Raw genomic sequence first — 57,671 nt, forward strand, 5'->3', positions numbered from 1 at the left:
CTTCATTTTACAGGACTCAGGCTATGAGTTCTTTTTTATTTTCTTCTTACTTGTTGCACTTCAATTGTAAATTCGTCATAACTGATTTACTATCCGCCCGCATAGCGGGTGGTTTTTTGTTTCGCACGCTTTAGCGTGCTCAACCGGGCCTAAAGGCATAAGAAAAGCCCATCTCCCAGCGGGAAATGGACCCATAAGTCGCGTAGAATTAACGACGCAGACCTAAGCTCTTGATTAATTCACGGTAACGTTGAACATCAGTCTTACGTAAGTAAGCCAAAAGGTTACGACGGTGACCGATCTTCTTCATCAACCCACGTTGTGAGTGGAAGTCCTTACGGTGTTGTTGCATATGAACGTTGATTTCGTTGATATCAGCGGTCAAAACGGCAACTTGGACCTCAGTAGAACCCGTGTCACCTTCGTGACGGGCGTATTGCTTGATGATTTCGTTTTTCTTTGCTTGACTAATAGCCATGGTAAATATACCACCTTTCAAATAAGTGCCCCAAACTGAGTAAGTCGACGGTGGCCGCCCGACAAACTAAGTTAGAGGTTTGTGCTTTTGCACAGTTATCAATCATACTTAACTTGCCTTGAAATAGCAAGCCTTTTCCCCCAAGTAGCTATCAAGTAAAATTACTTTACATTTATCGAGCCTAGCTATTGCATTCAGTCGGTGCCTTCTGTATAATAACTTACGTTGAAATTAAGATTTCCGGTACAAAGGATTTCTCATTCGGAGGTGAAATTTTCATGCCAATTATCAAATCAGCAATCGAACGTGCCAAGACGAACGTGAAGGCTAACGAACGCAACTCTGCTCAATTGAGCACTATGCGGACTGCCGTTAAGCGTTTTGAAACAGCTAAGACGGCTGGCGCCGACAACGCAGAAGAATTATACCGCGCTGCTAGTGCTGCAGTTGACAAAGCCGCTTCAAAGGGCTTGATCAAGCGTAACAAGGCTTCCCGTGACAAGTCACGGATGGCTGCACGTTTAGCTAAGTAATCAATTAATCAACATGATTAGATGATGCAATCAGGGGGTCGACCAATTGGTCGACCCCCTTTTTTGTCTATTTTTCTTTTTTACGCGGGCACCTGAGCCGCAAACTGTGTCATGAAGAGTGAAAATAACATCTCCGGTTCCATGGCCGTCGACTTCATCTGCTGCTCAACCCGAAATAATCCTAAGTAAGCCCGGTTTAAATCAGTCAGCTTGAATCTGCGATGTGATTGCAACGCTAGTTTGATTCTATATGGATGAACTTTTAAAATGCTGGCCAATTTTCCTTGACTATATCCCTGCTTAGCTAAAATTTTAGTCTGAATCAATAGCCGGAATTGTCCCTGCAAGATGGCATTGATTCGCAAAGGTTCTTCCTTAGCCAATAGCAATTCCCGATAAAGGGTCACCGCCCCTGCCGTATCCTTAGCCAAGACGCGATTGACCAAATCAAAGACATTTTGGGTCAATGTCTGGCGAACTAGGCCGGTCACAGCACTTAGCTGTATTTCCTTTGCCGGCAACGTGAAAAGTTCCAGCTTAGGTAACTCACTCATCATAAGGGTTAAATCAGCATCTGTTCGTTGAATCAACTCGTTTAGCGCGTTCGGTGCCATGCTATACCCGTCACTCTTCAACTGGTCGCCAATAAACTGTCGGACATCTCGTTCGGAAAAATTACCGATTTCAATCATCGTGGCCGTTTTTTTCAGTTGCTTGACGACCTTCTTACGACCGTCTAGTTTTTCGTAGGGCGCAAAGAAGACGAGTACCGTGCTCGGCATGGGTGACCCCAAATATGTTTGAAGGCTGTCAATATCGTGATCAACCTTTTGTTTCTTCGTTTCTCCCGTCAGAAATTGCGGGTTGTCGATACAAACGACGCGTCGTTCGCCAAAGAATGGCGCTGCCATCGCGTCATCCAAGGCAACTGCCAATGGGACCGTATCCATGTCATAACTGACAAAATTCATGGTTTGTTCTTCTGCAGGCACACTATTTTTAAACCCTGCTTTTAGTCTGCGTTGTAAATAATCCGCCTCACCCAGAATCAGATAGACGTTCGCTAATTGGCCGCCTTGGCCCAATGTTTTTAAGAGTTCGTTAATCGTCACGTCTCTTGGTCCCCTTTTAGTTTAGTTTGCCAAAAACCATGTGTGCCGTGATAGGAATAGCGGATCATTCCGCTCGTCTGGGTGCTGACCGCCGGTATCTTTAAATCGCTGAGGGTTGCAAGTGTCTCCTGATTAGGATGACCATAACGATTTTGCCGCCCCGCTGAAATAATCGCCCACTGTGGTTTCGTTTGCGCCAAAAATGCTGGCGCACTTGCCGTTTTACTACCATGATGTCCTAATTTTAACACGTCCGTCCGCAGCTGCGGGACCGCGTCTAATATTTTTTGTTCACCCGGACGGTCCAAATCTCCCATAAACAGAAAATTATGGCCACCAAAGCTTCCTTGCAATGCTAAGGAGTTGGCATTCTCAGCCGGCGCCGCTTCAAAAGGATGTAGCACTTTGAGCGGCATGACTGTTCCCACCTTAATGGGTTGGACTGAAACTCGACTACCATGGAGCAGATACTGCCAGCTCGGTTCCCGCTCCATCCCCGATGGTACCAGGATTCGGCCGACCCGCATGTCCTGCAAAAATGCTGGTAAATCCCCAATATGATCCGCATCATGGTGGGTCAGATAGAGATCATCAATGTGGGTAATACCACGACTACGTAAATAAGCCAAGCTGGTCCGCGTAGCTGCATATGTTGCGGGTAATCGTGGAACCCAGTCTGGCTCACGAAACCCCAAACGACCACCCGTATCGATCAAAGAGATTCGCCGATTATACGGCTCGCGAATCAAAATGCTGTCTCCTTGGCCCACGTCAAAATAAGTCACTTCCCCGGAAAATGGTACGTGAATCAGTCCGTACGCAAGCCCATAGCTGGCCAATAGGCCGCAAATCCAGCGCCGGCGTTGAGCCACTGGACGGGTAAATAGTCCCCAAGTCAGAGCCACCCACACCCACGTTAACCACCAGACTGGCTGACCAAAGACTACGTTACCCGGAAGCTTCCCAAACCACTCTAAAAGTTCGTCAAACCTGCCCAAAATATTTGCAATCCATTGACTGACTAGCGGCAAGTAGTGACCGCTCAGCGTACCAACAACGGTGAGTGGCAAAATAACAGTGGGAAACAGCGGCACAATCACCCAATTTGCCAGCAACGTCAAAAAATGCCACTGGAAAACACCGCTTAGTAGACTAGGCAGACTGAGGAGTGTCAAACCTACTTGGCGCCAATGTACGCGTTCATTGGCTAACAAGATCAGGGCTAAAGATAGCCCATAGCTTAATTGACCACCTAGCTCAAATAATAAGCCCGGGTTCAGCACCAGACCACCTACGAGTGCACTCGCCCAGGCATCTAAAGTTCCGATCGGTCGACCGATTCTTTTCCCAAAGAGCTGTACTCCCCGCATTAAACAAGCCCGGAGGACACCACTGCCGCCACCCGCTAAAATAAAGTAGCCGGGTAATCCCAATAATAACAGCCACTCCCAGTGTTCCCGGGCCAACCGTAAGTGTACTAGTACCCAAGTTAACACACCCAGGAGCAAGGCAACGTGCATTCCCGAAATTGCAAAAAGATGCAACAATCCCAGCTGACGCATCCCCTGTAACTCTAAGGCCGTCTCTGCCCGTTTTTGTCCCGGAAACAGACCCAACGCATAGACACTCAAAGCGCCTGGTAGCCCCTCACAGTAATGAATTAGTCTTGCCCGCCAACTATGCCACCAATCACTAAACCAGCCGTACAGCGTACTCTGAGCGGGCTGTTGGCTAGTCAATTCCGTGACGGCAATTGTTTTAACGATTCCTCGTCGTCGCCAGTACTTGGCGGCATCAAATTGACCGAAGTTGGTCGCCGGTAAAATCCCCTGTTGTTGTCCTCGAATCACCCACAACTGCGGGACTGATACCCGTTTTAGGGCTGCCAATTCACCAGCAGTTTTCACCCGACCGTGAATCAGTACTGGCTCTCCGGTCGTCGCCACCCTGGCAGTCAGGTAATAAGCCGCGCCGCGCACCGAAATAGCATCTGGTTGAACCCGCAGTCGCAAGCTCACAGGTGAACTGTGCAAATAACTAAGCTCTCGTTGCTTAAGCTGGTGCTCCCGCAATGCCAAATATCCAGCCATGAGAAGGAGCACGCCAACCATCACCCCCAGAGTTCGCCATGAACGTAGCGTGACGACTCGCCCCACCGCAATCACTAACAGCAAACAACCACCCCAAAAGTGGCCACCAACTAAAACGGTATACGCCGCCACGACCAAACTGATGAGAAACCAATGGCCGGGAGCCACTAATCGTGTTTAGGTTGATCAAAGGACAAATGCGTCAACATTTCAGGAGCAACCGTCACTTGGTTTAACTCGACACCCTTTAAGGCAATCAATTTTTGGGCATACGGGTCGTTATGATAATTGCGCATGTAAGTAATTTTACGAATTCCCGCTTGCAACAGCATCTTGGTACATTGTAAACAAGGGAAGTCAGTCACGTAAATTTCGGCGCCATCGGTTGCTTCACCAAACTTAGCGCACTGCAACACCGCATTCATTTCAGCGTGAATTGTGCGTACACAATGTCCATCAACCAAGTAACAACCGGCATCTAAACAATGGTCATCCCCTGAAACGGAGCCATTGTACCCCGCCGCAATGATCCGCTTATCCCGGACAATCGTCGCGCCCACGGACAACCGATTACAAGTACTCCGCGTAGAAATCACTAACGCTTGCAACATAAAATACTGATCCCAAGGAATTCGTTCACGTTTCACAATCATTACCCCATTTTCAAATTTTATTTTTAAGTATACCACGGTGCTTAAACGGTGAGTTGATCCTGCAAGTTGGCAACCGTTTTGTCTCCAAAACCCGGTACTTGACTCAAATCCTTGACCGCCTTAAAGGAGCCATGTTCAGAACGATAATCCACAATCTTCTGGGCCTTTTTCTCCCCAATTCCCGTTAACTGCTGAAGCTCTGTCACGGTTGCTGTATTCAAGTTGATCACCGCAGCTGGCCCACTACTACCTTGCTTAGCCGCTGGACTGCCACTGGCCGTATTCGCCGTTGAACTGGTAGCCTGCGCTGCCGGTGCTTTCTCACCGCGCAACGGAATATAGAGCTGTTGTTGATCCGTTAGCTTAGTTGCCAAATTGACCTGCTGTCGATCAGCGCGCACGGCCAATCCCCCGGCAGCCTTAATGGCATCCGCCACCCGCATCTCCGCTGAAAATTGATAAAGGCCAGGATGGTTAACGCCACCCTGAACATCGACAAACACCCGGGTATCATGGCTGCTAGCAGAACTGGCGTCCCCCCTCACACGAGCTGCATTCTCCCGAACAACGCCAGATTCACGCTGACTCCCCTGTGCTGCCGGCGGTACTGCAGCCGGTAGTGGGGCTGGCGTCGCAGGTTGATGTAATAACAAGCCCCCCATGATTCCCATAATAATCAACGCAACGACACCACCAATAAGCCACTTATCCCGTTGCGAACGGTCCCACCACCACGACTTGATATTTTCCAAACTAATGACCCCCTTTCCCACTAACTCCGTATTTAAGTCGAAATTTTTTTAGGAAAAATAAAAAAGCTTGAAAAATTCCAAGCTTTCGTTAGTTAATGAGTTTTCAGGTAATGCACCGCATCATTAAAGTTTTTAACTGGCACAACTTTCATGTTGGGGGCATACTTTTTAGCTGTCGATTTAGCCAGTTGATAGTTCGTTTGATGGTGTTCCTCATAGCAGTAACTTGCTAGGCTTGACGTATGGTGCAAAGAAAACCGTGGCACCGGCGCGTTTTGCAGCAATGATTTTCTTATCAATACCACCAATTTCACCGACGTTGCCATCGCCATCCACCGTCCCCGTTCCGGCAATTTTCTTGCCGTGGCGGAGGTTTTGACCCGTTACCTGCGTGTATACCTGCAAACTAAACATCAATCCACCAGACGGCCCACCAATATTACCAGCATCGATTGAAACCTTAGGCTTAGCAGTCACCTTCACGTTATCCGTCAAGGTGATACCAATCCCAGCTTTCTTCGTTGGCAGACGCATAAGCTTGGCAGTCGCCTGTTTCGTCTTCCCTTTATGCTTAAAGGTAATCGTTGCTTTTTGGCCGACCTTTTGCTTTTGAATGTACTTCTGATAGCCGACCATCGAATCAAAGTGGCGGCCGTTGACCTTGGTAACTGTATCGCCGACCTTCAACGCTTTCGCGAATGGTGAGGTCTTATCTACGCTCACCACGTAAATTCCGAGATACGTCCGTTTAACAGTTTTATTGGCTGCTTTATACGCCGTATAGATTGATTCATTGATGGCGTCCTGCATGTAGAAGTCTTGCACCCGGTCGTACGTTGCCGTGCTAACGCCACCCGTGGCTTCATCAATACTCTCAATGGTGTCATAGGCGTGTAAACTAGCATACAAGTACGTTGCCGGGGTTGCTTGCGACTGCATGACCGACGTGATCATGAATTTTCCTTTATGGGTATCGGCATGACCTGGCATTTTGACAAATGACTTTAAGTCGTCAGCCTCACCTGGACCCTCGATATACTTAGGAAGTGGTAGGAAAAAGAACGCCAACACGGCAATTCCGATGGTAACCAGCAGAATTAATTGGCGCCATTGACGTCGCGTCCAATATCGCATCTATTGATCACCCGCCAATCGCTGAGTCAAAGCCAATGCGACCGCTGCTGGGACCAAGTTCGTAAGGTCCCCGCCAAAGCGCGCCACTTCCTTCAATAAACTGGAGGAAACGAATTGATACTGTGGGTCAGTCATGAGACAAACCGTGTCCAAATCTGGGGCTAGCGTTCGGTTCATCCCGGCAATCCCCTGTTCAAATTCAAAATCCGCACTATTTCTAAGACCACGCACGAGGACAGTAGCATGAACAGACCGCAAGAAATCAACGGTCAAGCCACTCTCCACCTGCACAGAAACGTTAGGTAGGTCCGCTGTACTGGCTTCAATAAAAGCTACTCGCTCAGCAGCCGTAAACAATCCCCGTTTGGCAGTGTTTTGGCCAACACCTACGATCAACTGGTCAAACATGCGGCTAGCCCGGGAAATTAGATCCAAATGACCGTTAGTCAACGGGTCAAAGCTCCCTGGGAAAACAGCAATCGTCATTCAGCTTCACTCCCTACCGCATAAATCGTCAACTCAGTGATCCCATAATCACGCCGTTCAACCAAATCAAATCCAGCAATTTTATCAGGTAGCTGCGCGTTTTGATCAGTCTCACAAACGACTCGGGCTGTGGCCGTTAACAGGTTTAGCTCCCGCAAAACGCTCATTTGATCAACAATTTTCTGTTGGGCGTACGGTGGATCAAAGAACACTAAATCAAATTGATCCCCACGGTCGCTCAATTCCTTAACGGCTTTGTTTGCGTCACGTTTAATAATTTCAAACCGCCCCGCGGCCTTCGTCACTGCCACGTTATCCTTGATGGTTTTAATCGCCGCATATTGCCGATCAATCAAAACAGCCTGCTCGATTCCACGAGAAACGGCTTCAATACTCAACCCGCCGGAACCCGCAAACAGGTCCAGACTGCGGCCACCATCAAAGTACGGGCCGATAATGTTAAACAGCGCTTCCTTGACCTTATCAGTGGTCGGGCGGGTCGCCATTCCAGGAACGGCCTTTAACCGTCGTCCACCAAAGTCACCTGCGACAATTCTCATTCCTCATCATCCTTCGTTTCATCTTCGGAATTTTCGGCGACCTCTTCGGCAACACCGTTAAAACTTTCGGTAATTTCTGGTCGGGCAGAGGCCACTACGCGCTTAACGAACCGAAGTTTATTCAATTGGTCCGTCAGACTCGTCACGTCCTTTTGGTCAACGTACATCACCACGTAGCGCATCTTCTTGGAGACGTACATAACGGTGCCATACCGTTTTAGCTGCCGGGTCTGCTTTAAACTGTACGTGTAAACAATCAAGCTCTGCCGCGGCTGAATTTCAAATGCCATGTTCTGACCTCCTCTGCTTAATGTGTCGCCCGGAACCGTTTCTGCCGGGCACTAATATTCATGACCGTTCCCATCACTAACGCTAAAGTCCAGGTACTGGACCCCCCGTAACTGATGAATGGAAAAGTCACCCCGGTAATTGGTAGCATCCCAAGAACACCACCCAAGTTAAAAATCGATTGAATGGTCAAGTAGGTAGCTACCCCATAGCAAATCAGGGATTGGTACGTTGAATTACTGCGGATTCCGACTAACAGGGTCCGCAAAATCAAGATAAACAGTAGGGTCACGACAGCCAGTGCTGTAACGAGCCCCAACTCTTCCGTTAAAATTGCCATAATAAAATCGGTGTTCGGTTCAGGTAAGTACCCCGTTTTCTGAATACTGTTTCCCCAACCAACACCAAAGATGCCACCGTTACTCAACGCATAATAGGAATTGACTAATTGCTGGCCAACGCCCTGCGAATGAGCGAACGGGTGAACAAAGGCCACAATTCGTTGTAACTGGTAAACGTTCTTAGCAAAACCCATTTCGGAAATTTTGGTTAATAGCGGGAAAACGACCAGAACAACACCTAATAACGCCGCACCAAAAATTGACACGGACTTTTTGGTGCTGATACCACTCGCTAGCACCATTACAAAGATAATGGTGGCGTTGATGGTTGCCCCACCCAAATCGGGTTGCACCAGAATCAGGCCCACGATTCCCGCACAAATAGCTAGTGGCCAACGCATGGTCACCCACCATCCATACAACTCAATGTCATCCTGGCGTTGCGCAATGACGTTGGCTAGCCAAATAATCACATAAAATTTTACGAATTCAGCAGGTTGAATGCTGATGGGCCCCAGGTGGAACCACCCAGCCGCCCCATTAATGGTTTGCCCCATTACTAGCAAGAGTAAGAGTGACGCCAAAGCAACGTAACCAGCATACCGCAAAATGTTTTTATCACGGAGTTTATTAATGTTCAACATAATCATGAAGCTCACAATAATCAAACCCATGATCACGTATATTGCTTGCTTGACCAGGTAACTCCCGGGACTCCCCCCGTTTTGCGAACCGATATCCGCACTCGCTGAGTACACCATGACGATACCCAAGACACTCAAAATGAGGTAAGGCACCACTAGCCAATAATCTAAATATTTTAACTTCTGCATACGATTCATTCGCTCCAAGTCCACCGTCCAACGACGGCAATCGAATGCTCTTATTATAGCATAGCTGTTCGGGGTTCTGTCGACAAAAAAACCGGCAAGACGCGTGGTTTGCCCACACACCTTGCCGGTAAAGATTCATTTAAATTTACTTTTTAGCCTTAGACGCAGTCCGGCGCTTCTTAGCAGCCTTTTCACGTTCACCAGTGTTCAAGATTTGCTTACGCAAACGAACGTGTTCTGGGGTAATTTCACAGTATTCATCTTCGTTGATGAATTCCAGTGATTCTTCCAGAGACATCTTCAATGGTGATTTAACCTTGGCAATATCTTCAGAACCGGCAGCCCGGACGTTGGTTTGGTTACGGCCACGCGTGATGTTGACAGAGATGTCATTGTCACGGCTGTTTTGACCCACAATCATACCTTCGTAGACTTCAGTACCGGCATCAGTAAAGATAAGACCACGGTCTTGGACGGCCATGATTGCATACGTCGTAACCTTACCAGAGTTGATTGAAACCAAAGTCCCGTTGTGACGACCAGGGTTCCAGTTCTTGATAACTGGCAAGTACTTAGCAAACGTATGGTTCATGATCCCGTATCCACGAGTTAATGACAAGAATTCAGTGGAGTAACCGATCAACCCACGTGAAGGTGCCAAGAAAGTCAAACGCGTTTGACCGTTCCCAACAGCTTCCATGTTCTTCATTTCACCCTTACGTTGAGAAAGCGTGTCAATGATTGAACCGGTATATTCGTCTGGCGTATCAATTTGAACGGATTCAAATGGTTCGCAACGAACGTTGTCCACGTTTCTGTAGATAACTTCTGGACGAGAAGCTTGCAATTCGTAACCTTCACGACGCATCGTTTCGATCAAGATGGACAAGTGAAGTTCACCACGACCGGAAACGACCCAGGCACCAGGATTGTCGGTGTCGTCAACTCGCAAGGAAACGTCGGTATGCAATTCACGCTTCAGACGTTCTTCGATTTGACGAGACGTCACAAACTTACCTTCACGACCAGCAAATGGTGAGTCGTTAGTCCGGAAAGTCATTTGCAGCGTTGGTTCGTCAATCCGTAAGATTGGTAGTGGTTCCAACGTATCAGGGGCCACAACTGTTTCCCCAACGTTGATTTCATCCATACCAGAAACGGCAATCAAGTCACCAGCTTGGGCTTCGTTGATTTCCAAACGCTTCAAACCGAAGAAACCAAATAACTTGGTAACCCGGAAGTTTTGCTTAGTACCATCAAGCTTCATAACAGTAACACTGTCGCCGACTTTAACCTTCCCACGGAAGATCCGGCCAATCCCGATACGACCAACGAAATCGTTGTAGTCCAACATGGCAACTTGGAACTGTAAAGGTTCGTCAGTGTTGTCAATTGGTGCTGGGATGTGCTTGATGATTGTGTCAAAGACAGGCTTCATCGTGTGTTCTTGTGCTGAGATTTCTGGTTCATAACTAGAAGTCCCATTCATAGCAGATGCGTAAACCACTGGGAAGTCCAGTTGGTCTTCGTCAGCACCCAATTCGATGAAGAGGTCTAAGACTTCGTCAACAACTTCGGATGGACGGGCACCTTCACGGTCAACTTTGTTGATGACCACGATAGGTGTTAAGTGTTGATCCAAGGCCTTCTTCAAAACGAAACGGGTCTGTGGCATCGTACCTTCATAGGCATCGACAACCAGCAAAACGCCGTCGACCATGCGCATGATCCGTTCAACTTCACCACCAAAATCGGCATGTCCTGGGGTATCCAAGATGTTGATTTGCTTGTCGCCGTAACGAACAGCGGTGTTCTTGGACAGGATCGTGATGCCCCGTTCCTTTTCGATTGCGTTAGTATCCATGGCACGGTCGTCAATGGCCGTGTGTTCGTCTAACGTGTCGGATTGTTTAAGCATTTCGTTAACCAGAGTCGTCTTCCCGTGGTCAACGTGGGCAATGATGGCAATGTTGCGGATATCATCTCTGAATTTCAAGTGTATTTCTTCCTTTCATGCTTGTTGAATTAGATGGATCACGGCATGCTTACGTCTGTAAGTACGCTTTATTGTAGCGTCAATAGCCGGTAAAGTCCATCCGTACTGACCGGTCGCATAAAAAAACTGTGACAGTGTCACAGTGAGACGTCATCTTCTTCAATTTGGAGAATATCACGTTGCGCTTTTTCCGTCGCTACTAGTACAAGGTTAGATGATAGCATATTCAGTGGTTTCCCGTCAATAGCAGACACCCGGACGCCCAACGTGTTCAACAAAATTTGACCGGCTGCAATATCCCATGGTTTGAGGTGGGAAATGTACCCCAGCGTTTTACCACGCATGATATTAATCATTTCAATACCGGCACTGCCGTAGACCCGCATCCCCGCGCTAACGTGGATGATTTTGTGCATTTGAGCCACGTCGTGAATCACTAAGGGACCACTGGCACCAATCAGCCCGTCAGCTAAAGCCAAGTTAGCTGGCGCACTGAGCTTTTCATCATTGGCCCAGACGCCACCAAGCTGCGGCCCGCCATAGTACAGGACATCATTCATTACATCATCAATGTACCCCAGCTGCCCCACACCATCCTGATAGATACCAATCATAATGGCAAAATTATCTCGTTGCTTGACGAAATTCATGGTGCCATCAATGGGATCGACAATCCACACGCGACCATCTAAACTCTTCAAGTCATCGCCGAATCCTTCTTCTCCTAGGATATGGGCCGTTGGGTCGATTCGTCGAATACCTGCAATTAAAAATTGCTCGTTGGCTTTATCAACGTTAGTGACCAAATCTTTGCGATTCGTTTTTTCATTGACCGTCAGTGGGTCCGTCATCTTTTCTAAGACGTTAGCCCGTGCTTCCTTAATTAACGCCGTAACCTCATCGTTCAGCCGTTGCCAATCCTGACTCATTATTTCGCCGTCCCCTTCATTTTGATTTGTCCGCTCGTCTGTCGCGCCAACTTCATTGTCCGGTAAATACTGTAACCTGACGCAGTCTCAAAAGCCTTGTCCAGCTGTTTTTCCTCAAATTTCTGTGGGACAACCTGTTGAAAATCCCGGTAAGCCGTCAATAAATCAGCACTGGCCACGCCCTGACTCTGTTCGTAGGCATCTTCTACCCGTTGATAAAGCGTGGTAACGGCCACAATGTCGGTCGTCGACCAGTCCGGCTGTAAGGGGTATTCATAATTATTGGGTTCCATACTTTAGTTTCGTCCCTCCGTTTGGTGACTCTCAATTTCTTGAATTTGGTCACGTAATCCTTGAATCTGTTCATCATAGGCCTGCTGTTCGTCTTCGGACAGAACCAGATTAGTCAAATGTTTAACGCCACTGGTATTTACCAGGACCGGCGTTGCAGCCGCATATACTGGTTTCTCAGCCTGAATATTGCTGACTGCCACAATGAGTGGTTGCTCGGCTAACACACCCCTTAGCAGGCGAATAAGCCCCATAAAACGCAAGGTAACTTGCTGCTCCATTGCCTCACGGTGTAACCAGGTAGCCATTTTGCTCAAATCTTCTGCACTAAATCCAGCATCTTCATTGGCTAAATACATCAAAATGGGTGCCGGACCTACGTACGTTCTACTCCAAGCCACGATTGGATCCACGGCCGTTCCAACGACAGCGGCCTGAATGGCGGTAGCGCCGACGCCGAGTCGTTCAGCCAACCGATATGTCAGTAACCGGGTCAGTGGGTAGGTTCCCAAGCCCCAAATTTGATTAGGCTGCAAACCGGATAACTTCCAGGCAAAGTACGTCATCAATTCATCTTGAGCCCCACAGAAGATTAATTGGCCCTTAAACCCGTTCTCCACAATTCTATTCATCAACACGCGCAGTTCAGCTACGGAAGTCGTAGCCTCGGTCTCAGCTTCATATCGGTCCAAAACGACCAACCAAGTGGCCTGACCGTAATCCGCAGCCGTTCCAACCCGTACGCTCAGATGCGGACAGATGGCGCTGGCCACCACGAGCGGCTGATAACGTGGCGTATCGTCAGTCGTATTCGGCATCACAACCACATCCAACGGCAGGTCAGTGATCAACAACTGCTGAATCAATTGACTGGCCTCTTCATAGTTCCCTTGAATCATTAAAATCGGCTTCATGGTGACCCTCCCTTTTGACGAAAATGTAAACATGATTCCATTATAAGTGAACCTACCGGGATAGCAAGTTGTTACGCCTATTTTGCCAAAGTGCTTAGCGGTAATGACAGGACGCCCCTCTCACAACGACTACTCATGTACGGATGCACAACAACTGCTCACCTGTATTGAAAAACCAAATGAACACACGAAAAAGGACCACCATCTCTGGCAGTCCTTTTGTAACACATGTTTGTTTACCAAGAATCTTAGACGTGGGTTGGCAGACCCATAGCAATATCAGCAGATTCCTGAATAGGTTCGTTCAACGTTGGGTGTGGGTGAATGGTCAAAGCAACGTCTTCAACGTTCATGCCGTCGTTAACGATGATTGACATTTCACCAGCCATCGTGCTGGCTTCAAAGCCAACCGCTTCGGCACCAACAACGTTCTTGTTGTCGTCATCCGTGTAGATGAGACGGAAGAAGCCATCTGGCGCATCCAATGAAACGGCACGGGCGTTCCCAGCAAATGGGAACTTAGCCGTCTTGACCTTGATACCCTTGTCCTTGGCAGCAGCTTCACTGTAACCAACAGTTGCAATTTCAGGGTCAGAGAAGCAAACAGCTGGAACACTTAACCAGTCATTAGCAGTCTTTTCACCAGAGATAGCACCGGCAGCAGTCTTAGCTTCAGCAAAGGCCTTGTGAGCCAATGCAGCACCAGGAACAACGTCACCAACAGCCCAGATGTGTTCTGAGGCCGTCCGACCTTGGTTATCAACTTCGATCAAACCACGATCGTTCAACTTAACCTTGGTGTATTCAAGACCCAAGGTATCAGTGTTAGGCTTACGTCCAACGGTGACCATGCAGTAGTCAGCCTTGATCGTCGTTTCCTTGCCATCTACGGCATAGGTAACGCTAACACTCTTGTCATCCTGTTCGGACTTCTTAGCCATCGCATTCGTGATGACGTCGACGCCCTTCTTCTTAAGCTTCTTAAGAACAACGGAAACCATGTCCTTAGCAAAGTTAGGCAGAATTGACTTCGTTCCTTCAATGATCGTTACGTGAGCGCCCAAGCTAGCGTATGCACCAGCAAGTTCAGTCCCAACGTATCCACCACCGATAACAACGAATTCCTTAGGGATTTCAGGCAAGTTCAAGCCACCAGTTGAGTCCACGACCCGGCCTTCAAATTTGAAGTTAGGAATCTGGATTGGGTGACTCCCGGTTGCAATAATCAAGTTATTGTATTCGAAAGTCTGACCCGTATCGGTTGACATGAATTGCTTTTCACCCGTAGGCATAACCCGAAGTTGGGTGTCGCTCAAGAAGACAGCTTCACCGTTAACAACGTCAACGTGATGCTTCTTCATTAACATTTGGACACCACTGGTCATCCGGTCAACAACCTTGGTTTGTTTCCATTCCTGGGTCTTCTTGAAGTCGATGGTAGCTGACTTCGTTGAGATGCCGTAGGTTGAGCCGTCTTCAGCTTGTTCCAAACGGTGACCCGCTTGAATTAAGGCTTTGGAAGGAACACAGCCAACGTTCAGACATACCCCACCAAGGGTATCGGACTTTTCAATTAAAGTAACCTTTTGACCTAATTCAGAAGCCCGGATAGCGGCAACATATCCGCCGGGGCCGGCACCAATGATGACGGTGTCCTTTTTTTCAACATCTGCCATACTTTCTGTCATCCTTCCATTAACAGCATTTCTGGATCATGCAGCAATGCTTTGAATTTGTTTAAAACGTTTTGAGCTAAGGCACCATCGATTAAACGGTGATCGTAACTCAGGGAAATCTTCAGCATCCGACCAACTGCGATGTCGCCATCTTCGTTGACGTAAGGTGCTTTTTCAATCCGGCCAACACCCAATATAGCAACTTCAGGTTGGTTGATAACTGGTGTAAACCAGCCACCACCGATTGACCCAACGTTACTGATGGTGATTGAACCACCGGACATTGAAGCTGGACTCAACTTGTTGTCGTAAGCAGCTTGTGAGTTTTCAGAGATTTCCTTAGCGATTTCAAACATACCCTTGGAATCAGCTGCCTTGATGTTTGGTACGTAAAGACCATCATCAGTGTTGGTAGCGATACCAATATTGTAGTAGTGCTTGTAAACGATTTCTTGAGTCGTATCGTCAATAGACGCGTTCAATTCAGGGAATTCCTTCATAACGGCAACCAAAGCCTTAACCATGTATGGCAAGAAGGTCAAATGGATACCCTTGTCAGCAGCGGCTTCCTTGTACTTCTTACGGTTAGCCATCAGAGCTGAAACTTCAACTTCATCAAATGAAGTTACATGAGGAGCAATGTCTTTAGAAGTCCGCATGCTCTTGGCAATAATCTTCCGCATTGGTGACATTGGTTCACGAGTTTCCAGATCTGGATTGTCAGACTTCCAAGGCTTGATAGCTTGACCCGCAGTAGCTTTGCCAGCTGCTGGAGCAGCGGCTGCTGGTGCGGCAGCTTCAGCAGGTGCGGCAGCACCGTTAAAGTTATCGATATCAGCCTTCAGAATTTGGCCATGGTTCCCGGTTGGGGCAACCTGGGTAATGTCGACACCTTTGTCACGGGCATATTGCCGAACAGAAGGCATTGCCATAACCAACTTGTTAGGATCTGAAGCAGCTGGAACACCGGTTGGTGCGGCAGCTGGAGCTGGGGCAGCATCTGCGGCTGGAGCAGCTTCTTCAGCGGGTGCGGCTTCTTCTGCAGGAGCAGCATCAGCAGCGCCACCTAAGTCAGCAGGTGTATCTGAACCGTCATCAATAACAATCAGTGGATCACCGATTTCAACGGTGTCCCCTTCTTGTGCAACAATTTTTGAAATCGTGCCATCAACGGGTGATGGTAATTCTGAAACAGACTTATCGTTTTGGATTTCGACTAACGTGTCGTCTTCCTTAACTGCGTCTCCTTCTTTAACAAGCCATGAAGAAATTTCGCCTTCGGCCATCCCTTCACCAAGCTCTGGGAGTTTGAACGTATAAGCCATGGGAAAACTTCCTTTCTATCTCCTAATGCAGGATGTCTCCCACATTGTTTTTTGTGTTTTTTAAGTTAAGTTTAAATTAGTAGTTGAAAATTTCGCGAGCCTTAGCTTCGATATCGTCTGAGTTTGGAATCCAGTCGTTTTCAGCTTGGGCAAATGGGTAAACACTATCTGGGGCAGCAACCCGGCCGATAGGTGCATCCAAGGACATGATCTTTTCTTCAGCAATGTCAGATGCAACGACTGCACCAACACCAGCCATCCGTTGTGCTTCTTGGACGATAACGACCTTGTGAGTCTTATCAACGGAAGCAAAGATGGTATCCGTGTCAATTGGAGACAGTGAACGCAAGTCAATAACTTCGGCAGAAATGTTGTCTTTTGCCAGAGCATCAGCAGCAGTCAAAGCTTCGTTAACTTCAGCACTGTAGGCAACGATAGTGATATCAGTACCTTCGCGAACAACCTTAGCGGAGTCCAATGGAACAGTGTACTTTTCATCTGGAACTTCATCCTTCATTGAACGGTAAAGTTTCAAGTTTTCCATGAACAGAACTGGGTCATCACTTTCAACAGCGGAGATAACTAAGCCCTTAGCATCGTATGGGTTAGATGGGGTAACAACCCGCAGCCCAGGAGTGCTAGTGAAGTAGTTTTCCAAGTTGTCGGCATGCATTTCAGCGGTATGAGTCCCACCACCAAATGGTGTCCGTACAGTAACAGGGAAGTTCTTTTGTCCACCAAACCGGTAGTGATCACGAGCCAATTGGCCAACAATCCCATCCATTGCTTCGAAAGTGAAGCCCATGAATTGGATTTCTGGAATTGGACGCCAGCCAGTTAAGGATAAACCAATAGCTAAACCAAGAATCCCAGATTCAGCTAATGGCGTATCGAATACCCGGTCTTCACCGTACTTGTCTTGCAAGTCAACAGTCGTCCGGAACACACCACCGTTTTTACCAACGTCTTCACCGAAGATCAGGGTCTTAGGATCGTCGCCTAAGACTTGATCCAATCCGGAAGTGATCGCTTTGATATACGTCATTTTAGCCATGATTACTTCGACTCCTTTGCTTCAAATTCTGCAATTTGTTTCTTAACTGCTGGAGTAGGAACGTTGTAAGTCCACTTCAAGAAGTCAGAAACCTTTTGTGCAGGAGCTGCTTCAGCTTCCTTCATTGCTTCCTTGAATTCGTCTTTGTATTGATCAACTAACTTGTCTTCGTCAGCTTGTGACCAAAGACCCTTGTCAGAAAGAACTTTACGGAAACGAATCAATGGATCAGCATCGAACCAAGGCTTTTCTTCTTCCTTAGTCCGGTAACGTGAAGGATCATCACCGGCAGATGAGTGCGCACCGAAACGGTAAGTTAACGTTTCAATAACGACAGGCCCATTACCAGCAGCAGCGTATTCCCGAGCAGCTTCAGCAACTTCGTGAACCGCAATGATATCCATCCCATCAACTTGGACGGAAGGAACACCCATGGCAACGGCTTTTTGTGCCAAAGTTTCGGCAGCCGTTTGCTTGCGACGAGGAACTGAAATTGCCCAGCCGTTGTTTTGAACAAAGAAGACAGCGGGTGCTTGGTAAGCACTGGCGAAGTTAACCCCTTCATACCAGTCCCCTTGTGAAGTACCACCATCACCGGTGTAAGCAAAGGCGACACGATCTTCGTCCTTGTTCTTCTTGATACCTAAAGCAACACCGGCAGTTTCAACATATTGTGCCCCGATAATAATTTGTGGGAATAACATGTTAGGATTTTCATGTTGATTACCTTCAACATGACCCTTGGACCATAAGAAACCTTTTGCAACGGTAGTACCGTGTTGAATCATTTGTGGTAAATCACGGTAAGCAGGTAATAGGAAGTCTTGTTCCTTAAATGCAGAAACACTTCCCATTTCACTGGCTTCCTCACCGGCGGTTGGAGCATAGAAACCGAGACGACCCTGACGGGAGAAGTTCATTGTTTGTTCGTGTAACGTACGCTCCCAAACCATTTTCTTCATGAAGTCGACAAGTTGGTCATCTGAATATTTTGCCAACGTGTCTGGATCGACGACCTTACCTTCACGATCGATGACTTGAACCGGGTGCTTGTATGGGTCGGCCATCGTAGCTTTGATCTTGGCAAAGTCTACAATCTGTTTGCTTCCATTAGCCATAAGTAACACTTTCCTTTCACTTAAATATGAAATTGTTAACTAAAGTGAGTCAACGTTGCGTTTCCTGACTACGGTTATAAAGTACCATTTTTTCAGAACCCATGCAAGCCCTTTCATAGCGATTAATAAAGGGATGAGGTGAAATCCCTTGTGGGGCTTGCAGTTAAACGTTTTCGCTTTTTTTGAAAAAAGAAAGCGTTTTCTTTTCATTTCATGTTTTTTTCGTGTTATGTTACAATGTAGAATATCTAGATTTTATTAGCGGAGGTAATTGCTCTTGTTTCTCATGAAAGATATCGTCCGTGACGGTGACCCCGTCTTACGGCAAGAAGCTGCAGATGTTAAATTTCCGCTCTCAGCGGAAGACCAACAACTTGCAAAAGACTTAATGGAATACTTAGTTGTTTCGCAAGATCCAGAACAATGTAAGAAATATGGGTTGCGGGCCGGTGTCGGCTTAGCCGCTCCCCAAGTCGGTGTCTCTGAGAAGATGGCATCCGTTCTGGTCCCTGCCCCCGAAGGCAGCGACAAGTCACCCTTCACTGATGTCATCATTAATCCAGTGATCATCTCGGAATCCGTTCAAGCGGGTGCCTTGACTGAAGGTGAAGGTTGTCTGTCCGTAGACAAAGACGTTCCTGGCTTTGTTCCTCGTCATGACCGCATCACCCTGCGGTATTACGACGTTAATGGTGAAAAACACCAGGTTCGCCTAAAAAACTACCCCGCCATCGTGTGCCAACATGAAATTGACCACTTGCACGGGACCCTCTTCTACGACCATATCAGTAAGGATGAACCCTTCGGCCGTGATGAAGACATGATTATGATTGAGTAGTTTCTATAGAGTATGTGCAAAAAAGGTGTGACCGAAAAATTCGGTCACACCTTTTTTACCGCCATAATGCCATCAATTCGCAGTTTATCTTGCTCACTAACGAACAAAATAATCCTGTTTCTACCATTGTATAACTAGTGTTCTGAATCACCCAATTTTTTTAAATCTTTGAGGTACTCCACCGTTGATTCATTCATCAAATAGGCCACGTCGATATGTAACCGATCTTCGTACACCCAAATGTCACTGACCACAAAGGCTGAGCCGGAAACCACGGACTTGATCTGATGATCTGCACTAAAGCTAGCCAAGGCATCATTAAAGGCCTGCTCTAGCTCCGGCAACCGTCGTTCGACATCCATTCCGATGGGCATCGCATACTCAAACGCCATGACGCCGCGGCCCCAGACATCCGCCACTGTTTCAGCCGAGCTAATCTTACACTCCTCTTCCGTCAACACATCTTCATTGACCAGTCGCTGTAACGCGGCCTTAAACGCCACGTCAGTCTCATTTTGAGCCGAATAACGAACCATTCGGGTTGCCCGTTGGACAATCATGTGGTGAATCATTTCATAAATAATGAAGGCAATGACAATGCCGATAATTATTTCCACTGTTAGTGCCATGGCGTCTCCTCCGTTCACTTCATGCTAGTTTAATCATAGCATGTTTTAACGTCTAGGGGTAATTCTATACAATCGGCCCAAACTATGCTAAAATTGTGCTAATTGTTGTGTAAGCAACCCGCAGTTCGGAAGGACATTCATGATTCGCTACAATAGTGTCAAACCGGCGGATTAAATCGTTTAAATTAAAGGAGTTTTGTTAGTGATTTACAAAGTATATTACCAAAACGATAACAAGCGGAATCCTAAGCGCGAGGATACCCACTCTCTCTACTTAGACGCCCCAACGGAAGTTGAAGCACGGGCGTTGGTAGAAGAACACACAGATCACAATATCGAATTCATTGAAGCCATTGAGGGTAAAACCTTGGCTTACGAACAAGAGAATCCGAATTACAAATTAACGGAGTTCGGTGAATGAACAAGTTAAACGTCAAAAATAACGAGACTGCTATCTTTGGCGTGGGTGGACTTGGTGAAATTGGGAAGAACACTTACGGTATCCAATTTCAGGACGAAATTATTCTGATTGATGCCGGAATCAAATTCCCGGAAGACGAACTATTAGGAATCGATTATGTAATTCCCGATTATCAATACCTCGTTGAAAACCAATCCAAGATCAAGGCGCTAGTGATCACCCACGGCCATGAAGACCATATTGGCGGTATCCCGTATTTGCTGAAGGCTTTGAACGTTCCCGTTTACGCGGGGCCCCTGGCCTTGGCACTGATTAAGAACAAACTTGAAGAACACGGATTACTTAAATCGACTGAACTACACACAATTGATGACGACACTGTGCTCAAGTTCCGAAAGATGAGTGTCACCTTCTTCCGGACGACCCACTCAATTCCTGATACTTTGGGGATTGCTGTTCATACGCCGGTTGGGACAATTGTGGAAACGGGTGACTATAAGTTCGACTTAACACCCGTTACGAACCAGCCGCCTGATCTTCAAAAGATGGCCAAACTTGGTGCCGATGGTGTTCTGTGTCTCATGTCGGATAGTACCAACGCTGAACGCCCAATTTGGACGAAGTCAGAAAAATGGGTAGGTAAATCTATCCGGAAGATTTTTGACCAAGTTGAGGGTCGAGTCATCTTTGCAACATTCGCTTCAAACATTTCACGGATCGAAACGGCCTGCGAGACGGCCCTCGCCCACGGGCGTAAGATTGCTGTCTTCGGTCGTTCCATGGAAGCTGCCATTGTTAACGGTCGGGAATTGGGTTACCTCAATATTCCGGATGACGCTCTGGTTGATGCCAACACGATTCGCTCAATGCCGGCTAACAAAGTCATGATTCTTTGTACCGGGTCACAGGGTGAACCCATGGCGGCCCTTTCACGGATCGCCAACGGAACTCATCGGCAAATCGCCATTCAACCTGGCGATACGGTCGTCTTCTCCAGTAACCCAATCCCTGGGAACACAATTTCTGTGAACCGGGTGATCAACGAGCTGGAAGAAGCTGGTGCCAACGTTATTCACGGTAAGGTCAACAACATCCATACGTCTGGCCATGGTGGTCAAGAAGAACAGAAGCTGATGCTGCGGCTGATGCAACCTAAATTCTTCATGCCAATTCATGGTGAATACCGGATGTTGAAGATTCATACTGAGCTTGCTGAACAATGTGGTGTCCCACTTGATCACAGCTTCATCCTCCAAAACGGGGATGTCTTGGCCTTGACCAAGGACTCTGCTCGGGTGGCGGGTCACTTCGCCGCTGGTGACGTGTACATCGATGGTTCTGGTATTGGTGATATCGGTAACGTTGTGTTACGTGACCGGCAATTGCTTTCTGAAGAAGGGTTAGTTGTCGTTGTGGCAACCATTGACCTGAAGAATCAGGAAATCAAAGCTGGTCCCGACCTCCTCTCTCGTGGATTCGTCTACATGCGTGAATCTGGCGAGTTGTTAAATGAAGGTCGTCGGCGTGTCTTCCAAACGATTCGGCGGGCGATGCGCAATCCGAAGGCTACCGAAGCTTCCATTCGCAACGCTGTCATTGATGATCTTCAGAACTTCTTATTCGAGAAGACTGAACGGCATCCAATGATTTTACCAATGTTTATTATGACCAAGTAAATTTCATGAGGTGATTGGCTAATGCCAATCACCTTTTTTATGCACTAAATCAATCCTAAAAAGACTCGCAGCCGACTTCCTTGTAGCCTACCCAAAGGAGTCTGATTGTGAGTCAATCAAATCAGTTCTTTCAATTCATTACCAGTCCCCTAGGAAACTGTCACACAGAACCATTAAGAATCAATCACTACCTGTAGAAAACTTATTTTATCGTTTTGATCAAACGTATAGGTATCGGTCCCATGAAATGCAAATAGTTGTCCCATCTGCTTACGTCCAGCAACTGCCCACTCTGCCTGATAGCCATCCTTTGTGGCGACGACGTGGCAAAGATGCCGCAGTTCTTGATTGTCCTTGAAAAAGTTCTCAAAAAAGCGTGCAATTCCACTTGGCGTCTCAACCGTCATACCATTCGCGCTCTTAACAACCGCCTTACTCGAAAAGAGCGCAATTATCGCACTTAATGCCTGTCGATCATTGGATGCCAAGTCTGACAGTTGAAAATACTGCTTAACTATTTCCACTCTTGTATCCATACAGATTCCCCCTCCATAATCACTTAGTTTAGACAAAACCGGCAAGAAGTAAAGAAATCTAAAGATTGAAAAACAAACTGGATTAGGCACTAAGGTTGCATCTTAACTGTCGTCATTTTCTCGGAGGAACAGTTAGCAAGCAATGCTAAAGCTCCGACAATTCACGCAATGTTTCGGCGGTTCAACTGCCTAAATCACGCCAAAGTCTGCATAGTTGCAGGATACATCTTGTTCGGTGCAAAGCCGATACCGCAGCATCTTGTATATAGCAATTCAAAATTTCTTTGATACTGATTGATTCGCGAGTTAAGTCAGCTCTATATCTTGACCGTTCAATGCTCAGAACCGACCGCTAAAAAAAAATTAATCACCCATTATGGCCATTTCTTATAACAAAGGAAAGTTCCTCCGGAATTACTAGGCACCATTGACGTTTTCGTTTATAATGAAATGGACTAAAAATTGAGAGGAGCAGTACGGTGAGTGTCCAGTTCTATATCATCTTAAACGAACATGCGGGAAGTGGCCACGCCGGAACGCTTTGGCCTCAGATTAAAGAGCGTCTCGATGCTGCTCAGGTCTCCTACCAAGTAGCGGTTTCGGAGTACCCCCACCACACCGTGTTATTAAGCGAACAATTCGGTAAACAATTACCGGATGAACCGCATCAAGGATGGGTCGTCCTCGCCGTTGGTGGCGATGGCACCCTCCACGAGGCCATCAATGGCCTCACGCAGCTTCACCGTGAATATCCCATTCCAGTAGCTTACATTCCGATTGGTTCAGGGAACGATTTTGCTCGTGGTGCCGGCATGGCACTTAACTGGCACGAAGCGTTAAACCAAGTGATTCAGTGTACCCACTCGACCAACTATGACATTGGGACCTACAACGAAACGATCAAGCAGGAACGTGGTGTTTTCACCAATAATCTTGGTATTGGTTTCGATGCCGCCATCATCTCCCAAGCGAACCAGTCGCGGGCAAAAGTTTGGCTCAATAAACATCATCTGGGGTCGCTTTCGTACCTGGCCTCTGCTCTGAGCGTGTACTACAACCAAACTGGCTTCACCTTGACCGTGCACGTTGGCAATCGGCGGGATATCTACCCGCACGCCTTCTTGGTTACCACGACCAATCACCCCTACTTTGGGGGCGGCGTTGGCATTGCACCTAACGCCAAAATCACCGATCACAAACTTCATTTAGTCGTTATTGAAAAACCAAATTTCTTCAAATTGCTCTGGCTAGCTTTACGGCTCGTATTTAAGCGTCATTTGTCGTCTAAGGCCGTTCACTACTATCAGGCATCACGAGTCCACCTAACCGTCCCAGCCATCGAATATGGCCAGTTAGACGGTGAAGAGATGGGTGGTCGCTTCTTCGACGTGTACGCTGGCGTTGAACAGTACCCATTTTGGTTCGATATCACGATTTAGTCACAAAAAAAGCCTCACCATCAATCATTGATGGTGAGGCTTTTTTTGTGAGTTATTTGACCCACTCACAGGTTTAATTTAGTCTTCAGAAGCTTCCATAGCTTCCAGAATCATGTCCAGCTGAGCGCACTTATTGGACAAGTCATTCATTTCTTTCCCAAACTGGGGTTCAATTAGAACCGTGTCAGCACTAGAATGAACACTTTCGGATTCCTTCCGTTTTAACGTAGCCAGCTGTGAATTAGCCCGCCGATACTCTTCCAGAATCTCAATTCGATTACTCACCTTTAACAACTCCTCTTGATTTAATGATATTGTGGTTCAGTTTCTCACCTCGTGGTAGAAACTTAAACATCTTTACTGAACCGTAATTCGATGTCACTACAATATCACCAAACATTTGGATTTGCAAGAAGATTGTGAAAAGTTTTGTGCCCCACATCTTGCGGAGTGTTGCGACTTAAGTTGCCTTCAAATGAACTTTTTTCACAACCAATTAATTCTCAGAAACGGTCGCCCTTTTGAAAACGATTACTTGACCGTCCCGGCAAAGGATGGCATGAAGTACTTGCTAAGGGATTGGACCTTTACATTTTGACCAGGAGCTGGTGCGTGAACGTATTGGTTGTTCCCTAAGTAAATGGCATCGTGATAACTAGCACCCTTGCTTCCCCAGAATAAAATATCTCCTGGTTGTGCATTGGCTACAGAGTGCGTTGAGACACGGCTTTCTTGTGAAACTGTGTTATGTGGCAAACTCACGCCGTTCGCATGAGCATAAACGTAAGCCACTAAGCCAGAACAATCCATCCCACTTAATGATGAACCGCCCCAAACGTAAGGAATGCTTGCGGTGGACAACTTCAAAGCTAAACTCGTAACAGAGCCTGAGGTTAAACCAGCTGTGTTGGCTGGTTTGGTATTGCTAGAAGTCTTAACTGCGGCCGTCGAACTACTACTTTGCGTGGTAGCAGAGCTACTAGACGTTGCTGCTGATTGCGCCACAGCAGAACGGGTAGTCGTCTTGATCCGTTTCTTAGTTGTCTTAGTCGATTGGGCCGAAGTCGTAGCCGTCGCATTTTGACTACCGGTTTGCGTGGTAGTACTGGACGTTGCAGCTGATTGGCTGGTTGATGGTGCGACAGCCGCACGCGTCGTTTTCGGTGCAACAGATGTGGACGACTGGGTCGATTGCTGACTAGTAGCTGATGACTGAACGCTTGCCTGAGTCGTTGACTTTTGTGGCGTCGATTGACTCGTTGCCGTGGCACTTGACCCTGAAGATGCAACTGACTGGCTTTGTGTCGTAGCTGGTTGGCTCTGGCTTTGGCTCACAGTCGTTGATTGACTGGCACTAGAACTTGGTGCTGCCTTCGTCAAAGCTGCTCGTGAAGGTGCCTGTGTAGCTGATGATGTTGATGCTTGTTGGTGCTTGTACGTACTGGTACTAGTAGATTGCGTAGAAGATTGGCTCTGACTAGCAGCCTGGCTCTGTGACTGTGATGAAGAACCAGTTACAGAACTGGCACTGGAAGTCTTAGTGTTAGAGCTCCCCGTCGTAGCGGGCGCTTGCTTTTGTTGCTGCTTGCTAGCTGCTGCCTGTTGTGCGGCAACAATTTGTGCTTGAACGGCAGCGGCCTTTTGAGTCGATTGCCGGGTTGCACTAGGGGTTGCTTGAGTACTCTGGTTAGTTTGTGCGGTCTTAGTGGCACTAGATGGGATGATCAAGTTTTGACCAACACTTAACGTGTCACCTGACAACCCATTGGCCTTCTGTAATTGTGCGACTGTTAAGTGGTAAGTCTGTGCAAGATCCCAAAGAGTATCCCCAGACTTTACCGTATATGATTGCTGACTATTCTTAGCTGATTTAACCTGTAACCGTTGCCCAACAAAAATCAGGTCAGTCTTAGCGTCGATTGAATTCTGTTGTTCTAAATCTGAAATAGAGACATTGTACTTTTGAGAAAGGTCCCAAACGGTGTCCCCTTGTTGAACTTTGATGCTATCTGCGTTTGCGGTGATCGTGGCCCCAGCGGCAAATGCGCCAATGGCACCGACGACCCCAACGACTGCTTTAGTTGTTCGTTGTCCTGTACTCATCTTTACCAACACGTCCTTTTATGACTTTAGATTTCAAAAACAGCGTGAACGACAACTGCACATCAATCGTGTGACAGTCACGTTCGTTCATACTCAATACGAATCACAAATTCATATTACCACACGTTTTCCCAGTTTCTTGTGAATTATTAAGGAAATATTAACGGATTTTAGGCCAAGAACATGTATTCCCCGTAATCGTTTTCACGAGATTGTTGTCTTTTAAAAGCCTATTATATCAAGGAACTATTCTTGTTAGCTAGCAAACGTTAGTTCTTTTGCCTGATGAATCCAAACACAATTATTTAGTTGACAGCGGCAGCGTTTTCATCCGGTTGGTCAAATTGCAAAATACAAGTTGTTCTCGATGTCGCTTTCTGTACATTACAACTAAATCATTTCAGCCAGACTTTGTGAAATAAAATTTTCTGCACAAAAAAACGGGCGTCTTTACGCCCGTTTATTAGTTATCTCACCGTTCCGGTGACTTTTAATTGCCTAATCCTTTAAAGAAATTAACGATGCTGTTCCAAATTCTCACAATGAAATTCTCAGCTTTTTGGGCATCAGCACTGTTTGCAAAGTCTTTCACACCCGCCATTTTATTGCCAATACTGTTGGCTAGACTATTTGCCACATTTGTTACATTGGTGACGTAACTCTTACTCGTAGAAACTGGGGCTTGTTGCACCTTGCTCAAAGCTACCGCGATATTGGTAATCTGTGTTGAACTGGTATTATCAGAAATTCCCCGTTTAGCCAAGGCCTTGTTCAACATGTCTTCAATGTCCGACTTGGTTGCCAAGTCGTTACCGTTCTGGCGTTGTTTAGCCAAATCAGAGGAAACATCCCCTACGGCAGCCATCAGCTTCCCAGGGTACTTCTTGTCACTACTGTTTGAATCAATGGCTGGTTGAGTCGCATCCAGCACACCGTTTGCTGCTTGCGTGTTTTCTGAATTCAGCGTTAAACCATCGGCTGCCAGAGCTTTATAAACTCCAGTCAGCGCTGACTCACCAGAAACGGACTTATCGGCCGTGACCGTGATAATCACGTCCTTAACCCCGGCCATCGTGGCAACCATCGCATATTGCTGAGAGGTCACTTCTGTAATGTTATTACTACCATTGTAGTTGGCAATGTTGACTTTGACGCCGGTACCAGGGTCCGCTGGTGCTAACGCCACGGAACTGATCATACTGGCATCGGTCGTCCCAGCTGAATTCAGATACTTCGCGTAATCACTACCGGAAGCGGTCAACGACGTATAATTAGACTTAACGCCCAACGCGTTTGAAACGGTATCCTTGTCCTCGCTAGCCAATCCAGCGCCGTAAACCACGTACGCCTTGGAGAGTGCCTTGGTCTGAACGGTACTGCCACTATCAGACGAAGTGCTGTCACCAGTTGTGCTACTCGTCGTATCTGCAGTGTCCGCTGTATCGGCGTGGACCCGAACGGTACTACCACCAATTCCCACAGCCAAAACGGCGGCTGCAAGTCCTAAAATAACGTGTTTGAGTTTCATCATGATTCCTCTCTTTTCACTTTTTTCTTAATCGATTCCCTTAAGCTGAGTATAGCATGGACCGTGTAGCTGACCGCATTTTAGCCCAGACCTTAGAGAATTCTTCAGACTTGAAATTATTGCCAGAACCGCCGTGCACCAGCATATTCAGCCGCAAATTTCGGTGTTGTCAGAGAGGTTAACCGGACGTTTTCGCCCGGTTTAGGTGCGTGTAAGACCTGTCCGCTACCTGCATAGAGTCCGACGTGGTGAATTGCCCCCGTACCATGTTCCCGGGCAAAGAAGACGAGGTCCCCAGCCGCCAACGCCTCTGGGGCGATGGGATAACCATTCGCAAACTGGTCTTGAGCATCTCGCGGTACCGTGTATCCCAGCGCTCGATGTAAGGCGTAAACTAAACCAGAACAATCAAACCCTTGTGGGGTAATGCCACCCCACAGGTACGGCGTATCAATGAACTGTTTGCCTAGCGTTAATAACCGACTGCCATCATCGGCACCAGTAACGCCCAGCTTAGCAGCACTCGCCGAAATCCAGCCGCGGCCTAAGGGCGTCACTACTTGAATCCACTCTGAATCTTGGCCAGTGGTCGTCAAAATCGTGCCCAATGGTAACTGCGCAATCGGTTGACGGTCACCGTCAAGTAAAGGTGTTTCAGGTTGTACGAGCCGGACCGTGGTCGTGGGATATTCCAGTTCTTCGTCGTCAGCAGTCATCTGTGATAATGGTAACCAGCCTGGATACCCCCGCCGCTCTTGACGATTATCTTGACGCTTAACAAAGACATGAGCCCAGTCACCTTCAACCCGATCCAAGACGACGCGGTCGTTGAATAATGCCTCGGTAACAATACAGTCTTGATCAGATAGGCGCTCCTGGTCTGCAGGCTGCAAGCTCGCTAACCATTTGGTCAAATCGCCATCTTGTATGTAGTCTTGATCCACTTCAGTTACAGCAGTCGGCGCTGACCAAACCAGTGCCGTCGGAACCTTGATCCGTCTAATTTCCATTAAAACCGCCTCCAGTGTCTTTACGTCCAATATACCAATAATTTCGAAAACTTACTAGTTGAGGACGTGACTTTCTTTAAATCCGGTCCGAAAAAAAGAGCATCTGGCTCTCAGTCGCAGATACTCTTTCCAGGTTATTTCAGTTGTAGGTAAGCTTGTACGACGGCGTCTGGGGTAAAACCAGCCATCTTCATCACGGCTGGACCATTTCCACTCGCACCAAACTGTTCCTGTAATAAAGCGGTTCCATCAAGTCCGATGTACCTATACCAATCACCACCGCTGGCCATTTCAATGGCTACTCGGCGACGAAGATGGGCTGGCAACACACTCTCACGGTAGTCTGCTGACTGCGCATTGAAGGTCGCCATTCCCGGCATGGAAACGACCCGGACATCGTGGCCCAACGCTAATAATTTTTCCTGTGCTTGTAAGGCTAACTGAACTTCAGAACCAGAAGCCATCAGAATCCCTTCTGCCTCATCCTGAGCATCGGCGACCACGTACGCTCCCCGCTTAACACCGCTCCGAACGCGAGCAGCAGGCTTAGGTAACGTCGGCAACCCCTGACGGGTCAACACGATTGCTGTTGGGTGATCAGTTGCTAGTAGTGCTTCACGCCAAGCGGCGACCGTCTCATTGCCATCGGCTGGCCGATAGACAGTGAGCCCCGGAATCGACCGTAATGCTGCTAATTGTTCCACTGGTTCATGAGTCGGGCCATCCTCACCCACGGCTAATGAATCATGGGTAAAGACGTAAATTACGGGTAGTTGTTGTAGCGCTGCCAAACGAATGGCTGGCTTCATGTAGTCCGAGAAAACAAAGAACGTTGACCCGTAAACTCGGGTCCCACCATGTAGCGCAATACCGTTCATTGCTGCAGCTTCGGCAAATTCCCGCACGCCAAACCACAGGTTACGACCAGTTAGATTATCCGGTGCAAACCGTTCTTCATCGTTGACAGCCGTCTTGTTGGAACTAAAGAGATCGGCGGACCCACCCCACAGGTTTGGACACTGGGCACTCAATTGTTGCAAGACCTCATGACCACTGGCACGTGAGGCCAATGCATCCTTCTTATAATAAGTTGGTAATTGCTGATCTAAGTCAGCTGGAACGGCCTTACTGATACCTTTAGCAAACTGAGCTGCTAATTCAGGCTCCTCATTTGAGTACCGGGCAATGAGATTGGACCATTCCTGATGGCTTGCCCAGCCACGCGACTTGATGGTGGTCATAAACCGTTCGTGAACCGCCGCTGGTACCGTGAAAGGATCGGCATTCCAGTGATAGAATTTCCGAGTTGCTGCTAAATCTTCATCATTTAGTGGTGCGCCGTGAACCTTGTTTGTACCAGCATTAGGACTCCCGGCCCCAATTTCGGTTTTCACTTCAATTAAGGTTGGACCGTCCACATTAGCCTTAGCCGCTTCAATGGCGCGATTAATTGCCGACAAGTCGTTACCATCTTCAACCAACCAGTAGTTCCACCCGTAACTGGTAAAGCGCTGGCCGACATTGTCATGACTAGCATTGGCCAGGGGACCATCGAGTGAAATATCGTTTGAATCATACAACACAATTAGTTTGTTTAAGTTTAACTGGCCCGCTAGGCTAGCAGACTCTGCTGCTACCCCTTCCAGCAGGTCGCCGTCCCCACATAATGCGTAAGTATAGTGATCGACAACATCAAACCCATCTTGATTATAATCCCCGCGCAGATGAGCTTCTGCCATGGCCATCCCCACAGCCATGCCGATTCCTTGCCCTAATGGACCCGTTGTGGCGTCAACACCGGGGGTAACCCCGTACTCTGGATGACCAGGCGTTTTACTACCCAATTGTCGAAAATTCATTAAATCGTCCCGACTCAACGTAAATCCACTGAGGTGCAATAGGCTGTAGAGCATCGCTGAACCGTGACCTGCGGATAAAACAAACCGATCTCGGTTAAACCACTGTGGAAATGAGGGATCCACCCGCAAGTGCCGTGAAAATAGGACGTATGCCATGGGTGCTGCCCCCAATGGCAACCCAGGGTGACCGGAACGAGCCCGCGAAATCATATCCATGCTCAGCATACGAACGGCATTAACCGCTTGCTGATCAGTTTCATCAAAATTAGTCGATTCGGAACGTGTAGCTGTATTCAACATCACAAATAACCTCACTTAATCCGGCCGGACTGACCACGGCCAATCATTTTCGTTATACCAAAGTACAACCTGGTTGGTGGGTAACTACCAACTTTCATAACTATACCAATTAAGCAATTGTAATGCAACTGGTTTTATGAATACTGGTCTATAGCGGTTTAAAAGTCACTTTCCCACTCGTATGAAAATATACCGATTTCACAATGTTGCAACCGGTTGTCACAAATTCTACAAAAAAACGACTATCTTTCCGAAAATTAATCGAAAGATAGTCGTTTGTTAAGTTATTTTCTGAAACTAGCCTTTAGCGTTCGCAGCTTGAACTTGATCAAACGTTGGAATCGATGGCATAGCACCTAAACCTTGAACCGTTAATGAACTTGCCCGTTGTGCAAAGACTAAAGCCGTGGCAATGTTGCTCAGGTCTGGCAACAGTTGTGAACTCAATGCACCAATGAATGTGTCACCAGCGGCCGTCGTATCCACTGCCTTGACCTTGAAGGCTGGCACGAACCCATTTTCTTTTTCAGTTGCGTAGTAAGCACCCTTACTCCCAACCGTAATGATCAGGTTTTTGACACCCATTTCACGGAATTTCTTGGCATTGGCATCCATGGACGCAACGTCAGTCACTTCAATCCCAGTTAATTCAGCACTTTCAGTTTCATTAGGCACCACTAAGTCGGTTACCTTTAAGATTTCAGGGTCGATCTTAGCAGCTGGCGCTGGATTCAAAATCGTCGTAACGTCATGTTGCTTAGCTACTTTAAATGCAGCCAACGTGGCCGCCTGTGGCGTTTCAAACTGGGTGATCAGGAAATCTGCCTTGGCGATTTCACTTTCGCGAGCAACCACTTCAGCCGCCTCAATCTGTTGATTGGATCCCCCGTAAACCAAGATACTGTTTTGGCCCGCTTCATCTAACAGAATGAAGGCAGAACCGGTTCCCACCGTCTTGTCCGTGATAACGGCACTGGTGTCAATGTTATCGTTATTCAGAGATTCTACCATGAAACGACCGGCGTCATCATTGCCGACCTTCCCGATAAAGCTAGTCTGTGCACCAGCTCGGGCAGCAGCAACCGCCTGATTGGCCCCCTTCCCACCAGCAGCACTCGTCTTGTTTTCAGTAGACAGCGTCTCTCCTGGTTGGGGCATCCGTGCAACTCGTAGCGTCGTATCAACGTTGAGACTTCCCAGAACCGTAACTTTGTTTGACATAATTAACTTTCACTCCTTAAGCAGAATCGTTTGTAAAACGTTTTACGTATTGCCGACACACTGGGCAACCCGTTTTGAATAACCCTAGCGTATCATGTTTCGAAAAGGCTTACAAGAACTAAATAAAATTTATTTCACCGGCCCCGTGCTTTCACGGTCCCGCAGTTCAACCGGTAAATTGACCAGTTGCTCTGGTTGGCGTTGGTCCTGAATTCGATTGATCAGCAAGGTCGTTGCCTGCTGGCCCATCGTCACAACTGGCTGATGAATCGTACTCAGCTTGGGGACAACGTACTCATCCAAGTCGATGTCATCGTACCCCAATACCGAAATGTCCTCGGGAACCTTGAGGCCCTGTTCATGTAATCCACGAATCAGGCCCAGGGCCGTCTCATCGTTAATGGCAAAGACTGCCGTTGGTTTCTGAGCTAAGACAGCTGAGGTGGCCTGGTAGCCCCCTAATTTCGTCATGGCTGCCGTCACAACTGCCGTAGTGGCCAATTGCACACCCAGCTCAGCCAATTGCTTGCGAAACCCATCCAACCGAATCAGTAAGTTTTGGGTGGGATGCTCGGGCATCACCACGGCAATTCGTTGGTGTCCCAGCGCTACTAAATGCTGTGCAGCCAGCTGTCCTCCCTGTTGATCATTAATTCGGACCCGGTCAACGCTGGGGCCGCCGTTCTGATCGATCAGCAGGTAAGGAATCCCATTTTTCTTTAAGATATTATCAATTGCTTCACCCGTGATGGAGGCACTCGCAATAATCAGGCCATCCACCGCCCGTTTAATCAGTTCTTGGAGGTAATAACTTTCTAATTTTTCGTCATGATTAGCGCCAAAAATCAACGGGATGAAGTGCCGCTCCCGACTGGTCTGCTGAACACCGCGAATGAACATACTGAAGAAAGGGTTCCCCAGGTTTGGCACCAACACACCAATGGTCTGCGCGGACTTCATGATTAAATTACGGGCGTTGAAGTCGGGCACGTAGCCCATCTCTTCTTGTAGTTGATGGACCCGTCGACGCGTATCCAGGCTAAAACGTTCGCCCTTGCCATTCAGAATCTGTGAAACTGTCGTGACCGAGACGCCCGCCGCTTCTGCAAGGTCCCGAATCGTTACTTTACGTGTCATAGCAACCTCCACCATTTCCTTTAAACCTGTACTCATTATACCCCACGCCCGGGTAAATTATGTGACCAATTTTGATTAATCATCTAATGCGTTGGATTCTCCCAAATCCGTCGTCTCCGGCGGTCAAAGCGAGGGCCAGCTGTGGGGATCGGAGAAAGCCAGAGGGCGGTCTTTCTCCTCGACTTGCAGCCTCGGCAAATCACCGAAGCTTCAAGCTCGTCCCACGATATCACTTGGCCAACCCACCAAGTGATATCGTCTGCACAGCTGACCCCCGCTTTGACCGCCTCCGACTTCATTGGTGACTAAAATTTCAACTTTGTGCGACCTAACCTGCATAACAATTAGCAATCAAAATTTACCCTAATAAAATTACTTTAAAACCCTATTAGACACAAAAATGGCCATCAAGTTGCGACAGCCATTTTGAATATTCCAATTAAAATTAAGCTTTTAAAATCTTATCGATAGCAGCTAATTGCTCCGGATCAAATTCTAAGTTCTGGACTGCCTTGATATTTTCCAACAAGTGTTCAGACTTAGATGCCCCAGTAATCACACTGGTAATCACCAGATTGTGCAACAACCAGGCCAGTGCCATGTGTGACAGTTTTTGACCACGACTCTGCGCAATCTGATTCAGACCTAACAGCTTGTGATAAAGCTTGTCACGCCCCTGCTTCAAGATGTATTCACTGGACCAGTGAATATCAACGTCTTCAGGAATCCCATCCAAGTATTTGTCAGTCAATAAGCCCTCACATAAGGGACCGTACGCAATCGCGCCGGCATTATTTTCCCGTAAGCGGTCAAATAACCCGTCGTCGGCAGCAGACTGATTCAGCATATTATAAGAAACTTGGTCGACCACAAATGGTGTATGCAAGTCTTTAAATATTTTGATCATTGCCAGAGCTTGTGGCGCCGTGTAATTAGAAATACCAACGTACAAAGTCTTACCCTGCTTCACCAGATTATCCAAGGCAACCGCCGTTTCCTCTGGGTCCGTTTCTGGGTCAAACCGGTGACTGTAGAAAATGTCGACGTAGTCCAAGCCCATGGCTTGAAGTGACCGATCCAATGAAGCGGTCAATGCTTTACGCGAACTCATTTGTCCGTAAGGCCCAGGCCACATGTGGAAGCCCGCCTTACTACTGATGATCAATTCATCACGGTAGGGCTTCAATTCTCGTTCCAAGACTTGACCAAACAACCGCTCTGCCTCGTAAGAACCAGGACCATAGTTGGCTGCTAAATCAAAGCTAAAAATTCCGGCGTCAAACGCCTTGAGAATGATGTCGCGGGTGTCACCGTAATTCGCGTTCTCCCCAAAACTATGCCACATACCAAAAGAAATAGCTGGTAACTGAAAACCCGTGTTACCAGCCCGCCGAATTGGCATTTTTTCATAACGATGTTCATCTGCAAGATACATTTTGCCACTTTCCTTTCCTCTTATACCTAGTGTAAAGTATAGAGAATTGGTGTGGACCAGTCAAGCCATGGTGTTACTGTTGATCATCATTTAACTTGACGGCTTGTGACACGTGACCACCGGTAGCCGCCAACAAACTCTTGGCCTCAGCGATGGTTCCCTTCGTTTCAATCAGCACAATGGCCAAAGGAACGTTGTTGCCCGCTCGATCTAGAGCCCGCTCTGCAGCAATCATAGATGTCTGAGTGGCTTCAGCAATAATTTTTTTGGCCCGTTCAAACGTCTTGCCATTGGTTGGCACCACGTTGATCATCAGGTTTTGATAGACCTTGCCGGACTTAACCATAATTCCCGTGGACAACATGTTCAGTACCATTTTTTCCGCAGTCCCCGCCTTTAAAAGCGTGGCCCCCGTGATGATTTCAGGACCAACGACTGGTGTAATTGGGTAATCCGCCAGTTCAGCCAAAGGACTGCCCTCAATACAAGAAAAACCAATACCCAGGGCCCCCTGTTTCTGTGCAAAGTCCAGGGCAGCTAGTGTGTATGGCGTTTGGCCGGAAGCAGCGCTCGCCACCACCACGTCCTGCGCCGTTAAATTGACTGCTGCTAAATCGTCGTGGGCTAGTTCCGGCGAATCTTCAGCCGATTGCACCGTGTGCGTCAGTGCATCAGCTCCACCGGCAATCAGGCCAAAAGTCTGTTCAGCCGTCAACCCATAAGTTGGTTGTAGTTCAGTGGCATCGATCACACCTAACCGACCCGAAGTCCCAGCGCCAATATAAATCAACCGGCCACCCTGATCAAACTTGGGATAGGCAGCGTCAATCGCCGCCGCAATTTGAGGCAATTCCTTCTGTACCGCCCTTGCTACCCGGTGGTCCTCCCGGTTAATCGTTGCTACCATTTCTAACGTGGATTCCCGATCGATGTGCGTCGACCGGTGATTACGTTGCTCTGTTAGTAAGTCGTCAAATTGCATAGTGTTCTGCCTCCAGCTCCGTGAATTGTTTATGTATTCGCTTTCATAAATCTTACTCTAGGTATAACATGTTTCATACGCAATTTCAATTCTCAATTAAAATCAGCCGAGAGTTTCGCCGGTCACCAGTCAAAATCCGACCACCTCTCGCCCACTGCAAAAATTTTCTGAAACGATGTGAACACCTTGACTCATCCACCTTTTAAGCACCTTGCTTTTCAAATTGAAGCCGCGGATTTAATCCCTAAATAAAAAAAACGTACAGAATTTTCATTCTGTACGCCCACTGATCTAACTATTTTTTCAATTCCATCCATTGGTACCCGCGACTCATCCCCGCTGGATTCCAAACGTAACCAGCGACCTTTGAATTCCACATCTCAACCGTAGCTGGTTGATACAGTGGTACCAGGCCTTGCTGCGTCATCAGCCGCTTTTCAGCGCTGACTAAGTCTTGGTAACGAGCGGTTGGGTTGTTGGCATCCTGATTCTCGGACTTCTTAACATCGCTATCGTACTGGGCATCGGAGAAACCACCATTATTATTGGTGTTACCAGTACTCATCAACGACAAGAAGTTAATTGGATCAGCAAAGTCGGCACCCCAACTGGAGATAACCAAATCAAAGTTACCGGCATTCGACCGACTTAACCGAGTCTTGTACGGTAAGGTATTGATAGAAACCTTTACGTTCGGCAACTTCTGCAGCTCTGCTTGAACGTACTGAGCAACCGTCTTCGTAACACTGGTGTCATCAGCCATCAGCGTTAAGTCCAATTGCTTCGTACCAGACGCTTTCAACCCGGCCTTCATCAATTTCTTGGCTGCGGTCAAATTGTAGGCAACCCCATCCTTGACGTAAGCGTCCTTAGCAAAGTCTGCCTTGGTCTTGGGGTTCTGCGTCAAATTCTCAGACACGAAGCCCAGTGGTGCCTTGGACCCATCCCGTAACACACTCTTAGCCAGTTGCTTTTTATCAATTGCCAATGACAGAGCTTGACGAACCTTCAAGTTCTTCAGTGCCTTGACCCGCTTTTGATTCATCTGCATGTAATAGGTCGTGCCACCGACAAAGGTTTTCATGTCACTGTTGTTCTTCAGGTTCGCAACCTGTGTCCCATCTAAAGTCGTGGCATCAAGTTCCTTCTTTTGATACAAGTTCAGACCCGTTGATGGATCAGCCACGACCTGGAAGTTTAACTTCTTTAAAGTGATGGTCTTTTTATCCCAAAATTGTGGGTTCTTTGCCAACGTCCAGCTTTGATCAGTCCCCTGCCACTTGGTCATGACAAATGGCCCATCGTAGGCCGTCTTACCACTGGAATGACCGTAGTCGCTACCATACTTCTCCACGACACTCTGTTCCTGTGGGAAGAAGGTTGGAAAGGCCAACAACAATTTAAAGTAAGCCACTGGTTTGCTCAACGTTACCTGTAGTGTCGACTTGTTCAGTGCCTTCACACCCAGCTGACTAGGCGCCACTTTGCCACTCTGAACGGCACTATAATTTTTAAGGCCTGCCATCAAATAGGCGTATTCAGCCGCCGTCTTAGGTGCGACCGTCCGCCGCCAAGAATAAACGAAATCCTGGGCAGTGACCGTCTTACCGTCGTTCCAATGGTTATTCTTCCGGAGGTTAAAGACGTAGGTCTTCCCACCGTTTGAAACCGTGGTCTTCGTAGCCAATGCGTTAATTAATTTTTCCTTTTTACCTAACCGATACAATCCCTCTTGGGTGTGGTATAGCTGGGTCAAACTGGTCGAGTCCGCCGCTTTAGATACATCCAGCGTGGTTACCTCGGATTTAGTCGAGAGCTTGACGTCTTGCTTAGCCGCCAACTGTCCCGAATTGTTCGAAGACGTTGACTTACCACAGGCAGCCAATCCCCCGGCTACCAATAGTGTCGCTCCGATTAAAAGTCTTAACTGTTTTCCCTTCAAAACGTTCGCTCCTCAATCTAATTTAGTTGCATGTAACCATTTTAACCGTCCTGCCCGTTCAAATAAAGCGCCAAGACTCAAAAGCCGTAATTCTTCTCCCTTGGCAGCGTTGAATTGAATGCCCAGTGGCAATCCGTCGGCCGTAATCGCAGTTGGCAGGCTAATGGCCGGTTCACCGGTAAGATTGGCCTGTTGCGTGAATGGTGAGCGGGTCAGTGCGGGTAACCATTGGTCATAGATCAACTGTTTCTGTGCAGCCGCAGACAATCCCGCAATATCGGCCATTTTTGCTGCATTTTCAGGTGAGACTAGTGAATCTCCCACCTTAGGCGCTGGCCAAGCAGTCGTTGGTGTCAGCACCACCGGATACTTCGCGTGTAATTGTGCCATCTGCCAGGCAGCCTGATCCCATTTACCCAGTGCCAGGCTGTAATCAGCGGCGGTCGTCTTCAGCCCAGTCTGATAAAGAGCCCAGGTCAGCAGTTCCATGTCGTCCGCTTGCAAAGGCCGTCCAATTTGTGCGGCCAATTCACTCATAAAGGCCGCGGTCTCACCAGCATTCATGGTGTAGTAACTTTCCATGAGCGCAACGCCATCGATTGGGTTATGCACCTCTTCCACGTCGAATCCTTGCTCCGTCAGAAAACTAACGGCCGCCATTACCGCCTGAACGGCATCGGGACTAACTGGCGTCCCCACCGGTGACTCAGTAGTATAACCAATCACGCCAGGTTGAACCGGTTGTTCTAACTGGGCAAAAAATCCTGGACGAACTAAAGGTGTTTGAAAGACCGCGGCGGGCTGTAAGACCTGCAAGCTGTCCAGTAAAGCGGCCGTATCTTTAATGGAGCGGGTCAGTCCAAAATCAATCGCTGCCCCCTGCCAGGACCGCCAGTCGCCCGGCCCCACGGGGACCCGACCGCGCGTTGGCTTTAACCCAATCGTGCCGGACCAGGATGATGGGATTCGGATCGAACCGCCCCCGTCACTCCCGGCTGCGATGGGGACCAAGCCAGCCGCAACCGCAGCACCAGCCCCGCCGGAGGAACCACCGGGTTGATAGTCTAGATTCCAGGGATTATGCGCGTCCCCGTATAACTGCGAATCCGTAATATTTTTAAACCCAAATTCAGGATAATTGGTCTGACCAATCACAATGAACCCGGCCCGTTGTAAAGCTTCGACAAAAAAACTAGTCTGTGATGCCACGTTAGCTTTCAATAATCGAGAGCCACTGGTACTTGGCAAGCCCTGCAACTGTTGACCTAATCCCTTCAATAGTAAAGGAACTCCCAAAAAGGGCTGACCCGTATCAACTTGTTCAGCAGCTTCCTGTAACGCCTGGGCCTTGCGCGTAGAAATTACCGCGTTCAACTGTGGGTTCTGCCGGTCGATTTCCGCAAACGCCGCTTCAACTAACTCTTGACTAGTGACTTCACCGCCACGCACCCGTTGCGCCCACGTTAATGCGGGCGTACCAATCCAATCGTTCAGTTCCAAACGGACCGCCTCCTCGGTTTCAATGTAAAATAAAATTGTGCAACTTGTGCGCTCTGGAAACCAAAGATATGACCTGTCCCCAAACCAGGTCAGTCCAACTCCTTGGTGCGACGCAGCTTAACGTTTATCCTATGGCTTAACCTAGCGTCAATTGCCCCTGAAAGAATTCAGAGGTTTGTCGCTCACGTGTCTTGCAACACAGTAGTCCAACATGCCCGTTAGGCACTCCTACTCGTAGTGGCAACATCATCGGGTAATTGACGGCTACCCGTTTAACTATCAGGATCTACCCAATAGCTGTTAGCTTCTTAATCTTTGGTCGTTTGATACCGTTCAACCAGTCTTGGCCGAGCATCGCAATATTCATGGCTCCTAATCGGTCATCGTTACAACGATACTGGCATTGTTTACACCAATACTCGTGAGTATCGTGATGCCGGTTGGCCTTCTCAACCAATCCACACTTGGGACAGCGCTGTGAAGTAAAGGCCGGATTGACTTTCACAACAGTACTTTGAATAGCCTGAGCCTTGTATGTTAAGAACAGTTCTAGCTGGAAAAATGACCAGGAACGATGACTATTACGCAACGACTTAGGCAGGTCATCAGTGTTAAACGTCACGTTAGTTAAATCTTCCAAAGCAAAAAGTGTATGTGAACCATATGCCGCAACGAGTGTCTTAGCTAGCCGATGATTCACATCAGTCATCCAGCGGTTCTCTCGTTGAGCTAGTTTCTTCAATTTTTTCTTGGCAGATTTAGTACATTTACTTTGTAGTTGTCGACGGGTCTCAAGCAACTTCTTCCGCTTGCGTAAGATTTTTTGACCATCAAAGAATAGTGTCTTTCCTTCACTATCAAAAGCGGTTGCCAAGAACCGTAAACCGCGGTCAACACCCACAATTTTGGGATTGTTCCTGTTATCAAAATCACCAGTCTCTTTCGTGATTCCAATATGCAAAAACCACTTACCCCGATTGTGGACCAACTTAGCAGTTCCAAGCTTCCAGTCCTCAGTAAAGTATTTTTCAAATCCCTTGTCGGTGAATCTTAACTTAGTTCGTTTACTTAGAGTGCTTATTGAGATTTGTTGCATCTTATCTACAAAAGAGTAATTACTTTGACGAACTAAATCTGCCTGTGGTCGCCGAAAATGGATAGGTTTCACCAGCCAAGTCAAATCCTTTGGAATCTGAATCCACTTATTCTCTTCGTTCTTGAAACGGTAAGGATGTTGTTTCATTTGTTCCTTAACTGTCTTATAGCGGGCCACAACCGTTCGAAAGACCGATTGGACCATCTGACTATTGAGCGGTGACTCTTGTCTGAATCGTTTGTACAGCTGGTGGTTGATTTTTAACCAACTCAACTGAAACTCGTGGTCAAAGATCCATTGACTAACAATATTAGCTAATCGTTGATATTCCTGACTCATTACTAGAAATTCATCTGCTTGTTCAGTGTCTGGATAGAGTCTCAGTTTGATTGTTCGCCCTAACTTAACCAATAGCTACCTCCCCTGTAGATTGGATCAAGTATACCATGGTTAGCTTTCCAGGGGAACATACGTTTCAAAAAATAACATTAAATTCTGGCATTCATCCCGCAATTAAAATCGCAGATTTTCTGCTTGGTTTTTAATAAAACGTGAGTCAACGCCATATTTACGACTGATCTGACTGCTAACTTCAATGAACGTCAAGGGAATCATGAATCATACTTGTCAGCACGACCGTAAATTCATGATTGCCGTACAAAATAAGTAACTGCTGTATGACAGAAGGTAGTTAGCTAGTGAGCATCAGCTTCGTGCGTTGAAAAATCCTGACTATGCGTTATTTTCACAGCAAAGCTTACCTGCCTTCTGACGCATATTTCAGCAAAGTAGGCTGAGCGCTAAAAAAAGAGTGAGACTTTTGCCTCACTCCCCTTAACTCATACTTTAATTCTATTGTTTCTGTCGCTTAACCACCGGGTGGAACAATGAATCGACTGGTTCTTCATGGTAGATCAAGTCGATAGCCTTCCCGAACAACTCACCCACGGACATCACAACAAACTTGTCGATCTGCTTTGCCTCTGGTAGTTGAATGGAGTCGGTAATGACGACCTTCTTCAACACGGACTTTTCAATCCGCTCCGGTGCATCGCCAGACAGTACGGCGTGGGTCGCACAGGCGTAAACATCGTCCGCACCAGCAGCCTTCAGAGCATCCGCAGAGACCGTGATTCGAATAGCCGTGTCAATAATATCATCAACCAGGATACAGTGCTTACCGCGTACGTCCCCAATCACCGCTTCCGGATGAGCCACACTTTCTGTGTCCGTCCGGTTATCAATGATGGCAATTGGTGCGCCAAGAATTTCAGCTAACCGACGAGCCCGACTCACACCAGCATGATCCGGTGCTACGACAACGATATCCTCATCAGCTAAACTCGTGCTGTCTTCAAACCAACTCGTTAACAGTTGGTCGCTTTGTAAGTGATCGACTGGAATGTCAAAGAAACCTTGTAACTGTGCCGCATGGAGGTCCAAGGCAATCACCCGGTTGACCCCATCCATCTGCATCAGTGACGCAATTAATTTAGCCGTAATTGGTTCCCGTGAACGAGCTTTACGGTCGGCCCGTGAATACCCGTAGTACGGAATAACCACGTTGATCTTGGCAGCACTTGCCCGCCGAGCGGCATCTACCATGATCAAGAGTTCCATCAAATTGGTGTTAACGGGATCGGATACGGATTGAATCAAGAAGAGCTCATCGCCCCGAATACTTTCATCGATACTGATCTGAATTTCGCCATCACTAAAGTGCTTAATTGTTGCTTTACCTAATTCAACGCCTGCCGCCTTTGCAATCTTTTCAGCAAGCGGCCGATTAGAATTTAACGCAAAGACTTTCATTCTGCCAGCTTCGACGTGTTCTGCCATAACAGCCTCCCAGTGGGTTCACCACAATCTTAGTTTTTACTGTCTACATTATCGCAATCTTTTTTCAGAAACGCAACGCTTGTGTCATCGAATTTAAGTCGATGGCATAAATTGTTGCGGTGTAACGCCTTGCATACCAATCATCGGGTCCACCTTACCTGCCAGAATCAGCTCGGAAGTCAACCGATAATCCGGTGGCGTGGTAGGCGTCGCCGGTTCAGATGCAGCCGGTGTCCCTTCCTCAGATTCACTCTCACCAGTATCAGTTGCTTCTGGTTGGGTCGGAGTCGTTTCCGCTTGTTTCGCCGGTTGTGCTTCATCAGGCGCCAATACCGACTGAATCCGAGTCGTCAGAGTGGTATTTCGATTGACCGACAGATTCGTGACACAAGCTTCGAAGGCCCGTGGCTCCCCTAATAAAATAAGCATATCGGCTGCCCGCGTCACCGCCGTGTACAACAGGTTTCGCTGAAGCATCCGGTTATACTGACTGACCATCGGGAGAATCACCAATTTAAATTCTGACCCCTGTGCCTTATGAATCGACATGCAGTAAGCCAACGTCAGCCGAATCCAATCGTTTCGAGCGTAGGTGACTTCAGTCTGTTCAAAGGCAATGGTCAACTGGTCACTCTTAACCTTGCTATTCTTATCACTGGCCAGGTCGATTCCCGTAATCGTGCCAATGTCACCGTTAAACACGTTGTTCTCAGGACTATTAACGAGGTGTAACACCTTGTCACCAATCCGAAAATGCTGATTGCGGAACTCAACTTCCTTGGTTCGTTCACTCTTCTTGGGGTTTAAAATCTCTTGAAGAATCACGTTCAATTGGTCAATGCCGGCGGCCCCACGGTACATGGGTGCCAGTACCTGAATATCACTCGCCGAGAAACCCTTGGCGTGCGCCTTAGCCACAATTTGATCAATGACAGCGCCCACCTGGTTTGCTCGACACGGGATGAACGAGCGGTCTGGCTGATTCTTAGTGAAATCAGCCGGAAGGGTTCCCTGCTTAATGGCGTGGGCCAAGGGAATGATCGACGACCCGTCCCCTTGACGATAAATGGTATCCAGCTGAATCTTGGCCAGTTGCTCACTGGCCAATAGGTCGTGAAAGACTTGACCAGGTCCGACTGAAGGGAGTTGGTCTTTATCACCCACTAAAATCACCTGCATCCCCTCGGGAACTGCCCGGAGCAACGTCTTCATCAGGTAGACATCCACCATGGAGACCTCGTCGATAATCAACAGACCACCCTCTAAGTCCTTGGTGGCCGCCTCATCGGGATTCGCTTCCCGCCCAGTCAACCCAAGTAGGCGGTGAATCGTACTAGCCGGTAAACCAGTTGACTCACTCATCCGCTTAGCTGCTCGTCCAGTCGGTGCCGCTAACAGGATGGGAAACGGCTTATCCTTATATTCATTGATGTCTAAAGAAACATCATGCAGCCGGGCGTAGAGGTTGACCAGGCCCCGAATGATTGTCGTTTTCCCGGTTCCGGGACCCCCAGTCAGCAACATGATTTTGGCCCGTACAGCCGCAGATAACGCCGCAGTTTGTGAATCATCATAAACGATGTCGCCCTGTTTCTCAACGATCCGAATCTGTTTACGAATGGCCTCGTCATTGAACTTATCACCGACACCATCAGCGTTGAGTAACCGCTGCAAGTGCTCAGCAATCTGCCATTCGGCATCGTACAGGCCCTTGAGATAGATCCGTTGGTCGTCACCCACAACTTTTTGTTGTTTGGCCAACTCTAATAGTTGATCCGCCAATTTTTGCGGGTCCAATCGAACGTTACGCGAATTCTCCAAGAGTCGCAATGAATTACCGAGGAGCGGTTTAGCCGTGGTAAACGTGTCACCGTTAGACACTGACAGATCGGCTAACGTTTGTAACAGACCAGCCTGCAATCGTTCCGGACGGTCAGCCTCGTAGCCCAGCTGCGTCGCAATCTGGTCAGCCCGTTTGAAACTGACCCCCTGAATATCTTCCGCCAACTGGTAAGGATTTTCGTGAATAACATCCAACGTTTTCTCCTGATACCGGTTATAAATTGCAGCCGCCAGTGAGCTCCCAAAACCATAGCCGTTCAAGCCAATGATGATTTGTTCCATCCCATTGTTGGTCTGTAACTGGCTAACCAAAGTCGCCACAATTTTAGGAGATAGATGGAGCGGCGTGAGGATCGAACTGTCATTGAGAATCGCCTCGATGGCGTTGGTCCCCAGGGCATCCACAATCTTCTCGGCTGTCTTTTTCCCGAGTCCAGGAAAGTCGTCGCCACTTAAATAAGCGACCACCCCGGCCCGAGAGGTTGGCGTTTCATTTTGATAATTGTCCGCTTGAAACTGGACACCGTACTTCGGGTGCTCGACCCGTTTCCCCGTAAACCGGTAGGTAACGTCATCCTTGATGTCCGCAAAGTTCCCGGTCACCACGATTTCATCCTCATGCCAGTCCAGACTAGTCTCTGATACCTTGACCAGCATGACCTTATAGAAGCTGTCCTGACTCGCGAAGAAGACCGCACTGACGGTACCGACCACGTAATCGGCTTTCGTCGTGCTCTCGCCTGCAAATAAATCTAGTGATTCGGTTGCCATCCGTTCGTCTCCTCCTTACTTTGTGTCGTGACCGCCCTGAGTTTGAATGAATTTTTCAATATCAGCAAGGCGCTTCTGGCCCTGTTGAAAGTACTGTGGATCTAATTGTTCTGCTCGCTTAAAGTAGTCGGCATAGGGCGTCCCCTGAACCATGGCCACCAAACCGCGATCAAATGCGGCTCGGCCGTTCTGATCATCCAGCGTTAACACCTGATCATAGTACGTGGCTGCTTGGGCAAAGTTGCCCACTGCCAGCAGGTTTTCTGCCACGACCTGCAGTGTTGCCACATCTTGTGGTTGGCTCGTCAATGCCGTCAACGCAAAGGCTAACGCCCGTTTGTGGTCGCCATTAGCCATGTAGCTTTGCGCCAACATTAAGTAACCGGCGCCCTTCCATTTCGGCCCTAATTGGTCAAATTGTTGAATTGCCTTGGGATAGTCTTGAGCGGCATAGTAAACGTTGCCGAGCCCATAGTGCAGTTTCTCCACCGTTTCTGGTTGGGCACCAAACAGGCCAAGCGATTTCATCAATAGCTCCTCAGCTTGGGCAAATGAATTCAAATCGACCAGTGCGGTCGCCAATTCATAGTACGCATCGGCATCCCCTGGATTAAGGTCTATTTGTTGAACCAATTTGTGAACCAATTGTTCTGAACGTTGTTTGCTAGCTGCTCTATCAGTTGTTTGTTTTTCAGTCATTTTTTACCTCTAAATCGTATCGGTCGGCTTAGCAGTTGCTGTTAAAAAGCTGGTGTTGTTCCAGTCGATCAACTCGAAATTCTGGCCATCACTAGTCTCAAGTACCGTCACACTGGTATTCCGTAAACCGCCACGCTTCCGCAGGTCAGCTAGTGGCGTGCCTAACAATGCATTGATCTCAGCATTCAGGGCAGCACCATGGCTGAATACCAGAACGTTGTCACTGGGGTTAGGATTGGCTGCCACGATAGCCTGAATCCCCGGTGTCATGCGGTCAATGACCTCAGTAAAGGTCTCCCCGCCAACTCGACTGGTGTCGTACTGATCGGGATGATTCCGAAAGCCATCCAGCTCAGCGGGATATTCGGTCTTCACGTCATCAAAGGCCATTCCCTCTAGCTTGCCCAAATGAAACTCTTCTAGTCGACTCATCAGTGTCAGTGGGACGTGTTGATGCAGTTCCCTAACCACGTGTTGCGCCGTGATCCGTGCCCGTTTGATGGGACTTGAATACGCATGTTGAAAGGGAATTCCCTTCAAATACCGGCCGACTTGGACCATTTGCTGGTAGCTTTCAGTTAACAGCGGCGAGTCCCCACCAGCCCCCTGAAACCGCCCTTCCAAATTCCACTGCGTTTTACCATGGCGAATAAAGTATAATTTCACTGATTATTGCCGTCCTTTCCGTTTAGTCACATAACCTATATTATGCCAGTTTTTCACAAGTTTTCAAAGAAACTCCTTCAGAAAAGCCAGAATAATTCCTGCGAACTGCCGTCTAACCCCATTATACCGAAAAAGTCCCACCAAACCGGTCAAACCAGCTCGGTGGGACTTGTTAATATTTTGATTATGGTTGTTGGCTGAAAATCTATTGGCCAACCACACACCCATCAGTGTCACCTTTTTTCAACAAATACTTCACTTACACATAAGCCAGATTGACTTATCATGCAACTTCAGTACAGCTGGAGGTTGGCAGAGATGGTATCGGTTGTGTCGATGGCGTTAGCTTGGGCGAATTATCCCAAGCCTAGGCCATGGGACGAGTTGGAAGACTCAGTGAACTTCTGAGACTCCCAGTCGAGGAGCAAGACCGCACTATGGCTTGCTCCGGTCCCCACAACAGACGCCATCTTTGCCAACCGGAAGCGACAATTGCGACCAAACTAGATTAGCTGTAACTCACGATCTTTGTTGTAGGCAGCGTCGATAATGGCACTTCCTAAACACTCGTCGCCATTGTAGAAGACAACGGCCTGTCCTGGCGTAATTGCCCGGGCTGGATCGTCAAATTCAACGGTGACCTGCTGACCATCCTCACTCAAGTGAACGGTCACACCGGTATCCTTTTGACGGTACCGGAACTTGGCCGTGCAGTGGAACTCTGAGCCGCGGTCAATCGTGTTGACCCAGTGAATGTCAGAAGCTGACAAGTGCGTTGCGTACAAGTGAGGATTGTGGTAACCCTTACCCACATACAAAATGTTCTTCGTCAGGTCCTTCCCGATAACGAACCAAGGCTCGTTGTCTTCACCGTCGCCACCGATGCCTAAACCGCGACGCTGACCGATCGTGTAGTACATCAAACCGGCGTGGTCACCCTTGACCTCACCGTCGACCGTCATCATTTTACCAGCCTTGGCAGGCAAGTAAGTGTTCAAGAAATCCTTGAAGTGGCCCTTTTCACCGATAAAGCAGATTCCCATCGAATCCTTCTTATCAGCAGTTGCCAATCCAGCTTCCTTCGCAATCTCACGTACCTGAGGCTTAACCAAATCACCAATTGGGAACATGACCCGGTCGAGCTGCTCAGTGGAGAGCTGACTCAAGAAGTAGGTCTGGTCCTTATTCTGGTCAACGGCCCGCATCAAATGTGCGTCACCGTTTTCGTCACGCGTCAACTGCGCGTAGTGACCAGTGGCAATGTAATCTGCCCCTAATTCCAAAGCGTAATCCAAGAAGGCCTTGAACTTGATCTCCTTGTTGCAGATCACGTCAGGGTTAGGCGTCCGCCCCTTCTTGTACTCGTCCAAGAAGTACGTGAACACACGGTCCCAGTACTCCTTTTCAAAGTTGACGGAGTAGTAAGGAATGCCGATTTCTGAGGCAACCTTGGCTACGTCCTTGTAGTCTTCAGTGGCGGTACAAACACCGTTCTCGTCTGTATCGTCCCAATTCTTCATGAAGACGCCGATTACATCGTATCCCTGCTGCTTTAACCGCAAAGCTACGACGGAAGAATCGACCCCGCCACTCATACCAACGACAACGCGTGTGTGACTGTTGTCTTGCATGGTATCACCATCATTTCTATCAGATTCTGGAGAATCTACGATTTGAAGGTCGCATAAATCCAGTATGACCTAGTTTACCCATTCTCAAGCCGTTTTGCAAGCCTGGCGTATCCTTTCACCGTTTTGCTCACTATGAAAACAACTGAGTGGGTAATCTGCCCACTGATGGTCTAAAAAACGCAGCCACTTTCGACTACGCACGGCTGATTCGGTTCAGGACTCCCGCAAAGATGCCTGCAACATCGCCGTAGTCAACGGCTGTGGCTCATAGGCCGCTAAGTCTGCCTGAGCCACTAGTGTTGCTATCTGACTGATGACCCCTTTGATGGGACCGTCTGCTTGCACACCGTGAAACTTGGCAAAATCGTACTGCCACCACCTTAAATCTAAGAGCTCGTCAATCGTTTTAAAATCAAACCGGTACTTGATCACGCGCGCCGGCCAACCGGCCACAACCGCGTACGGCGGCACGTCATGGGTTACCAGACTACCGGCCGCAATCACCGCCCCGTCACTCACGACGATGCCACTATTGCCAAAGACCACGTCATCCCCAACCATCACGTCGTTACCAATGACGATTGGCTTCACCGTTGCCTCTGGATTAGCAACCGCCTGAAAGTCTGACTGCTCATTCTGCAGGTGATCCTGATACGCTTGAATATGGCTGTCAAAACTCACACTAGACGTTGTGAATCGTTGCAACGGGTGATTGTGACCCATTTGGCGAACACGGCTGCCAATGGACGTGTAGCGGCCCACTAGCGTATTGACCGGCAACTGACTCCAGGAATAGCTAAACGCGCCCATGGTAAAAAAATGTCTCCCTGACCCAAAGGTGGTAAACGGTTCGATTGCCACGTTCTGGCCCACTCTGATTCGGTCAGTGTCCAGGCTGAAACGTTGAGCCACCGTGTTAAAACGGGTATAGACGTGACGTTGCCGGAAACAGTCTGCTACCTTGGTCTGAAACGGCAACGTAACTGCCCGGGGCCGCGTCTGAAGACTGATCTCTTGCTGAAAGAATGTATTATGTCGAATCTCAGTTGCCATCTACTCATCCTCCTGCTTCGCAGCCGCCTGAATCATCGTTACCGTTAAGGGTGTCGGCGCATAAGGCCTGAGCTGACCTTGACTCTGAAGCGTTCGCACTTTTTGCATGAAACTGGCGATGTCTTCCTTAACTTCAATCCCTTGAAACTGCCCAAAGTCATACCGCCACCACTGCAGACGCATTAATTCGTGGATGGTCGCAAAATCAAACCGAAACTTGATCACCTTCGCTGGCCAACCACCCACAACTGCGTACGGTGGCACATCTTTCGTCACCAGTGACCCAGCCGCAACGACGGCACCATCGTTGACGACAATCCCTTTGTTACCGAAAACGCAGCCCTTGCCGATCCACACATCATTGCCAATGACGACCGGCTTAATCCGATACATGCCGTCCTGGCCAACCGTATCGAACGACAACTCGGGATTGTCAGTCAAATAGTCTTTGAACGGCTGGTGGTAGCGGTCAAACGTGAGACTCGAGGTCGTAAAGTGGTGTAGCGCGTGATCCACATTCATCACACTCGACCCAGCAGCAACCGAAGAATAGCGACCCATAATGGTATTAGCGGGCAGCTCACTCCAAGAATAACTGAACGCGCCCATAGAATGAAAGACGCGCCCACGGCCAAACGCTGCATACGGTTCAATGACCGCATGATTCCCCACAATGATCTTATCCAGACCAACTTTGAACCGGGTTTCCTGTGACTTAATTTGCGAATACACGCGTTGCTCTCGGAATAACGTGTTTACCGGCTTAGAGTATAAAATCTGTTGCCGCTGTCGATTCTCCTGATAGGTCAAGTCTTGCTGAAAAAAAGTGATACCCGCAATCTCGGTCATGACTGTCGCTCCCGTCGTTACGTGATTTTTGAAGCTAAATTTTGGCAAGGTTAGCGCCTAAAGTTCTTTCATCTGCTAATTAATAACTTCATCTTAGCGCCTTTAATTACTATCGTCAACGGTTAATATAATGCTTTAAATTATCAGTCCCTATCCAGCTAGATAGCGGTTCAAAAGTTGCCCCACATTGTCAGATGTGTCACCATAGCTATGGTCCGAGATTGAACCAGATCCACTTTTCTTCTACAAAAAAAGTGGCCTCCCTTAGGAGCACCACCACATAATTACTTCTTTTGTAAAATCTCACGGTCAATCAAGTTTTGCAGAATAAAGTGATACTGTTCCACGTTACCCTCAGCATGGGTACCCTTGAAAATATTGACTCGCGCGTTGCCGGACGCATTGGTCGTGGACATCTTGAAGCCACTCAAGTCCTTGGCCACGATAACCTTTAACATTTGGTTCTTGTTGTAGGGTGACGTTGGATCAACGGAACGTTCGAGCGTGTAGTTTCCCGCATTGGAGACCTGAAACCCGACATCCTTCAGTGCGTATGGCTTCACGTTGGGGTGAAGTTCATACGTATCCGTATCGCCATCAACCTGCATTGTTTTTTCAAATAACATCCTACTTCACCTCACTGTGGGATAGGCGCTTCACAATTGCGCTCACATTTTTAACAAACGCGTCGATCTCTGCGCTCGTCGTTTGCTGCCCAAAGGACAACCGAATCGACTCGGCAATCCGGGGACTGTCTTCGCCAAACATGGCGGTCAACACGTGCGATGGCTCGATTGAACCAGCGGTACATGCGGACCCACCAGAAACGGCGATGCCAGCCAAGTCAAGGTTCGTTTGCATCACGTAGGTCGAAATACCCTTGATCCAGATATTCAAAACGTGCTCCAAATTTTCACCTTCCAGGGACCCGTTGATATCGAAGTCAACGCCATTGGCGGTCAACCCCTTCACAACCTGTTCCTTGAAGCCGTGGAAACGGACCCGTTTTTCTTCCTTAGCTGCTGGCGTCAGGAGTTCAACGGCCTTAGCAAAACCAGCAATGGCTGGGACGTTTTCCGTACCGGCCCGCCGCTTTTCCTCTTGGTCGCCACCCTTGATTAGGCTAGGGAAGTTGACCCCTTCCCGTTTGTACAGGAAACCAATCATCTTAGGACCATTGATTTTGTGAGCAGACGTCGACAGTAAGTCAATGTGATCTGCCTGCACGTCAATATCTAATGAACCGTAAGCCTGAACGGCATCCGTATGGAACCAAGCTTGGTGATCCTTTAAGATCTCACCAATCTCGTGAATCGGCATCCGACTTCCAACTTCATTGTTCCCCATCATGATCGTCACTAAAATCGTGTCGTCACGCAGAGCCGCCTTGAAGTCATCCAAACTGATTCGCCCATGCTCATCAACGGGAAGATACGTGACCTCAAACCCTTTTTCTTCCAACGCGTGCAGTGGGCGTAACACGGCTTCGTGTTCAACTGCGGTCGAGATGATGTGTTTGCCTAAGGACTGGCGGGTCAATGCCGTCTGAGTAATGGCGGTGTTATCGCCCTCACTCCCACCACTGGTGAAGATGATTTCTTCATCGTGGGCAGCGTTGATGCTATTGGCAATTACCTGCCGGCTATTTTCCATCAGGGTGTGGGCTTGACGCCCTAACCCATACAACGTCGAAGCGTTGCCATAAACATTAGCCATCTTATCCGTCATCTCTGCCAAGACCTCTGGGGCCATTGGTGTCGTGGCGGCGTTGTCCAGGTAGATTTCCTGGACAGCATTACTATTACTTACATGAACCTCTTGCAACCTAAAAACCTCCTGAATAAAACCTAAATTAGTCCTGTGCGGCTAGCAGGTCCAGTAACATTTGTGCGGAACGGTGGCCCGCATCAACGATAAAGTCATCAAAATTAACACCAGAATCATTGTCGGCATTGTCGGACATTGCCCGAACCACCACATAAGGGATGTCAAACTGGTGGGCAACTTGACCCACAGCGGCCCCTTCCATTTCACCAGAAAGTGCATCTGGGAAGTGACCCATGATATCCTTAATGGTTTCTGGACTGTTTAAGAACTGGTCGCCAGACACAATCAAGCCCAACTTCGTCTTCAAGCCTGTGTCAGCAGCAGCGGCCACAATCTTTTGACCCCACTCCTTGGAGGCTGCAAACCGCGCTGGTTGTTGTGGTAATTGGCCGTATTCATACCCAAATGCCCGAGCGTCAGCGTCGTGATAGGCCGTTTCAGTCGAGACCACCACGTCACCGATGTTTAAGTCAGGTGCCAGGGCACCGGCAGAACCAGAGTTGATCACAATATCCACGTTGAACTGGGTGATCAACAGGGCCGTCGTCAAGCCAGCTTCAACCTTACCAATACCGGAACGCACTAACACGACTTGTTGGCCGTGAATCGTTCCTTGATAAAATTCCAGCCCGTGAATATCAGTCGTTTGACCGTCTTCCAAGGCATCGTGCAGTTCTTTAATTTCTTCTTCCATGGCGCAGAGAATTCCAAATGTCATGTGCTGTGTTCCACTCCTTAAATTTCAACAAAAAATAGTATTACGTAAACAATAATGATTAAAACTGATAGCCAAAAAATGGCCCAATTTAAACGGTGGCCCAACCGTTTTTGCTTACTTTCAGTTGGGTTGACCCGCTGTTCCTCAGGACGTTCATCATTGGCCGGTTCGTTACCATGCCGCCGCGCGTATTCCTTTTCTACCTGAACCCGTTTCCGGTCACGTTCTTGAAATTCTTGCTCGGCTTGTTCCTGTTCACGACGATAATCTGCCCGGGTTTTAGGCCGGTCACTGGTTTCTCGGTCGTCTGAATGCATCGCTGTCACCTACTTCTGTAATAGCCAGTAATAGATGGCCGTAATCGTCTTGGCATCGTTGATCTCGCCACTTTCAATCATGGCTTGCGCTTGGTCCTTGGTTACCGTCAGCAATTCCAGGTTTTCACCCTTGTCACGTGGTAACTCAGTTTGAACAGGCTGCAAGTCTGTAGCTAAGAACAGCGTCATGTACTCATCCGAGAACCCAACGCTGGAATAGAAACCGGTAATTCGTTTTAACTGCCCTGGTTGCATCCGAATTTCTTCGTTTAACTCCCGTTTAACGGCGTGTTCAACGTTATCAGCATCCCGACTGTCCAATTTACCCGCTGGAATTTCCAAGGTCACTGCCGCAACCGGCGCGCGCCACTGTTTTTCCAGAATCATTTGGTTGTCCGCCGTCAGGGCCAAAATCCCCACAGCACCGGAGTGCCGCACGATTTCCCGAAAAGCTTGTTTGCCATCCGGTAACCGCACTTCTTGGCGTTCCAATTTTAAAATGGCACCGTCGTAAATCTCTTCGGTATTCTCAACGTGTTCTTCTAAGTCCATGTTAGGCCTCCTCAGTGGAGCCCGTAACAACGGGTGTTACTTTAGCCGCTTGGAGGCCACGCAACCCTTGGACAACAACAAATTGTACCGTTTGACCAACTTCCAGCTTCTTGAAGCCTTCACCAACGATGGCCGTGTAGTAGACGAAAATGTCGCCGTCTGCGGGTGTCGTAATGAATCCAAAGCCGCGTTGTTCACTGTAACTCTTTACTTTTCCGGTTAACATGGTATCCCTCCCATACATAGCACAAATTATACTCGCTTGCGTTGTCGACCGCAAACCCGGGCACTTATTGCGCCGTTATATTCGACATCCCAACTAATTCTACACACAAAAGAAGCGCTATGCCAACCACCCCTCCCAATGAACGAGGTGGTTCTCATAGCACTTCTTATTTTTTAGCTAAATTCGTCATCCAATATGGTCTGGCGACCTCTCGGCTTACACAAGATTTCGCCACAACCAAGATGAACTTAAAGTCTGTTACCAATCCAACCTCATAACGAGTACTCCGGCTGATAGTGATAAAACTTCGTAGTTACCTGGTAGCCATTAGTCAACCTAAAGCAAATGTTGAACCTAATGACTCCTAACCGATTGGCCGATAGAGGTCATCCGTCTCGAAGGTTGGCCGGGTCAACACCAGCCGTGTAGGTGTTAGTTGCCTGTGATTTTCAGGTAACTAACACGGGACGAACTTGGAGACGCGGTGAGTTTCCGTGGCTTCAAGTCGAGGAACAAGACCGCTTTCCGGCTTGTTCCGATCCCCACGGCAGCTGCTGACCCGGCCAACCGGAGACGCCATGACCCGCTCAATCAGCTAACTGATTACTTTTCTTCGAAACCTTCAGTAGCAGTTTCAGGGAAGTTTTGACGAACGATTGCGGCACAACGCGCACAGAAGTGTGGGTAGTCCGTATCACTGCCAACATCCTCTTTGACCAACCGACAACGGTCACAAACGTCACCAGTGGCTGGCGTTACCTTAACAGCAACGTGGTCAAAGCTCAATGCATCAGCGGGCGCTTGGTCTAAGGCGGCAACGTCTAAACCGGAAACCAGCAAGATTTGTTGCACGTTGATAGCCAACTTGTCTAGCATTGCTTGCGTTTCATCGTCAACGTATAAGTCGAGGTGGGCTTCAGCAGCCTTCCCAATCAACTTAGCATCGCGGGCTTCTTCCAAAGCCTTCAAGACGTGACTCCGCAACTTCATGAAGTGGTCCCAGTCTGACTTTTCATCATCCCCGGCAACTTCAGTGGCATCGTCCATATCCATAACCTTTGGCATCTCAGCCAATTGAACGAAGTCTTCTGGTTCCTTTAAGAAGTCCCAGATTTCTTCGGCCGTATGTGGCAGGATTGGTGTGATCAGCTTCGTCAATGTCACGGCGATTTGGTAGAAGACCGTTTGCATTGACCGACGAGCTTGACTGTCTTCAGCTTCGATGTACAAAACATCCTTGGCGAAGTCCAGGTAGAAGGCTGACAAATCAGTGATAACAAAGTTCGTGAGTTCCTTGTAGATGTTCAGGAAGTCGTAGTCTTCGTAGTGGGCCAAGATACTCTTGGTGAAGGCGTTCAACTTGTACAGCATGTGACGGTCAACCGCCTCTAACTGGTCAAATGCCACCCCGTTAGTCTCAGGATCGAAATCACTGGTGTTAGCCAACAAGTAACGCATGGTGTTCCGCAGCTTCTTATAGCTGTCAGAAATCTTCACGAAGGCTTCGGTCGACACCCGCACGTCGGCAGATGAATCCACAGAAGTAACCCAGAGACGAACGATGTCGGCCCCCATCTTCTTGATAATTTCATCCGGTGCAATCGTGTTCCCGAGAGACTTAGACATCTTGTGACCATCTTTGTCCAACGTGAATCCTTGGGAAACAACTTGCTTGTAAGGGGCCTTGCCAGTTGCGGCAACACTCGTAATTAAACTAGAGTTGAACCACCCACGGTATTGGTCTGAACCTTCCAGGTACAGATCAGCTGGGAATTCAAGGTTATCCCGTTCTGCTAAGACACCTTGGTGTGAGGAACCTGAATCGAACCAAACGTCCATGATATCAGTTTCCTTAGTGAACTCACCGTTTGGCGAATGTTCACTGGTAAAGCCTTCAGGTAATAAGTCCTTGGCTTCACGCTTGAACCATTCGTTAGACCCAAATTTTTCAAAAATATCAGCAACGTGGCTAACCGTTTCTGGCGTGATGATAGCTTCACCATCTTCACCATAGAAGATAGGCAATGGCACACCCCAGACCCGTTGACGGGAGATAACCCAGTCGCCACGGTCTTTGATCATGTTGGCCAAACGGCGTTGACCCCAGTCAGGCTTGAACTTAACGTCCTTCAAGTTAGCCAGGATTTCGTCACGAATCTTGTCAACGGACGCAAACCATTGTGGCGTTGCCCGGAAGATAACGGGCTTCTTGGTCCGCCAGTCAAATGGGTAACTGTGTTCGTAAGGCATGTACTTGAGCAACGCGTTCGTTTCCTTCAACTTGTTCAAGGCAATGTCATTTGCATCTTCGTAGAAGACGCCGTCAAAGTCGGGACCAGCTTCGGCTGTCATGAATCCTTGGTCGTTGACTGGTACAATGACCGGCAAGCCGTACTGCATCCCAACGTTAAAGTCATCTTCCCCTAAGCCTGGTGCGGTATGAACCAACCCAGTACCGGTTTCATCAGTAACGAAATCGCCCAGCATAACCAGTAATTTCCGGTCCATGAATGGGTGTTGCGCCGTGATCTTTTCGAGGTCTTGACCCTTGATGGTTTGTAAGACCTTAACGTCTTCCCAACCAAATAATTTAGCGTCTTCGTCAATCAACGTGCTAGCTAAGACGAATTTACGGTCTTCACCAGCTGGTTGAACAACTTGGTATTCTAACCCGGCGTCAATCGTGATTCCTTCAGAAGCGGGCACCGTCCAAGGCGTCGTCGTCCAGACAACCAGGTACGTATCGTTATCCAAAACGCCCTTGCCGTCAACGACCTTCAACCCATAGTAAGCGGAAGGTGACGTCACATCGTGGTATTCAACTTCGGCTTCAGCCATGGCTGATTCAGAGGACCATGACCAGTAAACTGGCTTCTTCCCCTTGTAGATCAACCCACGCTTGGCCATTTCACCAAAGACCCGAACTTCTTGTGCTTCAAATTCTGGATTCAACGTCAAGTATGGCTTATCCCATTCGCCGGCAACCCCTAAACGCTTGAAACCTTCGCGTTGTTGGTCAACCTGCTTCAAAGCGTATTCGCGACAAAGGTCACGGAAGTCCGCCGTTGACATCTTTTTCCGGTCGTAACCAGCCTTTGTCAATTGTTGTTCAATTGGCAAACCGTGAGTATCCCAACCAGGAACGTAAGGTGCCCGGAAACCATTCATTGATTTGTAGCGAATGATGATATCCTTAGAGATTTTGTTTAACGCGTGACCCATGTGAATGGGACCGTTGGCGTATGGAGGCCCATCGTGCAAAATAAAGCTGGGCTTCCCTTCGTTTAATTTTTGACGGGCTTCGTAAACTTTGTTGTCAGCCCAGGCCTTTTGCCGGTCAACTTCTTTGACTGGTAAGTTCCCGCGCATCTTAAACTTAGTTTTACCCAAGTTCAGTGTGTCTTTCACTCGCATACCGTTTTCCTCCTTGATTTTTGTTCCTCGGTTGGTGAACCGGTGAGCTCAAACTGCTTAGCAGTCTCAGCTCACCGGTCAACCCGACCGTTAGTTTCCCTAATTATCTTTTGGGGTGGTGGTGGGTGTTTTCTCGCCTTGCCGGTCGCCAGCCAGGGGCTGGAACGCTGTGCGCGCGTTTGGGAGCCAAAGTACGGTCTCCCAAGCCGGCGTTGCCTAACCACGGAAAACCACCGTGATAAGGCAATTCCACGGCTGAGCCCCTGGCTGGCTCCCTCTCGGCTAACACTCACCACTTCCCCAAGATTCTTCACCTATTTTGTTTATATGTTTTAATCAGGCTCAGAATCTCGTACTTGATTACTTGCAATGAAGCCTTATCAATTACCTCATGCCACAAAATCCGTCTAGCCCAGTTCAGCTAAACAAATCTTCAACACCACAACTACCTTAACGTAAGACAAACAAAAAACGACCCGTCGCAAGGGACGAAGTCGTTCGTGGTACCACCCAAATTCGGTAGACAACGGTGACGTTGCCTACCCTCAGATGCCGTTATCGGGGCAATCCGCCACAGCTTACTACGCGTTCAGCTGTGGAACTTGGGAGAATGATACCTGTTAAAAAGAGCGGGTCGTTAGCCTTCCACTATCGCTAACTCGCTAGTACCATCTTTTTAATTGGCTAGTTTCTCTGGCCGTATTTATCTAGTTTTTATCGTATTGTTGTTGGTCATTGTCCGGGAAAATGACAACCGTTTCGCCGTTGTCATCGCCTGAATCCGTGACAGGTGCTTCCGCAACTGGTGCTTCTTCAGCTGGTTGCGATGCTACTGAGTTTACGCCCTGGGAAGCTTCATTGTCAAGTCGGTCACCAACGACCTTCTTGATTTCTTCGTAGCTGGACATGGAGCCTTCCTTCAGCAAGCGATCCCAATCATTGGACTTAACCACTTCTAACTGGCTTTCCAACATAACTTGAAGGCGTTGCCGGAAGACCCGGGTGCTCTTCTTCAAGTCATCGGTCTCAACCGCCAACTTCTTGGCCCGTTG

Annotated in this window: 51 protein-coding genes and 1 pseudogene (1 of these 52 running past the window's edge); 5 read left to right on the forward strand and 47 right to left on the reverse strand. The window is 48.2% G+C overall.

Annotated features, from left to right (window positions below; translation table 11 throughout):
- Positions 1 to 208: 208 nt before the first annotated feature.
- Positions 209 to 478, reverse strand: coding sequence for a 30S ribosomal protein S15 (gene rpsO, locus EKM87_RS05100; RefSeq protein WP_125577216.1), 270 nt, complete (start codon positions 476 to 478; stop codon positions 209 to 211).
- Between the two features lie 278 nt (positions 479 to 756).
- Between rpsO and rpsT the strand changes: the two genes are divergently transcribed.
- The gene (rpsT, locus tag EKM87_RS05105) at positions 757 to 1,011 is read left to right on the forward strand and encodes a 30S ribosomal protein S20 (RefSeq protein ID WP_125682536.1); all 255 of its coding nucleotides are present in this window, start codon (positions 757 to 759) and stop codon (positions 1,009 to 1,011) included.
- 80 nt (positions 1,012 to 1,091) lie between these two features.
- Here rpsT and holA read toward each other — a convergent pair whose 3' ends face one another.
- The 17 genes and pseudogenes from holA to pdhA form a co-directional block, all read right to left on the reverse strand.
- Positions 1,092 to 2,123: a DNA polymerase III subunit delta gene (gene holA / locus EKM87_RS05110; RefSeq protein ID WP_125682538.1), complete on the reverse strand. Its 1,032-nt coding sequence runs from the start codon at positions 2,121 to 2,123 to the stop codon at positions 1,092 to 1,094.
- Positions 2,120 to 4,345 (reverse strand): DNA internalization-related competence protein ComEC/Rec2, encoded by a 2,226-nt coding sequence (locus EKM87_RS05115; RefSeq protein WP_225428399.1) that lies wholly within the window; start codon positions 4,343 to 4,345, stop codon positions 2,120 to 2,122. The genes holA and EKM87_RS05115 overlap by 4 nt, the downstream gene beginning before the upstream one ends.
- Before the next feature lie 35 nt (positions 4,346 to 4,380).
- Positions 4,381 to 4,866, reverse strand: a complete 486-nt coding sequence (locus tag EKM87_RS05120; RefSeq protein WP_164506433.1) for a ComE operon protein 2 — start codon at positions 4,864 to 4,866, stop codon at positions 4,381 to 4,383.
- Positions 4,867 to 4,907: 41 nt separating this feature from the next.
- Complete coding sequence (locus EKM87_RS05125; protein ID WP_225428400.1) at positions 4,908 to 5,618, reverse strand: helix-hairpin-helix domain-containing protein; 711 nt, start codon at positions 5,616 to 5,618, stop codon at positions 4,908 to 4,910.
- 92 nt (positions 5,619 to 5,710) lie between these two features.
- A pseudogene (locus EKM87_RS05130) lies at positions 5,711 to 6,752 on the reverse strand (SepM family pheromone-processing serine protease).
- The gene (coaD, locus tag EKM87_RS05135) at positions 6,753 to 7,238 is read right to left on the reverse strand and encodes a pantetheine-phosphate adenylyltransferase (protein ID WP_125682544.1); all 486 of its coding nucleotides are present in this window, start codon (positions 7,236 to 7,238) and stop codon (positions 6,753 to 6,755) included.
- A complete protein-coding gene (rsmD, locus tag EKM87_RS05140) occupies positions 7,235 to 7,798 on the reverse strand; it encodes a 16S rRNA (guanine(966)-N(2))-methyltransferase RsmD (protein ID WP_125682546.1) in 564 nt (187 codons plus the stop codon). Before rsmD ends, coaD begins: the two co-directional genes overlap by 4 nt.
- Positions 7,795 to 8,088 (reverse strand): YlbG family protein, encoded by a 294-nt coding sequence (locus EKM87_RS05145; protein WP_125682549.1) that lies wholly within the window; start codon positions 8,086 to 8,088, stop codon positions 7,795 to 7,797. The genes rsmD and EKM87_RS05145 overlap by 4 nt, the downstream gene beginning before the upstream one ends.
- A 17-nt stretch (positions 8,089 to 8,105) precedes the next feature.
- Complete coding sequence (locus EKM87_RS05150) at positions 8,106 to 9,260, reverse strand: FtsW/RodA/SpoVE family cell cycle protein (RefSeq protein ID WP_125682551.1); 1,155 nt, start codon at positions 9,258 to 9,260, stop codon at positions 8,106 to 8,108.
- A gap of 145 nt (positions 9,261 to 9,405) precedes the next feature.
- Positions 9,406 to 11,256: a translational GTPase TypA gene (typA, locus tag EKM87_RS05155; RefSeq protein ID WP_125682553.1), complete on the reverse strand. Its 1,851-nt coding sequence runs from the start codon at positions 11,254 to 11,256 to the stop codon at positions 9,406 to 9,408.
- 137 nt (positions 11,257 to 11,393) lie between these two features.
- Positions 11,394 to 12,185, reverse strand: a complete 792-nt coding sequence (locus EKM87_RS05160; protein ID WP_125682555.1) for an inositol monophosphatase family protein — start codon at positions 12,183 to 12,185, stop codon at positions 11,394 to 11,396.
- Entirely contained in the window at positions 12,185 to 12,478 is a 294-nt protein-coding gene (locus EKM87_RS05165; RefSeq protein WP_125682557.1) for a UPF0223 family protein, read from the reverse strand. Before EKM87_RS05165 ends, EKM87_RS05160 begins: the two co-directional genes overlap by 1 nt.
- A 3-nt stretch (positions 12,479 to 12,481) precedes the next feature.
- Positions 12,482 to 13,390, reverse strand: a complete 909-nt coding sequence (locus EKM87_RS05170) for a Rossmann-fold NAD(P)-binding domain-containing protein (RefSeq protein ID WP_125682559.1) — start codon at positions 13,388 to 13,390, stop codon at positions 12,482 to 12,484.
- A gap of 248 nt (positions 13,391 to 13,638) precedes the next feature.
- On the reverse strand, positions 13,639 to 15,066 hold the full coding sequence (gene lpdA, locus EKM87_RS05175; RefSeq protein ID WP_125682561.1) for a dihydrolipoyl dehydrogenase: 1,428 nt from the start codon (positions 15,064 to 15,066) through the stop codon (positions 13,639 to 13,641).
- 8 nt (positions 15,067 to 15,074) lie between these two features.
- A complete protein-coding gene (locus tag EKM87_RS05180; RefSeq protein WP_125682563.1) occupies positions 15,075 to 16,391 on the reverse strand; it encodes a 2-oxo acid dehydrogenase subunit E2 in 1,317 nt (438 codons plus the stop codon).
- Between the two features lie 76 nt (positions 16,392 to 16,467).
- Positions 16,468 to 17,445, reverse strand: coding sequence for an alpha-ketoacid dehydrogenase subunit beta (locus EKM87_RS05185; protein ID WP_125682565.1), 978 nt, complete (start codon positions 17,443 to 17,445; stop codon positions 16,468 to 16,470).
- Positions 17,446 to 17,447: 2 nt separating this feature from the next.
- Positions 17,448 to 18,563, reverse strand: a complete 1,116-nt coding sequence (pdhA, locus tag EKM87_RS05190; protein ID WP_125682567.1) for a pyruvate dehydrogenase (acetyl-transferring) E1 component subunit alpha — start codon at positions 18,561 to 18,563, stop codon at positions 17,448 to 17,450.
- A 277-nt stretch (positions 18,564 to 18,840) separates the two neighbouring features.
- Here pdhA and def point away from each other — a divergent pair, with 277 nt between their 5' ends.
- Entirely contained in the window at positions 18,841 to 19,401 is a 561-nt protein-coding gene (gene def, locus EKM87_RS05195) for a peptide deformylase (RefSeq protein ID WP_125682569.1), read from the forward strand.
- 134 nt (positions 19,402 to 19,535) lie between these two features.
- On the opposite strand, the gene EKM87_RS05200 is transcribed toward def, so the two are convergent.
- Entirely contained in the window at positions 19,536 to 20,030 is a 495-nt protein-coding gene (locus EKM87_RS05200) for a hypothetical protein (protein WP_125682571.1), read from the reverse strand.
- Between the two features lie 202 nt (positions 20,031 to 20,232).
- Here EKM87_RS05200 and EKM87_RS05205 point away from each other — a divergent pair, with 202 nt between their 5' ends.
- On the forward strand, positions 20,233 to 20,451 hold the full coding sequence (locus EKM87_RS05205; protein WP_125682573.1) for a DNA-directed RNA polymerase subunit epsilon: 219 nt from the start codon (positions 20,233 to 20,235) through the stop codon (positions 20,449 to 20,451).
- Entirely contained in the window at positions 20,448 to 22,127 is a 1,680-nt protein-coding gene (gene rnjA / locus EKM87_RS05210) for a ribonuclease J1 (protein WP_125682575.1), read from the forward strand. The genes EKM87_RS05205 and rnjA overlap by 4 nt, the downstream gene beginning before the upstream one ends.
- A gap of 173 nt (positions 22,128 to 22,300) precedes the next feature.
- Here the strand turns inward: rnjA and EKM87_RS05215 are convergent, their stop codons facing one another.
- Positions 22,301 to 22,663, reverse strand: coding sequence for a nuclear transport factor 2 family protein (locus EKM87_RS05215; RefSeq protein WP_125682577.1), 363 nt, complete (start codon positions 22,661 to 22,663; stop codon positions 22,301 to 22,303).
- 479 nt (positions 22,664 to 23,142) lie between these two features.
- On the opposite strand from EKM87_RS05215, the gene EKM87_RS05220 reads away from it, so the two are divergent.
- A complete protein-coding gene (locus EKM87_RS05220; protein WP_125682579.1) occupies positions 23,143 to 24,102 on the forward strand; it encodes a diacylglycerol/lipid kinase family protein in 960 nt (319 codons plus the stop codon).
- Positions 24,103 to 24,180: 78 nt separating this feature from the next.
- On the opposite strand, the gene EKM87_RS05225 is transcribed toward EKM87_RS05220, so the two are convergent.
- The 27 genes from EKM87_RS05225 to EKM87_RS05355 all read right to left on the reverse strand — a co-directional run.
- Entirely contained in the window at positions 24,181 to 24,387 is a 207-nt protein-coding gene (locus tag EKM87_RS05225) for a hypothetical protein (RefSeq protein WP_125682581.1), read from the reverse strand.
- Between the two features lie 246 nt (positions 24,388 to 24,633).
- A complete protein-coding gene (locus tag EKM87_RS05230) occupies positions 24,634 to 26,205 on the reverse strand; it encodes a LysM peptidoglycan-binding domain-containing protein (RefSeq protein ID WP_125682583.1) in 1,572 nt (523 codons plus the stop codon).
- Between the two features lie 490 nt (positions 26,206 to 26,695).
- A complete protein-coding gene (locus tag EKM87_RS05235) occupies positions 26,696 to 27,733 on the reverse strand; it encodes a DUF1002 domain-containing protein (RefSeq protein WP_125682585.1) in 1,038 nt (345 codons plus the stop codon).
- A gap of 116 nt (positions 27,734 to 27,849) precedes the next feature.
- The gene (locus EKM87_RS05240; RefSeq protein ID WP_125682587.1) at positions 27,850 to 28,743 is read right to left on the reverse strand and encodes a C40 family peptidase; all 894 of its coding nucleotides are present in this window, start codon (positions 28,741 to 28,743) and stop codon (positions 27,850 to 27,852) included.
- Positions 28,744 to 28,877: 134 nt separating this feature from the next.
- A complete protein-coding gene (gene tkt / locus EKM87_RS05245) occupies positions 28,878 to 30,902 on the reverse strand; it encodes a transketolase (RefSeq protein WP_125682589.1) in 2,025 nt (674 codons plus the stop codon).
- 297 nt (positions 30,903 to 31,199) lie between these two features.
- Positions 31,200 to 32,123 carry a ribokinase gene (gene rbsK, locus EKM87_RS05250; RefSeq protein WP_125682591.1) on the reverse strand — a complete coding sequence of 308 codons (924 nt, stop codon included), beginning with the start codon at positions 32,121 to 32,123 and terminating at the stop codon, positions 31,200 to 31,202.
- Positions 32,124 to 32,252: 129 nt separating this feature from the next.
- Positions 32,253 to 33,260: a ribose utilization transcriptional repressor RbsR gene (gene rbsR, locus EKM87_RS05255; protein WP_125682593.1), complete on the reverse strand. Its 1,008-nt coding sequence runs from the start codon at positions 33,258 to 33,260 to the stop codon at positions 32,253 to 32,255.
- A 445-nt stretch (positions 33,261 to 33,705) separates the two neighbouring features.
- Positions 33,706 to 34,695 carry an aldo/keto reductase gene (locus tag EKM87_RS05260; protein WP_125682595.1) on the reverse strand — a complete coding sequence of 330 codons (990 nt, stop codon included), beginning with the start codon at positions 34,693 to 34,695 and terminating at the stop codon, positions 33,706 to 33,708.
- A 73-nt stretch (positions 34,696 to 34,768) separates the two neighbouring features.
- Positions 34,769 to 35,677 carry an N-acetylmuramic acid 6-phosphate etherase gene (gene murQ / locus EKM87_RS05265; protein WP_125682598.1) on the reverse strand — a complete coding sequence of 303 codons (909 nt, stop codon included), beginning with the start codon at positions 35,675 to 35,677 and terminating at the stop codon, positions 34,769 to 34,771.
- A 295-nt stretch (positions 35,678 to 35,972) separates the two neighbouring features.
- The gene (locus EKM87_RS05270) at positions 35,973 to 37,619 is read right to left on the reverse strand and encodes a peptide ABC transporter substrate-binding protein (protein ID WP_125682600.1); all 1,647 of its coding nucleotides are present in this window, start codon (positions 37,617 to 37,619) and stop codon (positions 35,973 to 35,975) included.
- 12 nt (positions 37,620 to 37,631) lie between these two features.
- On the reverse strand, positions 37,632 to 39,119 hold the full coding sequence (locus EKM87_RS05275) for an amidase (protein ID WP_125682601.1): 1,488 nt from the start codon (positions 39,117 to 39,119) through the stop codon (positions 37,632 to 37,634).
- A 286-nt stretch (positions 39,120 to 39,405) separates the two neighbouring features.
- The gene (locus tag EKM87_RS05280; protein WP_125682603.1) at positions 39,406 to 40,626 is read right to left on the reverse strand and encodes an RNA-guided endonuclease InsQ/TnpB family protein; all 1,221 of its coding nucleotides are present in this window, start codon (positions 40,624 to 40,626) and stop codon (positions 39,406 to 39,408) included.
- A 441-nt stretch (positions 40,627 to 41,067) separates the two neighbouring features.
- Positions 41,068 to 42,054 (reverse strand): ribose-phosphate diphosphokinase, encoded by a 987-nt coding sequence (locus EKM87_RS05285; protein ID WP_125682605.1) that lies wholly within the window; start codon positions 42,052 to 42,054, stop codon positions 41,068 to 41,070.
- Positions 42,055 to 42,147: 93 nt separating this feature from the next.
- On the reverse strand, positions 42,148 to 44,667 hold the full coding sequence (gene recD2 / locus EKM87_RS05290) for an SF1B family DNA helicase RecD2 (protein ID WP_125682607.1): 2,520 nt from the start codon (positions 44,665 to 44,667) through the stop codon (positions 42,148 to 42,150).
- Positions 44,668 to 44,682: 15 nt separating this feature from the next.
- Positions 44,683 to 45,366, reverse strand: a complete 684-nt coding sequence (locus EKM87_RS05295; RefSeq protein WP_125682609.1) for a tetratricopeptide repeat protein — start codon at positions 45,364 to 45,366, stop codon at positions 44,683 to 44,685.
- A gap of 9 nt (positions 45,367 to 45,375) precedes the next feature.
- A complete protein-coding gene (locus tag EKM87_RS05300; RefSeq protein WP_125682611.1) occupies positions 45,376 to 46,032 on the reverse strand; it encodes a histidine phosphatase family protein in 657 nt (218 codons plus the stop codon).
- Positions 46,033 to 46,535: 503 nt separating this feature from the next.
- The gene (gene mnmA, locus EKM87_RS05305) at positions 46,536 to 47,663 is read right to left on the reverse strand and encodes a tRNA 2-thiouridine(34) synthase MnmA (RefSeq protein WP_125682613.1); all 1,128 of its coding nucleotides are present in this window, start codon (positions 47,661 to 47,663) and stop codon (positions 46,536 to 46,538) included.
- Positions 47,664 to 47,876: 213 nt separating this feature from the next.
- Positions 47,877 to 48,716, reverse strand: a complete 840-nt coding sequence (locus tag EKM87_RS05310; protein WP_125682615.1) for a CatB-related O-acetyltransferase — start codon at positions 48,714 to 48,716, stop codon at positions 47,877 to 47,879.
- On the reverse strand, positions 48,717 to 49,565 hold the full coding sequence (locus EKM87_RS12665; protein ID WP_318530962.1) for a CatB-related O-acetyltransferase: 849 nt from the start codon (positions 49,563 to 49,565) through the stop codon (positions 48,717 to 48,719).
- Between the two features lie 284 nt (positions 49,566 to 49,849).
- Positions 49,850 to 50,191, reverse strand: coding sequence for a DUF1831 domain-containing protein (locus tag EKM87_RS05320; RefSeq protein WP_125682617.1), 342 nt, complete (start codon positions 50,189 to 50,191; stop codon positions 49,850 to 49,852).
- 1 nt (position 50,192) lies between these two features.
- A complete protein-coding gene (locus EKM87_RS05325; protein WP_404819665.1) occupies positions 50,193 to 51,317 on the reverse strand; it encodes a cysteine desulfurase family protein in 1,125 nt (374 codons plus the stop codon).
- Between the two features lie 100 nt (positions 51,318 to 51,417).
- On the reverse strand, positions 51,418 to 52,110 hold the full coding sequence (locus tag EKM87_RS05330) for a 5'-methylthioadenosine/adenosylhomocysteine nucleosidase (RefSeq protein ID WP_125682621.1): 693 nt from the start codon (positions 52,108 to 52,110) through the stop codon (positions 51,418 to 51,420).
- Positions 52,111 to 52,127: 17 nt separating this feature from the next.
- Complete coding sequence (locus EKM87_RS05335; protein WP_125682623.1) at positions 52,128 to 52,427, reverse strand: hypothetical protein; 300 nt, start codon at positions 52,425 to 52,427, stop codon at positions 52,128 to 52,130.
- A 9-nt stretch (positions 52,428 to 52,436) separates the two neighbouring features.
- Positions 52,437 to 52,979, reverse strand: a complete 543-nt coding sequence (locus EKM87_RS05340) for an NUDIX hydrolase (protein WP_125682625.1) — start codon at positions 52,977 to 52,979, stop codon at positions 52,437 to 52,439.
- Between the two features lies 1 nt (position 52,980).
- Positions 52,981 to 53,205, reverse strand: coding sequence for a cold-shock protein (locus EKM87_RS05345; RefSeq protein ID WP_125682627.1), 225 nt, complete (start codon positions 53,203 to 53,205; stop codon positions 52,981 to 52,983).
- Positions 53,206 to 53,808: 603 nt separating this feature from the next.
- Entirely contained in the window at positions 53,809 to 56,619 is a 2,811-nt protein-coding gene (ileS, locus tag EKM87_RS05350) for an isoleucine--tRNA ligase (protein ID WP_125682629.1), read from the reverse strand.
- A 707-nt stretch (positions 56,620 to 57,326) separates the two neighbouring features.
- Positions 57,327 to 57,671: the end of a DivIVA domain-containing protein gene (locus EKM87_RS05355; protein ID WP_125682631.1), read on the reverse strand. It continues 357 nt past the right edge of the window; 345 of the gene's 702 nt are visible here — the last part of the coding sequence; its start codon lies beyond the right edge, outside the window — the gene reads right to left on this strand; its stop codon occupies positions 57,327 to 57,329.

It is taken from the genome of Levilactobacillus yonginensis, from assembly GCF_003946265.1.
Taxonomy (GTDB): Bacteria; Bacillota; Bacilli; order Lactobacillales; family Lactobacillaceae; genus Levilactobacillus; species Levilactobacillus yonginensis.

Excerpts from the sequence above, each read along its gene's own strand:
- EKM87_RS05285 (WP_125682605.1), bottom strand. The coding sequence starts at position 42,054 with ATGGCAGAACACGTCGAAGCTGGCAGAATGAAAGTCTTTGCGTTAAAT.
- pdhA (WP_125682567.1), bottom strand. The coding sequence starts at position 18,563 with ATGGCTAATGGAAGCAAACAGATTGTAGACTTTGCCAAGATCAAAGCT.
- rbsR (WP_125682593.1), bottom strand. The coding sequence starts at position 33,260 with ATGACACGTAAAGTAACGATTCGGGACCTTGCAGAAGCGGCGGGCGTC.
- EKM87_RS05230 (WP_125682583.1), bottom strand. The coding sequence starts at position 26,205 with ATGAGTACAGGACAACGAACAACTAAAGCAGTCGTTGGGGTCGTCGGT.
- EKM87_RS05185 (WP_125682565.1), bottom strand. The coding sequence starts at position 17,445 with ATGGCTAAAATGACGTATATCAAAGCGATCACTTCCGGATTGGATCAA.
- rsmD (WP_125682546.1), bottom strand. The coding sequence starts at position 7,798 with ATGAGAATTGTCGCAGGTGACTTTGGTGGACGACGGTTAAAGGCCGTT.
- EKM87_RS05340 (WP_125682625.1), bottom strand. The coding sequence starts at position 52,979 with ATGGACTTAGAAGAACACGTTGAGAATACCGAAGAGATTTACGACGGT.
- EKM87_RS05325 (WP_404819665.1), bottom strand. The coding sequence starts at position 51,317 with ATGGCCCCAGAGGTCTTGGCAGAGATGACGGATAAGATGGCTAATGTT.
- rnjA (WP_125682575.1), top strand. The coding sequence starts at position 20,448 with ATGAACAAGTTAAACGTCAAAAATAACGAGACTGCTATCTTTGGCGTG.
- EKM87_RS05345 (WP_125682627.1), bottom strand. The coding sequence starts at position 53,205 with ATGTTAACCGGAAAAGTAAAGAGTTACAGTGAACAACGCGGCTTTGGA.
- EKM87_RS12665 (WP_318530962.1), bottom strand. The coding sequence starts at position 49,565 with ATGACCGAGATTGCGGGTATCACTTTTTTTCAGCAAGACTTGACCTAT.
- lpdA (WP_125682561.1), bottom strand. The coding sequence starts at position 15,066 with ATGGCAGATGTTGAAAAAAAGGACACCGTCATCATTGGTGCCGGCCCC.
- rpsO (WP_125577216.1), bottom strand. The coding sequence starts at position 478 with ATGGCTATTAGTCAAGCAAAGAAAAACGAAATCATCAAGCAATACGCC.
- EKM87_RS05150 (WP_125682551.1), bottom strand. The coding sequence starts at position 9,260 with ATGCAGAAGTTAAAATATTTAGATTATTGGCTAGTGGTGCCTTACCTC.
- EKM87_RS05260 (WP_125682595.1), bottom strand. The coding sequence starts at position 34,695 with ATGTATCTTGCAGATGAACATCGTTATGAAAAAATGCCAATTCGGCGG.
- coaD (WP_125682544.1), bottom strand. The coding sequence starts at position 7,238 with ATGACGATTGCTGTTTTCCCAGGGAGCTTTGACCCGTTGACTAACGGT.
- EKM87_RS05320 (WP_125682617.1), bottom strand. The coding sequence starts at position 50,191 with ATGTTATTTGAAAAAACAATGCAGGTTGATGGCGATACGGATACGTAT.
- EKM87_RS05170 (WP_125682559.1), bottom strand. The coding sequence starts at position 13,390 with ATGAAGCCGATTTTAATGATTCAAGGGAACTATGAAGAGGCCAGTCAA.
- EKM87_RS05310 (WP_125682615.1), bottom strand. The coding sequence starts at position 48,716 with ATGGCAACTGAGATTCGACATAATACATTCTTTCAGCAAGAGATCAGT.
- murQ (WP_125682598.1), bottom strand. The coding sequence starts at position 35,677 with ATGCAATTTGACGACTTACTAACAGAGCAACGTAATCACCGGTCGACG.
- EKM87_RS05180 (WP_125682563.1), bottom strand. The coding sequence starts at position 16,391 with ATGGCTTATACGTTCAAACTCCCAGAGCTTGGTGAAGGGATGGCCGAA.
- EKM87_RS05145 (WP_125682549.1), bottom strand. The coding sequence starts at position 8,088 with ATGGCATTTGAAATTCAGCCGCGGCAGAGCTTGATTGTTTACACGTAC.
- EKM87_RS05295 (WP_125682609.1), bottom strand. The coding sequence starts at position 45,366 with ATGACTGAAAAACAAACAACTGATAGAGCAGCTAGCAAACAACGTTCA.
- ileS (WP_125682629.1), bottom strand. The coding sequence starts at position 56,619 with ATGCGAGTGAAAGACACACTGAACTTGGGTAAAACTAAGTTTAAGATG.
- EKM87_RS05120 (WP_164506433.1), bottom strand. The coding sequence starts at position 4,866 with ATGATTGTGAAACGTGAACGAATTCCTTGGGATCAGTATTTTATGTTG.
- tkt (WP_125682589.1), bottom strand. The coding sequence starts at position 30,902 with ATGTTGAATACAGCTACACGTTCCGAATCGACTAATTTTGATGAAACT.
- rbsK (WP_125682591.1), bottom strand. The coding sequence starts at position 32,123 with ATGTCAAACAAAGTTACGGTTCTGGGAAGTCTCAACGTTGATACGACG.
- EKM87_RS05240 (WP_125682587.1), bottom strand. The coding sequence starts at position 28,743 with ATGGAAATTAGACGGATCAAGGTTCCGACGGCACTGGTTTGGTCAGCG.
- recD2 (WP_125682607.1), bottom strand. The coding sequence starts at position 44,667 with ATGGCAACCGAATCACTAGATTTATTTGCAGGCGAGAGCACGACGAAA.
- EKM87_RS05335 (WP_125682623.1), bottom strand. The coding sequence starts at position 52,427 with ATGCATTCAGACGACCGAGAAACCAGTGACCGGCCTAAAACCCGGGCA.
- EKM87_RS05235 (WP_125682585.1), bottom strand. The coding sequence starts at position 27,733 with ATGAAACTCAAACACGTTATTTTAGGACTTGCAGCCGCCGTTTTGGCT.
- mnmA (WP_125682613.1), bottom strand. The coding sequence starts at position 47,663 with ATGCAAGACAACAGTCACACACGCGTTGTCGTTGGTATGAGTGGCGGG.
- rpsT (WP_125682536.1), top strand. The coding sequence starts at position 757 with ATGCCAATTATCAAATCAGCAATCGAACGTGCCAAGACGAACGTGAAG.
- EKM87_RS05165 (WP_125682557.1), bottom strand. The coding sequence starts at position 12,478 with ATGGAACCCAATAATTATGAATACCCCTTACAGCCGGACTGGTCGACG.
- EKM87_RS05330 (WP_125682621.1), bottom strand. The coding sequence starts at position 52,110 with ATGACATTTGGAATTCTCTGCGCCATGGAAGAAGAAATTAAAGAACTG.
- EKM87_RS05215 (WP_125682577.1), bottom strand. The coding sequence starts at position 22,663 with ATGGATACAAGAGTGGAAATAGTTAAGCAGTATTTTCAACTGTCAGAC.
- EKM87_RS05160 (WP_125682555.1), bottom strand. The coding sequence starts at position 12,185 with ATGAGTCAGGATTGGCAACGGCTGAACGATGAGGTTACGGCGTTAATT.
- EKM87_RS05200 (WP_125682571.1), bottom strand. The coding sequence starts at position 20,030 with ATGGCACTAACAGTGGAAATAATTATCGGCATTGTCATTGCCTTCATT.